We start from the raw sequence: 57,671 nt of genomic DNA, 5'->3' as shown, positions 1-57,671 counted from the left end.
TTCGAACACCAGACCTTATGAAGAAGGGATTAAGACCTGGGCATAGTAAGCTCATAATATTTTCCTCAAAGTTCGAACACCAGACCTTATGAAGAAGGGATTAAGACAAAGTGGACGGTCATATTGTCAAATCCCGGTAGTTCGAACACCAGACCTTATGAAGAAGGGATTAAGACCTAGCGATTGCGGCCAATCCTTCGGCCCGCCGTGTTCGAACACCAGACCTTATGAAGAAGGGATTAAGACGAGTATCCAAGTCTGGCTGCCGCCCTTGAGACGTTCGAACACCAGACCTTATGAAGAAGGGATTAAGACCCCAGTCCGTGCCCAACGTTTGCAAAATATGCGTTCGAACACCAGACCTTATGAAGAAGGGATTAAGACACAATCTAACTCGAGCAAATAGGTTGCCCGCTTGACGTTCGAACACCAGACCTTATGAAGAAGGAATTAAGACGGCACAGAAACTCGACTTTCTGCCGAGCGCTCTAATCTGACGTTAGCGCGCTTCCTCCGCAACTCGTCCGGGCAACCGCAAAACTTCCTTGTTTTGCCCTATGCCCTCCCGAATTGCTCGCCTCAGTGGTTATTCAGCGCATCGGGCATTGCCCTCCCTGGCTGCACGGCGAAACCATCCATGTTCTCGCCGCCCAACCGCCAGCGCATCTAATCTACTTGATTGCAGCCGAAGCCTTGCTATTCTGCGCATCCTGCCATCCCCGGCTCGGGCGTCCTTGCCCTCAAGCATGTATCCATTGATCTAACGGCTGTGATTCGTTATACGCCAGCCAAAACTCCCACGGTGGAAGTTTTGGCTGGCCTTATTGCTATCGACCGCCAATCATCGCTCTCCCTGCGCTGCGCAATCCCAGCGATGCCTCTGCCTGCGGCGCCGGTTATTTGATGTCCGCCGCCTCCCCCGCCCGCCAAAGCCCCGGAATTAGTCTTTTTCAATGCCTGTTGCCAGCCGGAGCGCTGTCTGTTTCCAGCCTTTCCTCACAAGGGCTTTGCCGTGCCGCTGTCGTCGTCCACAGCAATAATAATTATTATTAGAGGACCGGTTTTCTGTGGGCAGATAGAGCAACGTCAGCAACCACAAGGCTTGCGCCCTGTTCGAACGGCTAACGATAAACTGTTAGTTCGGTGTGGATGATTTTGGCCGCCGGTGAATAAACACACAGTTCTTCACAATTTCTGCGCATAAACCTGTGGATAACCCGTTAAAAACGCGCTATTTATTTGAATTTAAATGACAATTTCGAGCTGTATAATTTTTATACAGCCCAATGCTCCCACCCCGGCCGGACTGGCATTGAGGCGTCGGGATTCGCCTCCCAGCAATACCGTAATATGAAATGATATAGTATGATATGAAATAATATCATATCATACCAACAAGACCATGCACGAACTCAGCACCCCCGAACTCTACAAGGCTTTGGAATACGCCAAAAGCGTCGACGAAGAAACCGGCAAATCGATCCTGGACCAATTCCAGATTGACCAGCCGGCATTGGCGCAAGCGATCTTCGCCATCTTTCCGAACTTCGTCGCCGAACAAGATCAGGACATGGCCTATCTGTTCATGGACTTATGCTTCGACGTCATCTGCGTTTTCCAACACGCTTTCGGGGAAACGCCCAAGCAAAACGAGCTTAGCGGGGAGTGGATGGAAAAACAGGCCGCCCTGCTCGACGCCGAGTTGCAATCGCTGATCGCCGAAAAAACAATGGACCCGAAGATGCGGGCCAAATTGCAGGAGCGTTTCTCGCAGCGCGCGGCCGATGAAGTGACCCAGACGGGACTGGTGAAATTCATGAACGACGCCATCGATGATTTCGCCTCCGAAAGCCCAAGCCGGGTTCCGGCGATCAAGATCACCCAAACCATGATCTTTGTAGTGATCCGCTTGTTCAGCAATCTGTACAGCACGGCGGCTAAAAAGTAGTATGATATGATATGGTATGATATGATATGATATCATTTCATACCATATCATACTAAAGACGCTGACATGGATTTACTACGCTTAGGAGTCGGTCAGAGGTTCGATCACGATATGCCGGCCGAAGGCATGAGCATCATGCTGGCCAGCGGCAGCCCCTTGCTGACCTTCAACTTTTCGCTGACCGAAAAGCAAATCGCCGCGTTCCTGAACGGCTCCACCTCTTTCGGTCTTGCGTACGAACATGACGTCTTGTTCTTCCTGTTCAAGATCGACGGCTTCCTGGATTGGTCCGACCTGGCCTTCACCATTCATCTGGCCGGCGACGAAGCCATAGAAGACAATTCAAGCTACCTGCCCTTTCATTTGCTGCTGGTCGATTCGGCTACCTCGATCATCCAGGGCATCCGCATTGTCACCGCCTCCCCCGATTTCAGGCGACTGCTCGCCCGGGCCACCGTCGAGCAAGCCGAAAAACCGTTCGACACCATCGCTTATTACCGGACGATAGGCGAGCTTTACAAGACTTACCCGACAGCCCATTCGATGCTCAAAAAAGCACGACTCATGGAGCGGGGCGGATTGACACTGCCTGATGATCGAGATTAAAAACAGTATGATATGATATGATATGATTTCATACCATACGATATGATATAGGATGATATAATATGATTATTTTAATTGGCGGCGAGAAGGGCGGCACCGGCAAAACCACGCTGGCGACGAACCTGGCTGCAATGCGCGCCTTGACCGGACGCGACGTTCTGTTGATCGATACCGACCCGCAGGGCAGCGCGAATTATTGGGCGCAGAGTCGGGACGAGGAGAACATCACTCCGCGGGTGGCTTGCGTGCAGAAATTCGGCAAAGGCCTGGCGGCGGAAGTCAAGGATCTCGCGACGCGCTACCAGGACATCATCATCGACGCCGGCGGACGCGACTCGATCGAACTCAGGTCGGCGTTAGTGGCCGCCGAAAGAGCCTATATCCCCATCCAGCCGTCGCAATTCGACATCTGGACACTCGACCAGATGGATACGCTGGTTGAGACAGCCAAGGGCTTCAACCCGGACCTGCAAGCCACCGTCGTGATCAGCCGTTCTTCGACCAACCCGTCCGTTCATGAATCCGACGACACCGGAAAACTATTGGATGATTTCGACAATCTCGAACTGGCCGACGTCATCATCCGCGACCGCATCGCGTATCGAAAAGCGGCCAAAGACGGCCAGGCTGTAGTCGAATTGAAGCCCAAGGACCCGAAAGCGGTTAGTGAGATGGAAACACTGTACAACGAGGTATTTGCCGATGAGTGAATTGAAAAGCAGACCCCCGACTAAAAAGACGTCAGACCTGGATAATTTTTTAACCGGCGCCGAAGAGAAAACGACGCCGAAGGCCAAACCGAAACGCAATGCCGCTTATCCATGGGAAGCGGAAAGCGTGCGCGAGGACATCATCAAGGTCTATAACCTGAGACTGTCCGAACCTTATTTGCTGAAACTGAAATACATCGCCGAGCACACGCCGGACAGCATGCAGAAGTTTTGCCTAGCCGCTGTCGAGAAAGAAATCGACAAGAAAATCAAGGAGCTGACTAAATGATATGATATGGAATAATATCATATCATACCATATCATATTACTCCTGATCCCCGTTATGTCGATGGCGGGGGATCTCGGCCAAATTCACGGCCATCTTAATCCTGAACCGAACAGCATCACTTTCATCGGCGAATCCCATCAGCGCCCGGAATCGGTTAGGCTGTTTCGCTCGATGATCAATGAACATTTGAAGCAGGGCGACTGCCTGACCGTCGCGCTGGAGATCGCCAGCAATCAGCAGGACACGATCGAGAAGATCGGGCGAGACGGTGTGACGGCAGCCGATATCGACATTGCGCCGGCGATCGATCATCAAGCTTACCGGGACATGCTCGACAGCTTGGCGGCGCTGCGCAATGCCGGTGCCTGCCTGAGTCTGGTCGCCATCGACGCTGGATTTGGTAACAAGATGCGGCGTGACGAATGGATGGCGATGCAGCTGGCGAAGCGGGCAGGGGAGACACCTATATTGGTTTTACTCGGCAATCTGCATACGCTGAAACGGGTGAACTGGGACCCGGCGATGGTTGAATATTCACCGTATGCGGCAGAAATTCTGGCGTCAGAGGGCGAAAACGTCAGGTCCTATTCGCAACTATGGGCGGGAGATTGCGCAAGCCAAGCCCGATTTATTGAGCCTGATTCGCCGGAAGCATTGGGGCTGCTGAACCAACATCTGATTTCATTACTCAACGCCTTCGACTATCAAACGGCGAGAGGCGTGGTCGATGGAATCATCGCCTGGGAATGCGACAAACGGCCGCGCGGCAATTAGCCACATTCCGCAAATCCAGAACGGAGACTAGGATATAACTCACCCGTTGTTACGGTTAAGGTCAAATACCCTTCTCCGCGTGCGGCTCCTTAGCCGCATTTTTTTTGGAATTTTTCTTTACCGCTTCCCATCGGCAAACCGACAACAAACCGCGTCAGCGCCAAAAGGCAGCGCACCCTACAACGCCTCGACCTTTGCCCTGCCGAACAGAAACCATCCAGCTACGCCCAATTCGCTCTTACCTGCCCCTGACCGCCGCAAGGCTTAAAATTGAATAGGCTGATGATTTAGGCACCTTTTTTAATCAGTGATACAGTCAGCCTTTTTTGCTCAAAAAGGAGGAGTTATGTATCGTTGTTTATGGTTTGTATTTCTACTGTTTACATCTTTAGCAATCTACGCCCATTCCGGCGGCACCAACGCCGAAGGCTGTCATACCAACCGCAAAACCGGCGACTATCATTGCCACAAACCGAAAAAAGCAGTGCACTTGAAAAGGGTGGCGGCATCAAATCCGCTCCCCCGGCAAGCATCTATTTCCCAATCAAACAGACTGCTCCGCCTGGACTACGAAGGCTTTACGATCTGGCTCGATTGCGAAAAAAAGGGGGCGGTGAAGTTTCGCTATAACGCCCAGCATGACGCCGGCAGCCATAAGCGCAGCAGCCGGTTTTTCCTGGACCCATCCGTTCCGGTCGAGTGCCAGCAAACCAGCGCTAGGGCTTACGGAAAACGCTATGACCGTGGCCACCTGGTGCCGGCCAACCACCTCGACCACTCCAAGACCGCGATCAAGCAGAGCAACACGATGACCAACATCCTGCCGCAGGCCGCGAACATGAACCGGGGCGCCTGGTTGATGACGGAAGAGATTGTCGAGTGCTACCGAGACATCGACGAGCTGCTGGTGATCGGCGGCGTGATCTGGGGCGACAATCCCGCCGACGACTATTTCATCCAATCGCACGGCGTGAGGACCCCGGCAGCGTTCTGGAAAGTAATCGTCCGCGGCGGCGGCCAGAACGAGCGGGCGATTGCCTGGATCATGCCGAATTCACAAGAGGCGAAGCGCGGCCAGCTGGATCGCTACCTGGTCAGCGTCGACGAAATCGAGCGGGCCACCGGCGAGACTATCCCGGTGGCGGACTACGCCAAGCACGACAGGCCGTCCAGGTCCTGGATGATCCCAAGGGGCTGCAACAAAGGTTGATATTGAGAAGAAGGGGGTGAAAGCAAGGTGTAATTTTAAATGATAATTATCATAATTATGTAATTATCATATTTACACTTTACAAACTGTAATAAGCTGCTATACTGTTATCTAACCCAACCCTATCAGGAGCACACCATGGCTGCCCCCCGACTGACCGAAGAAGAAGTACACGCCGCCTGCGCCGACATCGCCGCCCAGGGCGAAAGCCCCACCGCGGTCAAGCTGCTGGACAAGCTGGGCCGGGGCAGCCTGACGACGATCACCAAGTACCTAAACACCTGGAAGATGACCGGAGAGGCCCAGGCCTTGGACATCGAGTCGCTGCCGGCCGTTATTCAGCTGCCGGAAGAGCTTTCCAAGGACGGCGAGGATCTGCTGAAAAAAATCTGGAACATCGCCAAAGGCATTGCGGATGCAGAGCTGGATGTCCAGCGGGAGGCATTGAAACAGGCGGAAAAAGACAATCAGGCCAGGGTCGAGGAAGCTTTTGCCTTTTCCGAAGCCCAGTCGATGAAAATCGAGCGTCTGGAGGAGCATCTGGGCGACATCAATGCCCAGCTGGATGAAAAAATCCGGGAGCACAATCAAACGGTCAGCGACCTGATTGATGCTGGGAAGGTCAACGTCGGTTTAAGCAAAGACAACGAACAGCTTCAAAGTGAAGTCGAGGCGCTAAAAGAACGAATCGCCGAACTGGAAAAACGCGACAAAGCGGCCGAGGCGGAACGGAAAGCACTTCAGGACAGTCATGCCATTGAGTTGAAAAGGAAGGACGCCGAAATCAAGTCGCTGGACATGCAGGTCCACAAGCTGCAAACTTCCTTGGATACCACCGTCAACGCCAACGACAAACTGAAATCGGACATCAAAAGCAAGGCTTCCGAGCTTTCCGCCTGCGCAGTTGAACTGGAGAAGCTGGGCGTTCGCTATGAATCCACGCTAACTGACCTGAAAGCGGCCAGGGATGAGCTGAAAGAGGCCAAGAAAATCGCTTCTCAGGCCGAAAAACAAGTCGCGAACCTGGAAGGCCGGCTGGAGGTTTATCAATCGCTGGGTGCGTCGAGAAAGAAGTCAGATGAAGCAAAGTAGTCTAGTTCCATCGATCATTTCCTCCCGGCTGGCCGTTGTCGGAACCGCCGAATTTCAGCGGCTGAACTTGAGCCCGGAGGAAATCAGGATCTACCTGACTGTAAAAGAAAGGGCCGATTGGCCGGAACGGATGCAAAAAGTGATCCCTGATTTGGGCGATCTGGAGGTCGACGAGGAGGAGCTTTGACGGGCAATATGACGACAAATTGATCGTTAATCAAAAATTCCTCCCTTTCCCTTTTTTGTTTTTTCCTTTTTTAATATATTTTAAGGGCGTTTTTGGTCAGTAAAATCAAGGCCTGCAGCGCCGATATGACGACAAATTGATCTCTATATGACGACAAATTGATCGTTTAACAACGACAGATTGATCGTTACATGACGACAAATTGATCTCATATGACGACAAATTGATCGTTGAGCGCTCTATAAATCTTGGATTTGCTAGTGAACCCTTGATTTTAAAGGCCTGCAGCGCCGATATGACGACAAATTGATCGTTGGTTCTTTGGATATGACGACAGATTGATCTCATACAACGACAAATTGATCGTTACATGACGACATGGCGGTTTATTTGTCGTTGTTTTAGCATTGAATCGGGTGTATAGTCAGACAACACTTATTTGATGTCGTTATATTCCCTTGGAAAAGCCCGCGTCCTTGATCGTTGTTAAATCCAACAAAGTCGTCGAGGCCAGCTATCTGCTGAGCCTGTCGGAACAGCGCGTGTTGCTGGCGTGCATCGCCCAGATTGATTCCAGGGAGGAATTGACAGAGCAGTATCAATTCGAAGTTTCGGCCGCCGAGATTGTCGACCTGGCCGGCCTGGACAGCTTCACGAACGCCTACCGGGACCTGAAGAAAGCGGCGGAAAAGCTGTACGACCGCAGCGTGGTCATCAACGATCCCGATCCCGAAAACCCCCAGATCACCGAACGCAAGACCCGCTGGATCAGCAGCATCGATTACATACCGGGGGAGGGCAAGCTGGTGCTGAACTTCGCTTCCGGCATCATTCCCTACCTGTCCAGGCTGTCGAAGGAGTTCACCCAGTACAAGCTCAAGCATGTCGCCCGCTTCGAGAGCATCTATTCGATCCGCCTATACGAATTGTTAGTGCAATGGAGCTCTGTCGGCGAGCGGGAAATCGAGGTCGAGTGGCTGAAAAATCAGTTCCAGGTCGGCGACAAATACAAGCGACTGGGGGATCTGAAGAAGCGGGTAATCGATCCGGCCATCGAGGAGATCAACGCGCATTCCAACCTGTGGGTTAAATACGGCCAGCGCAAATCCGGCCGAACGGTGACCCATTTTCAGTTCCAATTCGGCATGAAAGGCCAGCCGAAGGAGAGGAAGCAACTGACCGAAGAGGAAATCGACCGGGCGGCCAGGCCGGGCGAGACCAGGGCGGCGGTGATCGCGCGTTTGACCGGCACATCGGTGGCGGAATTCGCCAAGCCCGGGGACACGTTTGATCAGGCGCTGGCGAGGAAGCGGGAGTTGGCTGATGTTAAGAAGAAGTTGAGGTAAGGGGGGCGGGGCGGGTTACGACCCAAATCGGTCTTTTATCACAATTGTTTGAGTGACTGGTTATTGTTGAATAGCAGGCAATCGATAAGATAAGAAGAAACCCTATATCATCCAATACGATAAGATATACCGTTAGCGTTTTGATGGTATACGCTGAATTTATTGCCCAGAGTGAGGTAATCATGGATGATATACAGAAAACTATATAATTACTTGTTAGGCGCACGTAGCGCATAGGGACACAGATCGATGAATACCAGCAGGTTATCGTTCAAGGCAGTCTTTTTGCTCATTTTGTTGAGTGCTGCATGTGCCTCTGTACCACCGAACGCAGACCGGGAAGAGGGACAAGCGGCCATTACCTTAAAAACTTCTGACGCAGATATAAAGGAGGCACGATCAGCCTTTGACTCCAAAGATTATGCAAAAGCAATCCGCCTTTTGACACCTCTGGCCGAACAGGGAAACCCTAGAGGACAGTATGCTCTTGGTATAATGTATGCGGAAGGCCGCGGCGTGAGCAAAGATTATTCGGAGGCGATGAAGTGGTTCCGTAAATCCGCCGAACAGGGAAACCCTAGAGGACAGTATGCTCTTGGTACAATGTATGCGGAAGGCCGCGGCGTGAGCAAAGATTATTCGGAGGCGATGAAGTGGTTCCGTAAATCCGCCGAACAGGGAAACCCTAGAGGACAGTATGCTCTTGGTACAATGTATGCGGAAGGCCGCGGCGTGAGCAAAGATTATTCGGAGGCGATGAAGTGGTTCCGTAAATCCGCTGAGCAAGGGTACCCAAAAGGACAGGCTGTTCTCGGCTGGATGTATCACAGTGGTTCGGGTGTGGATGAGGATTATTCGGAGGCGATGAAGTGGTTCCGCAAAGCTGCTGAGCATGGATATCCGCCTGCTCAGACAGCGCTTGGAACAATGTATGGCCAAGGACAAAGGGTATCACGGGATTATTCCGAAGCAATGAAATGGTACCGCAAAGCTGCTGAGCAGGGATATCCGCCTGCTCAGACAGCGCTTGGAACAATGTATTATGGCCAAGGACAAAGGGTATCACGGGATTATTCCGAAGCAATGAAATGGTATCGGAAAGCTGCTGAACAGGAGTATTCAGATGCACAATGGAGAGTCGGCGCTATGTATGCGAATGGACAAAGCGTCTCCAAAGATTATGCCGAAGCTGAGAAATGGTTTCGAAAGGCTGCATCGCAGGGAAATCCACATGGAGCACTTTGGTTGGGTCGTCTGTATATCGAAGGATGGGGTATAGGTCAGAACGTTGCTGAAGCAGCAATGTGGTATAAGTTAGCTGTTGACAAATTTCGAAAGGCTGGTTTCCCTGTAGAGAGATTTGAAGATGCGCAAGGCACGTCGGCCTCAGCACTGCTTCTGAAAGCTGTGGCCTATCCTCCAGAGGCATTAGCTATGAGTTATCTCTGGGTGAAGAAAATGTTGCACTTCCTTCCCGCCGTGGACGCAGGAGCCACTATTAATCTTCCGGACAAAACAATAACCAAAAGCAACGTGGAGGAATACCGAGGCAGATACGAGAAGCGGCTCTCGTTATACGGGGAAGCGATCAAACAGAGAGGTTATAAGACTATTTCCGGGGCATATAAAGGCGAGACCACCGAGTCATGTGCGAAAATCCAGTCGGCTTGGGTTGGCGTCATACACGAGCGGAGCCAGAGCGGGATTGAGATAGAGCAGCACGGAATAGAGGCGCAAGTTGTTATCAGGGTCACGCACGAGGGCAAGGAATTGAGCCTCAAGAATGAGGCTGCCATCGCAGAATCTGCTATTTCCGTGCTTGATGCGATGAATTCGGATTACTTTTTTCGGGGTGAGATTAAAGACCAAGCGATCGTTATCAAGCCCAATCTGTCGGTACTCGATAAGTGGCCCAAGTGGGCCGGCCCACCGAGCCGGAGTGATCTTGAAAACTGCACAATTACTCTTAAGCCGCTCTCGGCTGATTCCGGAAGTGAACAAAGGGGACAGATTTATTTTCCGTCTGTTGAGTATGATGGGCATGCCTAACTTGGCAATGCACCGGAGCCGCTAACGCGGCCCGGTGATCTTCCCTGTTATGAATGAGCAATTACAGATGTAAACCAGCCATTCAAAAAAACGCCTCGACAGGCTGGTATTGGCCGCAACCAGCTACTCAGCAAATGGTACGATGGGATTGTGATCAAATTAAAAATTGTCAGATCGGGTCTCGCTAATACAGATTATTCTATTTTTAACTAACATATATATATTTATTAGTTAAATTAGCAATTAGGATGTCAACGTTTTTGTAGTGCCTCCAATTCGCCCAGTTGCCGTTCGATATCCCGCCGGTATTCAGCGATCGAATTCACCAGGTCGACGGTGGCTAACGTGTCGGCCGTGGCCGAATGCGCGGAACCTGTCCATGATATGCCGGCTATCGATGTCGCGGTCGCCAGTGAAATTGAACCGTAGCGGTTCGTGGAGCCGAAGGCCTTGGCCGCAAGGTACATCGCGCACCTGGTTTCGATCACCTCCCACCAGTCCGTGGTTTCGCCGAAGGCCGCGCATGTTTGCCATACTATCCGGGAGTCGAATTCGGCATTAAAGATCACGACAGGCCTACCAGCGACCAGCTCTTTGACCTGATGGGCAATTTCGGGCCAAGCCGGCGCCGATGCCAAGGCGGCTTCATCGATGCCGTGTATTTCGGCGGCTCCATCTTCGATAGGGACGGTCGGTTTGATTCGGGTTTCGAGGTGGATGCGGCCGGCGGCGTCCGCCAGGGCCAGTTCGATAATCTGGGCGTTATAACCGAGACCGGTGGTTTCCGTGTCGAGAAAAAGCGGGTCTTCGTCAAGCCAGGCGCATGCGATTTCGCCGGCCCGCGCTTCGTTGCTGCGGAGTTTCGCCTTTAGCCCGGATATTTCATGATAGGAACGGGCAAGTTTGTTGATATTTGATAAAATTCAGTTGCTTATATTGAATTTAACCAACAACTTGCCCATGACAAATTGTACTCCAGCTCAAATAGAATTTCCTCCCTTAAAACGCCGCAAAATAGAGGCCCAATTCAGCGGAGGCGCTATCACCAGTGATGGCGGCGTACTGTTGTTAAGATCGGTTGATCAGCAATTACGATTAACTGAACGGATTGCTAAACACATCCCTGATTACCGAGACCCTAGCAAAATCCAACACTCGCTTGTCGACTTGTTGCGACAAAGAGTTTATGGCCTAGCCTGCGGTTATGAGGATTTGAACGATCATGGCGCGTTGAGAAACGATATTGCCTTGCAGACAGCGGTCGAGCAGGATCGCACACTCAGTAGTCCATCGACCTTGTGCCGGTTCGAACAGCAAGCGGACCGGGGGTTGATGTGGCGGGTACATGAAGAGCTGCTCACACAGTTTATCGCCTCTTATGAGACAGCGCCGAAATCTTTGATCCTGGATTTCGATGCCACCGATGATCCGGTTCATGGCGAACAGGACGGACGTTTTTTTCATGGCTACTATCGGCACTATTGCTTCCTGCCGTTGTATGTCTTTTGCGGCCATCACTGCTTGGTCAGTTATCTACGTCCCAGCAATATTGATGGCGCCAAGCACAGCTGGGCCATTCTGGCTTTGTTGGTCAGGCGCTTGCGTCAGGCTTGGCCGGACGTTGACATCACGTTTCGCGGCGATGGCGGTTTTTGTCGCCATAAAATGCTGAGTTGGTGTGAGCGGCATCGCGTTCACTACATCGTCGGTTTGGCCAAAAATAAATGCTTAACGCGCTTAAGCCAACCCTGGATTGAACAAGCCCGGCAACAGTTCCAAAGCGAACAGCAGAAACAGCGTCTCTTTACCGATTTCGACTATAAAGCCGGCACCTGGAAACGCCGACGCCGTGTCATTCTTAAGGCCGAACACATGAGCCAGGGAAGCAACCCGCGCTATGTCGTGACCAATCTGGACGGCGATGCACAAAGCCTTTATGAACAAGTTTATTGCGCTCGCGGCGAGATGGAAAACCGGATTAAAGAACAACAATTGGATCTGTTTGCCGATCGCACCAGTTGCAGCTTATGGTGGCCCAATCAGTTTCGTTTGCTGTTATCCACCTTGGCCTATACGCTGATCCATGCGATTCGCCGAATCGCCCTCAAAAACACCGAACTGGCGACAGCCACTTGTGCCACTATTCGCCTGAAATTGTTTAAAATCGGCGCCGTCATCATTCGTAACACCCGTCGTATTCGACTGCTGTTCAGCAGTCAGTATCCGTTTCAATCCCTGTTTCAATCCGTTTGTCAGCGCCTGTGCCCTGATTAGTACAAACAGAGTGCTGTGCCCGGCACGCTGATAAACAATGGGGTAAGGGGAAGTTGCGCCTGAAAAACGAAAATCAGTTATTAATTGCCATCTTTATCCATCGATTCCTCAACATTATCGGTTTTCCAAAATTAATTTGGATGTTGGAGCTGCTTTCTGGGGCTGGTGAAATATCCGGGTTAGGGCCAGGGCTTCTCTGGCCCGTTTTTGCTTCTCTGTCGGTTCGCGTCGCTGGATGGTACGGATTGGCACGCAGTCGGCTATCCGGTAAACCCCGTATTTTCGTCCATAATCGTTTTTATAAAACTTGATGGGAATGGCGTCGGGTTTGGGTTTCATCCTGAATTCATCCCGCAATCGCCCCTTGGAAAAGCATTTGTCGGCTGCGATCGCCTCTTCTCTGGCTTTTTGTAGTTCGTTGTCATCCATTGTGAATTCAGAGATAAATCAATCGGTCAACTTGAAATCTATTTTTCGTCTGCAGACCAATGATATCAAGGGTTTCAGAGGAGTGCCGGGACAAACCGTTCTTTTGGTTAATTAACCCCAATAAGCCACAAACGTCTCTTTGTAGTTTATTCCTTCAAACAATTCGCACATCATCCTTGTAATTTAAAATATATATTTTTAATATGCAAGGATGATAACACGAAACAAACAGCAACAATTATTGCAGGCGCTTAACCGGCAGGCAGCGGTCGCATTGATCGGACCCCGACAAGTGGGCAAAACAACACTCGCCTTAGAGATCGCAAATACCCGGAAAGCGGTTTATTTGGACCTTGAAGCTTACGAAGACCGGGAAAAACTCAAAGACCCCGTATTGTTTCTGTCTAAGAATGAAGGGAAACTCGTTATTCTCGATGAGATTCATCGTATGCCGGAGCTTTTCCAAACGTTGCGGGGGCTTATCGACCGGGGTCGCCGGAAAGGCTTACGCTCGGGCCGGTTTTTAATTTTGGGATCGGCTTCCATTGATTTGCTTCGACAATCAGGAGAAACCTTAGCCGGACGCATTGAATATATTGATATGGGACCGCTGAATATCTCCGAAACCAGTGCCGAAGGTAACGATGATCCGGAAAAGTTATGGGTCAGAGGTGGCTTTCCGGATAGTTACCTGGCCGCTAACGATCAGGATAGTTATGCTTATCGGCGCAATTTTATCCGGACCTATCTGGAAAGGGATGTACCGCAATTCGGGCCGCGTATCCCTGCCGAAACGCTTGAGCGGTTGTGGATTATGTTGGCCCATAGTCAAGGGCAATGTTTGAATGCATCCCGCCTCGCCGGGAGTTTGTCTATTTCTGCCCCAACAGTCAGTAGCTATATTGATTTATTGGTTGATCTTTTACTGGTGCGACGCTTGCCGCCGTTTCATAGCAATGTAAAAAAACGCCTGGTCAAATCACCGCGTATATTTGTCCGCGATAGCGGTATTACCCACGCCTTATTAGGACTCGCCGATTATAATCAACTTTCAGGGCATCCCGTCTTTGGGGCCAGTTGGGAAGGCTTTGTCATTGAAAACTTACTTTCAGCCGCACCCGATAGAACGGCGGCATCTTTTTACCGTACCTCAGCAGGGGCGGAAATTGATTTGGTTTTACAACTATCCGGCGGCGAAACCTGGACTGTTGAAATAAAAAGCGGACTAACCGCAAAACCGGAAAAAGGGTTTTATCATGCCCTTGAGGATATTAAGCCTGACCGGAGTTTTGTTGTTTATGCCGGAAAAGACCGTTATCCTATGACAGAAGAAACCGACATCATCAGTCTGCTTGAATTAGTGCAAGAATTAAAAAACAACGTTCATAACCAATGAATATAAATCGGCTCTATCTGGAGAAACGTGATCCCGATAGAAACATGCAACGGTTTTACGCAATGCATGTGACCCAAACAATCTTCGGCGATTGGGCTTTGATCCGTGAATGGGGCCGGATCGGATCACCCGGCACGATCCGGGAAAACTGGTTCGATACAAAAAAAGAAGCGCTTGAAGCCGAATGGAAGTTACTCAATCAAAAAATCAAGAAAGGTTACTCAAAAAATTCTTCGTCAGCGCTTTATAATTTTACACCATAATAATTTAGTGCGGACACCATTAGGAAATAGCAGATCACGGTGATTGTAATTGAAAGCTGAAGTTTCCTAAAAACGCCTCAAGCCACCATGCGTAACAACACCGCGACCAGCGAATTTTTCATGGGATTGGTGGGTTTATGGCAAAGCCTATCAAAATCTTCACTCAGTGAGGCTTCGGCGATGAGGCGCCGGACATCGGAAAAGGCGAAACTCGTCCGCCCCTTGACCTTGTGCCGACGTTGCGGATCCGCTTTGATGCGATCGGCGTACATCCAGGTGACCGTGGTGGCCATCATACAGAAATGCAGGTGGTTTATCACGGCCTGGGCATTCCGGCTCTGGCATTTTTGACTGCCAATGTCTTGCTTGAGTTCTTTAAAGCCGGACTCGATCTTCCAGCGAGCGCCATAATATTCGATGACCTGGGTGATCGACAAGTCGAGATCGGTCGTAAACAAGGCGACCCACTGGGTTTTACGAAACACCCACACGACCTTGATGGGGCATTTTAAGGTCTTCAGCATGACGGTTTTCTCAACCGCCAGTACTTCGCGTACTTTGCCATACAGGTTAACCTGATAGGCAGCAGTTTGCTGCCGGAGCGCGTGCGCTCGGTCGGTCACGGTCCCCAGACGCTGGCCGTATTTACGGGGGCGTCCGCGTGTCTTGGCATCGGCGGACCGGGCGTCGGGGAGCGCATAGAGCACCTGGTTGCTGCGCAATCGGGATAACAGGTGAAAACGTTCGCCTACCGTTTGGCGCACCGGCTTCCATAACCCTGATTCCCAAACCAGCTGTCGGTGACCGCCAGCATTGGTGTCGAAGCAAAGTGACCGGCGACGGCGATTAGCAATTCCGCCGCTTGCGTGAGTTTGCTTTGAAACGGCGCGACTGGCCTTTGATTTTGGCGGTTTCCTTTTGTTCGGCGATCATGTGACGGGGTAAGTAAAACGAAAGCCCAAAACAAACAGGCCCAACGACCTTTGACCTGCTTCAGTAAGCCGATCGACACCACATTTTGCGCCCAGGGTAACGGCTTTGATTCGCTTTGGCGGCATGATCGAAAATCGACGCGCAGCCGAAAATGTGTTGACCCACTTTGAGGTTGATAAAATCGTCCAAGCCAATCAATAAGCGGCCATCGGTCGTGGGGACGGAATCAATCCCACAGCGTCGTCCAAAGCCTTTCCCAGGGCAGTGTCGACGAAGCCATGAAGGTATAGAACCGCTTTTGCTTAATCTCGATCCCGAACAAAGTCTCCAAGGCCCGCCATAAATTAGACGACATCGATGAGGTAAACGGAACAATCACGGCGAGCAGCGTGTAGACAAACAAAGAAGCTCGCTCCCGTCCCAGATCAGTCTCGGAAAAATGGGCTTGGAGAGGGCGGAGAAGATCGCGTAAAATGAACATGAATGAGGCCCTTTTGTTTGTGTAATCAATGATTTAGAAACCAATATTATACTACAAAAGGCGACCTCATTCACCCATAAGCTATTGTTTTTAATGAGATTCGCCATAGCCTAACAATCAATATTAGAGTCAGCTAATGTTTAAGCTGAATATTAGCATTATCTGATATTCTTGCCCTCAAAAAATTGGGAAACTTCAGATTGAAAGGCCAAGGCTAATATAAAAATTCAATCCATACTTCAACAAATGTGGCAGTACCAGAAATAAAGCCAATGATGGGAGCACTAGCCAAAATACGTTTGATGCCAGAGAGCCAACCTTGCTTACATCCTTTGTATCGATATAGAGCCAAAGCATCGCTAACACTGACACCAAAGGAAGGGGTAGAACAAGCAGTCGTGTCACCAGCCGCCATTTGAATCTGTCGAAAACATCCGGCGGCAGGGCTGAACTGCTTTATACTAACCGGAAATGCGATGCCCCCATCGGCCTTTGCTGACACTTCGCTCCTCTGAAAGCCGACGTACCGGATCACCGTTTCTTTGTAGCACGAATCACAGCTACCGACCCAATACAGACCATTGAGCCATAGGCTTTAATGACTACAATAGAGTTTCCTCAAAAAGTTATCCGGTAATCATGCTGTAACCGGGATCTGTAAAAATCTCATGGTCTGGATTGAGCCGTATTTCAGAAATGCCCCCGCTAGTCCTACATTGCCACCGAAGAAGGCTGGTTATATTTGGCGGTGGTCATTGACTTGTTTTCCAGAAAGGTGGTCGGCTGGTCGATGGATAGTCGGATGAAGGCCAAGCTAGTCAATGACGCTTTATTAATGGCTCTGTGGAAGCGCAAACCGGAGAAAGGGCTTGTCTGGCTACCGATCGCGGCAGCCAGTATGCTTCTGATAGCCATCGCGCGATTTTAAAGGAGCATCATGTCATTCAATCGATGAGTCGTAAAGGAAACTGCTGGGATAATAGCGTGTCCGAAAGTTTTTTTCATACCTTGAAAACGGAATTGACCCATCATTGTCGATTTAAAACTCGTGAAGAAGGTAAGCAGGCGATTTTTGAATATATCGAGGTCTTTTATAATCGAGAACGCCTTCATTCTGCCAATGACTATTTGTCACCGGTGGACTACGAAATACAGCAAAAAGCTGTGTAACAATGTGTCCGGAAAAGTGTTGACACATCACCGTGGCGCTGACTCTCATGAAAAATTCTCTACCAATGCCAGCTCACGAGCGTCCCAATTGGCTTTGATCTCCAGAATTGTTGGCATGATATCCATGAATACCTCTACCAGTTGGCTATCAAGATGGCTTCCGGCATTCTCATTTAAGTAGTCCTGTATCTTGGCCAGTGACCAAGCCTCCTTATAGGGACGTTTCATCGAAAGGGCGTCAAATACATCGGCAATGGCCACTATGCGCGCCGATTCAGGAATCTCCATTGCCGACAGGCCATTGGGATAACCTGTACCATCCCATTTTTCATGGTGATTCAGCGCAATTTCCGCTGCAAGTTGAAATAACGGAGCTTTACTTTGTTTGAGGATCCCATGCCCTATGCTGGAATGGCTCTTCATGATCTTCCACTCTTCCTGATCGAGTTTTCCTGGTTTTTTTAGAATAGCATCGGGGATGCCGATTTTACCGGTATCATGCATCGGCGCGGCCAGTTCCAGCAGGTTACATCTTTCCATGTCCCAGCCTATAGTCTCGGCAAGAACCCGGCTGTAAGCCGCCATGCGCCAAATATGGACGCCGGTGTCGGTATCGTTGTAATGGCCTGCTTTGCCAAGCATATGGATCGCATCGTGATAACTTTCTTTAAGCCTGTCGGCTCGCACCAGCGACAGGTGAGTTTGTACTCTGGCCTGCACGATCGGTACCGAAATAGGCTTGGTGATGTAATCCACGGCGCCGACCTCGAACCCCGCCTTTTCGTCGATTTCCTGTGTCATTCCCGTCACGAATATGACAGGAATATTCTCGGTGTCGGCATCACGCTTGAGTCGTCGACAAACCTCATAGCCATCCATGTCGGGCATTTGGACATCGAGCAGGATCAGTGCAGGACGATGCTTGGCAACGGCATACAGGGTTTCCTGACCACTACGGGAAAAGACCAGGGGATGATGCTCTTTCAGCGCCATGCGCAGGATCCCTAGGTTGTAAGGCTCATCATCGGCGCATAGAATCGGGCTGTTTATCATAATCAAGTATCCTCCGGATTGATATCCAATTGTTTAATGAGGGCCTTGGTCTCTTCCTCGGCGGAGCGGAAATCAAAGTTATCTAACTGTTCACGTATGGGCGTCAGCATCGGCTTCGGCAAGAATTCCTCAATCGCAGACAGCAAGGGTTCCGCTTCATCCGGATTATCCCGATCGAGTGCCTGCAACAAATCGCGCAGCAATTGCAGGGAAGCCGCACTATCGGTTATGCAGGAAAGTGCCATTTCATTTTCCGTATTGGTCCCGGTAAGGCGTGTGATCTCAGCCAATACATGACCCAATTCCGTCTGCAGTTTTTGCACCCGATCGCTTGTCACACCGCCTTCGGCAAGCATTCGCTCGATCTTCTCGGCTAGTTCCCATACCCCCATCATCGCCAGATTACCGGCCGTTCCTTTCAATTTATGCACCAAAGCCCGCGCATTTTCGTGTTCTCCCTGCGCAATCAGTGCGCAGATTTCATCCCCATCGCGGCTGTGGGCGTCGGCAAACTTACGCAGATACTTGTAGTAAGTTTCGATGTCTCCCCAACTGCGTAATCCTCGCTGCAAATCGACGACCGGGGGAGCAGAAGTTTCCGAGGTGGCAGTGGTTGTCGTTGCAGACTGCGTCTTGTTTTTCTCGTAATGACCCGTGGCGTATTGTTGGAGATAGATGATTAATTCGTCGACATCGAAAGGCTTGGCGATAAACCCATTCATGCCGGCCGCCAATGCCGCGGCCTGTTGGTTTTTGAATGCGCCGGCCGTCAGCGCTAAGATGGGTAGCGCGGAGAGACCTAACGTTTCACGAATCTCACGGGTCGCTTCATAACCATCCATCAGTGGCATCTGGATATCCATCAGCACCACGTCGATCCTGTCAGGGTTAGCGCGCAGCCATTCCAATGCGGATTGGCCGTCATCCGCCAGATGAACGGCAGCACCCTCCGATTCCAGAATTCGGCAGGCCATATCGCGATTGATTTCACTATCATCCACTACCAGCACGCGGAGGTGAAACAGACGCCCCTCGTTTGACACACGAGCCGGGGAATTCGATACATCTTTTCCTTCAAGTTGCCTCTTGGCCTGGGACACGGCGTTATACAAGGCGGATGCGGTAACCGGCTTGCTCAGGATGGCGTTCGCCACTTCCGCCCCCTCCTCATGCATCAATAGGTCGCGGTCATGGGCCGTGATCATCACAATGACCGGTGCATTGGGAATATTGCCCAGCGCTTTTTTTATTTGTTTTCCGACCTCGAGACCATTCATGCCCGGCATTCGCCAGTCCAACAACAACAGGTCAGGGAGTTTGTTGTTCTGAGCCTCGGCAATAACACGCTGCACAGCCTCCTCCCCCGAGGCGACTACTTCAGGGTTCCAACCCAGACTGCGTATTATAGCCGCCAACATTTCCCGGGCGACAGGATGATCGTCGACAATCAGTACATTCTGGAAAGCCATTTCAGGTTGCATATATTCCTGAGACTCAATCAACTCCACTGGCAGAACAACCCAGAAGTCACTACCTTTGCCCGGTTCGCTGACGACGCCTATTTCGCCTTCCATCATTTGCACCAAACGGCGGCAGATAGACAAACCTAATCCAGTGCCGCCAGAACGACGCGTTGTAGACGTATCTTCCTGGGTGAAAGAGGTAAAGATTGCCGCCTGCTTATCCGGAGTGATGCCTCTGCCCGTATCTTTCACACTGAAGCGCAAATAATTCCTGCCATCTTTTTCTGGAATCTGTGTCGCTGTAACCGTGACACTGCCTCGCTGGGTGAACTTGAGCGCATTACTGGTCAGATTGACCAGTATCTGCTCGAGACGTAGCGCATCCCCACGCAGAAACTCCATGCCTTTCGGGGCCGGGCCCATGACCAGTTCCACATCACTGCTGCACTCGACGGCGGACATCAGGGCAGCCACATTATCCAGCACATCGTCGAGCCGGAACGGCACTTTCTCGATTTCCAGACGCCCGGACTCGATCTTGGAAAAATCCAAAATATCGTTAATGATGCCCAATAGAGAACGTCCGGCGATACGAATTTTCTTCACCAGATTGAGCTCCTCAGAGCCGAGGTGGGCTTTTTCCAGAAGATAAGCCAGTCCAAGAATCGCATTCATCGGCGTGCGTATCTCATGACTCATATTAGCCAGAAAATTGCCTTTGACACTGGCTAGGCGTTCCGCTTCCTGCCGGGCAGTTTGCAATTCAGACGTTCGCTCTGCCACACGCTGTTCCAGGGCATCGTTCATCCGAACGAGTTCATCCTGGACGCGCTTGCGCTCGGAAATGTCAATGATCGAGGCCAGCACAAAGACTTGATTATTGTCCCGATAAGGACTCAATTCTATTTCGATCGGAAATAGGCTGCCATCCTTGCGTGTCCCGAATAAATCCCTGCCGGCCCCCATAGATCGAGAAGTTGGCCGACGACAATATTCAGTTCGCTGTTCAGCATGACGTGTTCGATCCTGTTCAGGCAACAGTATTTCAACGGGTTGGTTGACCAGTTCAGAATGTAGGTAACCGAACATATTTTCAAAGGCCGGATTAGTCATCATAACCAATCCGTTAGCATCCATCACCAACAAACCGCTGGCATTTGCTTCAAAGAGCATACGGAAACTGGCTTGAACTTCCTGTAGCCGATGTGCCGCTTCCGCTTCGCTGCGAGCCAGTGCCGCGCCTTTTTCAGCCTGCGCGCGCGCGTTTTTTGCCTGAATCAAACGGCCAATGCCGAATGCAGATAGCGAGAGTATGATCAGTGCGCTCGTGATTTTGGCCGGCCAAACCCGGTTTTCCAACGCGGCTAAATCGCTTGCTGGAAGATGGGTGACCACTTTCCAGCGGATATTATGAAATAAACGGGTTTTCCCTTCAGGAACAGGGTGAACGGTATTCCAGGTCCAGAGACCGTCGGGCAATCTTATTTGCCCCATGTCTAGCTTCGAGATCTCCCTCCAAACCTGGGGATATCGACTGCCTAATGTCACGTTCCGCTGGAACATGAAGCCCCATTCATCGGCTTCATTGGGACTCTTGAGCCAATACCCGTCCGCATTTAGCAGCATCAATCGACCAGCTGCAGGGCCCGCGCTGTTCACGAAGGCATTCAGCATCGACCATGCGGCAATATTGATAATGAGGATGCCGTGAGGATCTCCGGCTGCATTAAAGACTCGGGTTGCAGCTCTTATAGTCGGTTTATAAGGTATCTCAATTTGACCGTTGTCCATGTTCAAGTCGAGAGGAGAGATATAAATCACCCCCTTACTGAGTTGCATGGTTTCGGTAAAAAAATATCGGTCGTATTTGTTTTGTAATTCACTTTCAGGGACGAGATAGGGCCGCCCTTCCCTATTATTCACTCGAACACGTTCCACTCCCTGTTCGTCAATCCAGCGAGCCTTGTCATAGCTTGGGTTACGTGCCATCAGTGAGACGAAAGCTTCCTCCATCGGCTTGAGGTCACCCGCCTCTAAAGCCTCATATACCCCGCGCACCGGCTTTTCATTGACTAAGCTCGCCAGATGTCGAACGGGAATGGCTAACTCATGATCTAGGCGGCTAAGACTAAGATCCACATAAGTTTTTTCCTCAGCCATCAGCATGGACAGTTCGGCTTGAATGCGCGATCCACCCAGCAGCCATGTACCAGCCGCGACCAGTACTGTGACCGGCAGAAACAGTAGCAGAAAATCCCATAATGGGTTTCCTTGCCCTGATGCATCAGAACCACGGAATAGATTTTTTAAGTTAATAAAAAAAACGCCCATGACCTGTTAACTTTAAGTTTTGAAAAAAAATATGGTATAAATCATGTATTTGGTGATTTACGGGTGGCCTGTATATTTTAGGATTTCAGCTGCTAATATACATCGACGATGACAACGACCTATTCAAGAAACTAACAAGAATTCTCTATACCCTCTTGACATCTAGATTGGAGTGTTCGTATATAAGCTCTTATCGTTGCCACTAATTCGATGTTTGTCAAGATAGGTTTCGTCCTTTTATTTCGTGATCGACTGTAACGGTTGAAAATTCAAAGTTTCCGTGCAATATCTCAATATCTATGTGCCTTCCAATTCTTGAAACTGCTTCTCGTTCAAAAAAAGACGCAGGGAGGGTGGCCATAGTCAAAATGTATTCCAACAACTTGGCTTTTGGGATTGCTTTTGACTAAATTTGCTGCCAAATAGGAAGAGTCAAGCCGGGGTCATCTGACCAAAAGAACGGTTTGTCCTGAAACCCACTTGAAACCCTTCCTTTTTCGGAGAGGAGGGCACAATAGAACCAATCAATTCTGCATCGTTTTTCTGATGTCTGTGATTAAAAGATAAAGATGGTATGGATCAGTCGGTGAGGGAATAAAATCAACATGCTCATAAAAAGCTTCCGCTTTATCATCCTTCGCATGGACTATAAACGCCCGAACACCTGCAATATCGACCACTTGGACGGTGCGTTGCATGACGTCCCTTAGCAACCCGGCTCCAACACCTTTTTCTTGCCAATCAAGATTGGTCGCCAGGCGGGCGAGCAACATAACGGGAACCGGGTTGCGGGATAGTCCTTTTTTCAAGCGTGCGGAAGCATCACCGTAAGTGACATTGCTCACGACAAGTGAGTAATAACCTATGACTTCTTCATCCGCCACGCCAACATATGTCTGGGCAGCACCGGACCGCTGACTCATCAAAGCGTAGCGCTGTAAATATCGATTCAGGTTTTCCTGTCCACAATCGAAGGAATCTATATCATGACGACGGTCGAATTTTTCGATAGGTGGTCTATTCTGGGTCGATCAAAAATCCCCGGCTCCTGCATGAGTTTCTCAATACGTGGTAATGGGCGGGGCGGGGAATCAAGAGCAACCTGTAAGGCCTTTCATTGCTCAGCATTCAACCCGAAATGGCGACGGTCGGCCAAAACTTCATCGGCAGTATCCAAAGCACTATCAAGGATAAATTCGCTGACCGATTTATGCCGTAATGCCGCCGCTTGAAGCGCTTCTTTCGCCTCTGGATAGACTCTAAGATCAATTCTGTCTGTACGTTTATTTGTCATGGCAATCTCCTAATCCAGACACTTTGATGATATTAGCAGATTTTACGGCAACGTCTTTGAAGCATTTACTAGCCTCGCTGAAACACCCGCCTATGTTAACAATGTAATAACAGGTAGAGCATTTGACCAATTTGAAGCTATGACATTGAAGTAATACAAAAAGCTCGATAAAGCTGGAAGATGTAATCCCTTTACAGCAAATCAACCATTCACGAAGTTATGTGAGAATGATTGACAATCAGCTCCGTAACGCCTCTCATCATGGTGGCTTTCGTTTCAATCAGGAGATTGGCGTGATCAAATACAGGGCTGGCAAAGGAGGAAGTGGGGAAGAGCAAAAATCACGTTTACGGATTGTATTGTTAAATGCACTAACCTCTTTTTAGCCATAGTCGTTTTATTACGAATAGAGCTTGCTATGCACGAGCATATGTAACATTCGATCTGTAAGAATATCATTCCTATTCATTTTCATTCACATTTAACGCATGGCCGCTCGTCTCGAGAACGGGAATAAATGGTGAATGGTAACTACTCGCCCCTCACTCGCAAGCCTTCCCCGCCAATGCTAATTGAATGGCGGTCAGCGGGTTATAGCCTTTATTGGCCATGGTCTGTAAATAACTGGAAATCCGGCAATAGGCATGAGCATAGTCTTCGGACCGAAAGCAGCCGGAGACCTTTTGCTTGACCTTGGCCATTCTCAAGTCCTGTTCGGCCCGGTTGTTGGTGAATGCCACGGCGGGATGGCGGGCGAAGAGCAGCACGGACGCTTCATGGGTTTTCAAGCGCTCCCACAAATTATGCGCATCAGACTTGGCGATTTTACCGCGCTTGCCGCTGGGCTTGGGCGGAATCGGCGGCAATTCCTTTTCACCCCGGGTGAGAGTCGCGCGATAGCGCTTTTGCAAGTTGGCCAGTTCCCGGTCGGACAGACATTTCTCTTCCTTTTTAGAGACCTGAACGCAAGTCTCCTGTAACAGCCGCTTCATATTTTTCGCCCAGCGATACTGGTGGGCATCCACGATAAACGTCAGCTCACGTAACAAGTGCGATCCGCACAGGCCATGCTTGCAATCCTCATACGCAAAATAAGAGGCCCAGCAATCATGCACAATCACCCCGCCATAACGCGGAATGATGTGAATGGCTTCAATCGCGGCTTTGCCCCGCTTTCGATGGAGTCGCTTGAGGGTGACGCTACCTGCCGCATAGACATGAATCCACTGGTTTTTTCGGTCGACTCGTAGCGAGGTTTCATCCACATACATCACGGGGGCGGCCAATAGCTGTTCAATGGCTTGTTGTTCCCAGGCCTCCAGCGCTTGATGACAGCGTAACACCCAGTTCAGCAAAGTGGCTTCGGCGATCACCGTGTCCATCATCGCCCCGATTAGCTGTTGAACCCGATTCAAGGCAACCATCTGACCGACTAATAGGTTGGTCGCGAACGCTTTCAGCCCATCGCCGTATTGCAGGGGCCCTGCCAAGTCATCGGGAAACCGGCCTTTCACCATGGTTTGGCAGACCGGGCAGGTCTTCACCTCGGCATCGACGTGTTCGACCACTTTCTCGAACACGATATCGATCTTGGTGCGCCGTTCATGATGCCGGCAAGGCACGTCCGTTAAGGACTCACCGCACACCTCGCAGGTCGACACCGTCGACACGCTGACCGTTTCGACGGTGCGCGAATTGACCGCATTCCGTTTATCCAGTCGCTTTCCTTTGCCTTGGCTTCCCGACACGAGCGCCGAATCATCCGGGCCCGTTTGTGACGAAGGCAGGCTGGAGTTCCGATTATCCTTCCGGGTTGTCCTTTCCAGGAAAATCGCTAAAATCAGCTCGACAATCATAAACAGACTGTTCATCACCGCCAGACTTTCCGGCGTGACTTTACCGGCCGTCCGGAGCGCTTCAAAATCGGCTTTTACCCGATCGAGTTCCTGTCGCACTGAGGTTTTATCAAGGTTTGCCATTCGCTATGACTACGTCTGTTTTCATGACGCTATTATCGCATGGCCTTTTTTCGACCTTCAGAGCGCTCGCTGAGCGAACGAAAAACAACATTTTGAAACAGGCCTTGCGTGACTGTCACAAAATCCCAGGAGCGTGATAGACATGGCGAATTGAGGGGACATTCGTCCCTATTTCGGAAAACGTCTTTTTTGCACCGAAAAACCTGTCAAGTCTTTTTTTGACTTTTTTTAGGGGTGAGTAGTTAGTGCGGCCAGGCAAGGTCGTTTATTCCAGCGGGCGAGAATCCCGTCCCAGAAGGCCGGTCAGCCACTGGGTAGAGTCTTTGGGTCGGCGGGGGTAACCCCAAAGATTAAGCACAAAGCAACTCAAGACAACAGGCCGTAAGCGAAAGCTGAAGTGATTGAGCCTCGAAAGCAGAGACAAGAGAGGGATGACGTAGTTAACTATGCGGAAATCAACACAGAGTAAGGCGTCATGACAAGTCTTACTCTGCCTCTCCGGGGTCGAAGAGCATGGCATGCTGGACACCGGGAATAAACGGCAACCTGGGAGAACCTATCAGGTCTCACAAGGAAGCGAGTATGTCGGACAAGCGATCATAAAGTAAGAAAGACAAATGCCTATAGGTAGTCGGATAACGGTGTAGTACCGATGAACGCGGGTAATGCTGCGGGAGGGAAGACCGTTACATTAAGAAACAACGTTAAGGAGACATACCGAACGTGCCCAGAAACGAAGAAACGGTAACCACGAAACTGCAACGTATAGCGGAGAAAGCCCGTAACGAACCGAACTGTCAGTTCACCAGCTTGTTTCATCTGATGACAGTGGAAATGTTATGGGGATGCTTTGACGCGCTGAGGAATCATGCTGCGTCAGGTATTGATGGAGTCACCAAGCAACAGTATGAGAACAACTTACTGGAAAATCTTCAGCAGCTAGTTGATAAACTGCACCGAATGGCCTACATACCCCAACCGGTGCAACGGGTTTACATCCCCAAGCCCGGGACTGATAAGTTAAGGCCCTTAGGGATACCGGCGCTGGAAGACAAACTGGTGCAAGCCGGGCTGGTCAAAATCTTACAGGCTATCTATGAGCAAGACTTTATAGACGACTCGTATGGATTCAGGCCGGGTAAAAGCTGTCATGATGCGCTGCGAGCGTTAAGCCAAACAGTCGAAAATCGACCGATAAACCACATTGTGGAAGCCGATATAAAAGGCTTTTTCGATACGGTAGACCAAGAGCAGCTGATGGCTTTTCTCGCGCATCGTATCGCCGACAAACGCGTATTGCGCTACATCAAACGCTTCTTGAAAGCGGGTATCGTCGAAGACGGACAGTTTAAAGCCAGTGAAACAGGCACGCCGCAAGGTGGTGTGATATCGCCCTTGCTAGCCAATCTCTATTTGCACTACAGCCTAGACTTGTGGATGACCCGCAAGTTTGCGAAAAGCTGCGGTGGAGTCGTCCGAATGATACGCTATGCGGACGACTTTGTCGTCTGCTTCCAGCAGGAAGCGGATGCCAAACGATTCCGGAACGAGCTAGAAGCACGGCTCGCCCTGTTTGGGCTGACGTTAGCACCGGAGAAAACGCAATGCATTGAATTTGGCCCGTTAGCGGTCAAACGTGCGAGAGCGCGTGGCGAAAAGGCGGTGACCTTTGATTTTCTGGGGTTTACCCACTACTGTACACGGACGCGAGACGGAAAACGCTTTCGGATGAAGCGGAAGACGATCGGTAAACGCCTAACGGCGAAGCTGAAAGCCTACCGTGCATGGCTTAAGGCAAACCGAAACCTGCCGACCGCCGAAATACTCAAGCGAACCGCCCGCAAACTGCGAGGCCATTACGGCTACTATGGCGTCACCGATAACAGTCGAGGAATAAACCTGTACTTTTATCAAGTGCAACGCATTCTACACAAATGGCTGAATCGGCGAGGCCGGAGAAACTGCTGTAGTTGGGCAAAGTTTGCTCTATTGTTAGCGCGTTTTCCACTGCCGAAACCTAAAATCTTGGTGAATCTATTCTGAATCCGTGAATAGGGTTCTTAATGAGGAGCCGTGTGCGTAAATAGCGCAAGCACGGTTCTGTGAGGGGCTTGGTAACAATTGATGAAATAACAAACGATTTGCAATCACGTAGTAGCCGCGTGCGGCGGGGCGTTCCAGAGAAGCATGGCAAGTACGATGTTATTTGGTCGAAAGAAACCGGTCTACTCAACCGGTGAATAATCATAACCTCGTAAGGCGCGAAGACGAGGTAGCAATCCTTCAATGCCGGTGATTATTGTGAATCATCCGGCATTTCTACATATTTTCAGCATTTACAGACATAAATTTCAGCCAAGACTGACAGCCGTCGAAAGGATGTTGTGCTTTAATTTCTCGCACTCATGTTAATCCCCAGCGCATCTACACAGGATGACGGGAAGCAAAATCAACCATCAAGGATAAAGGGAAGCGTATGTTAAAGCTATTGGCGCCACGCATTCAGTCTCGGTCTGTTCGTTCTTCAAATTGTTCCAAATCTTTAAGCGGCGACGCCGTTTTTTACGCGTCCCTGTCGGCGGATGTTGCGGCTTTAGCGTCCGCGCTGACGGCGATGATGTTGGGGATCTTGACGCTGTTAATGCTGTCATGCTGGAGCTTGGTTCAGGCCGAAACGGTGACCGCCTTCGAGCCGGCGCATTTTAGCCGGGCCAGCGGTGCCCCGGTCACCGAAAAGCGCACGTTTTTCACCGAACATCTCAATGGCCGCTTTGTTTTAACTGTCTACAATGGCGGCCTGGAAGACGATGAGGCGATCGGCAGTTTCGCCAGCAGCAGCACGATCACGCTAAACGGCGCCGTGGTGGTTGGGCCTCACAATTTCAATCAAAACACCGACATTATCAGCGTTCCGGTGACGCTGGCTTCGGTCAATGAACTGAGCGTGCAACTGCAAGGCAAACCGGGTGGGGTGGTGACCGTGGCAATCACCGGCAACGTCAATAACGCGCCGTTCGCCGATGCTGGCATCAACCAAACCGTCGCGGTCGGCGCATCGGTGACGTTGGACGGCGGCGGCTCGTTCGATGACGACGGCGATGCGCTGAATTATCGCTGGACATTGATCGCCAAACCCTCGGCCAGCCAGGCTGTTTTAAGCAATGCCTCGTCCGCCTCGGCCGCTTTCAGCGCCGATGTCGAAGGCAACTATGTCGCCGGTCTGGTGGTCAATGACGGCCAATTGGACAGCGCCCAGAGCCAGGTGACGATTAGCGCCCTGCAGCCCAATGCGCCGCCGATTCTCGAGCCTATCGACAATGTCAGCGCGCCGCTGGGCAGCACACTGACATTCGATTTAAGCGCCAGCGATAGCGACGGCGATACGCTCCGTTATTCGGTGCTGGATTTACCCTTGCCGCCCGGCGCCAGTCTCGATGCCGCTAGCGGCCGATTCGTGTTCAAGCCCGACGTCAATGAAGTCGGCGTTCATGCGTTGACCTTCACGGTCAGCGACGGCCGGGCCAGCGACCAGCAGACCGTAGCGATCACGGTGCCGGCCGTCGATGAGAGCGCTCCCACGCGCTTCCGTGGACGGTTGTTGGACGCCAACGATTATCAGCAGGGTATCGTGACGCCGATTGTCGGAGCGACGGTATCGTTTCGGCATAACGGTTCATCGGCACGCTCCGACAGCCAGGGCTACTTTACCCTCAGCAATCTGACCGCCGGCACGCAAGTCTTGGATATTAATGCGGCAACCGCCCAGGATTCCCCGGTCGGCGGCCCTTATGCCGGTTTTCGCGAGCAATACCCGTTGATCGCGCATGTGGAAAACCACGAAGCGCGACCATTCTACCTGCCGCGCATCGACCGCGACAGTCTGACCCAGATCGACCCGGCCATCGAAACGCGGGTCGCCAATCCCAACCTGGGCGTTTCCTTCACCGTGCCGCCATATACCGCTAAGAATCCGGACGGCTCCTATTTTACCGGGCAGTTTTCCATTTCCGAAGTGCCGAGAAACTTAGCGCCGGCGGCGATGCCGGAAACGATAGACCCCGGCTTGCTGGTCACGATACAACCGGTGGGCATCACGTTCACCGAGCCGGTCACACTGACCTTCCCCAATATCGATCACCTGGTACCGGGCAATGAAGTCGATATCTGGTCGGTCGATCCGGAAATGGGCGCCTTCGTCATCGTTGGGACGGGTCAGGTATCGGCCGACGGGCAGTCCATTGAAACGATTGCCGGTGGCGTCAGCGCCACCGATTGGCATAGCGTTTTGCCGCCCGAGGCCAACAACACCAGCCAGGCGCCCGGTAGTCATGTTTCCCCCTGTGACCAAGATCAAACGGTCACCAATTCGACCTTGACCACACAGAGCGGTTGCCTGAATTCTGGCTTCAGTCTGCCTTCCTACGCCAGTCAAGGTAAACGTCGGCGTCTCAGCTTTAGTTACCGCAGTGGTCGGGCCTGGCCTAATCCGGCCATACCGTTCGACGCCACCATCGTTCGTCGCTCTGCGGTGCCGCCTAAGATATCCCATCAAGCCATTATCGGCGGCGTAAGGCAAAACAATCCCAGCTATCTTTCCACCAGTGGTTTCAGCGAAAGCGTCGACGAAACCCTGCGTGCGGTCTCTTTATTGGACGCCAGTTCATTGGCGACGGGGATTTATCCTTATAACATTAGGGTGACCAACCATTTCGCCAGCTCAAGCCGTTCGACAACCTTGCGCGATTCCATGGTCGTCATCAATGAGCAAGCCAGTCCTTATGGCGCAGGCTGGGGGATCAACGGCGTTTCCAGGCTGAAACAAAACAATGATGGCCGGGTATTGATTTACGATGGTAGCGGACAGCAGGATGTTTTCGATCGTGTGCGCGTCAACCTTGACTTGAATCAATGGCAACAACAAGGTCCATTATCCGCTGGCAATTGGCAAGTCTCCGGTGACGGCTTATCCGTCGTGCAAACCATCAACGGACAACCATCCTTTTTCGTCGGTCCCGATAATCAAATTAACACCACGATTACCGGTCGTTTTCGAGTGGAGACCCGCAGCGATGACGACTTTATCGGTTTTGTTTTCGGCTATCAAAGCCCCCAATCCGGCAACGGCGATCACCCAAACGATTACGAATTTCTGTTGTTTGATTGGAAGCGCCGTTATCAAAGCGGGGCTCAGCAAGGATTTACCCTGTCCCGGGTGACGGGCGGCAATGCCGACTTATGGAGACATACAGGGGAAAACCTTGAAGTATTAGCCAGTCAATATGGTTCAGGATTGGGTTGGAGGCCCAATACCGACTATCAATACGAGTTGGTCTATAGCGACAGCCGCATCGTCATTCGCATCGACGGCGAAACCATTTTCGATGTAGCGGACAGTTTCGTACCCGGAAAATTCGGTTTTTACAATTCTTCTCAAGCACGCGTCCGTTACGCCCATTTCATTACCACATCGGATTATGACGCGTCGGAAGGCGATTATTCAACGCTGGTTGCCAACGACGATGGCAGCTTTACTCGCACCTTAAAGAACGGCACGCAAATCCACTTCAACGCCGAAGGGCTGCAAACCGACGTGGTCGACCGTCACGGCAACCGCACCCGCTACGCCTACAACAGAGACCGGCAGTTGACCACGATCACCGACCCGGCGGATTTGCAAACCGTCTTCGCCTATACCGACGGTCGACTCGATAAAGTTACCGACCCGGCCGGCCGGGTGACCCGCTTCCGCTTCGACAACGACAACAACCTGATCCAGGTCACTTTCCCGGACGGCGCTTTCAAGCGTTTCGGCTACGATCACCGGCATTTGATGACCACCGAAGCCAACGAACGCGGCTTTACCGGCGTTCGCGAGTACCGCGGCAATGGCCGGCTCAAACAAGTCACCCGCGCGGACGGCAGTGTCCATCAAGCCGATCATGAACAAACCATCGGCTTGGTCGATGCCGACAGCGCCTTCGGCAGCGCCGACAACCCGGCGCCGGTGGTTCGTCCCGAGGCCGCGATCAGCGTTTTCACCGACGGCGAAGGCCATAGCAAATACAGCAACACCGATTCATTCGGTCGCTTGATCCGACGCACCGACGCCAATCATCTGACGACGGTGATCGACCGTGACGGCGACGGCAACCCCATCAGGACCCACCGCCCGGACCAACTCAGTTATATCGATCGGGTGTTCGACGAGGCCGGCAATCTCATATCGGTCACCGAATCGTACAACAATGCGACCACCCGCTACAGCTACGATCCGGTCTTTAACCTGCTGACCTCGGTCACCGAAGCCAATCAGATGGCGCTGGACGCCAGTCAACGCAAGGCGACCCGATATGTGCGCAATCCGGCTAACGGCAATCTGGAAACGCTGATCAACGCCTTGGGGCACGAAACCCATTTCGACTATAACCATGCCGGTCAAGTCGTCGAAATCGTCGACCCGAACGGTCTGGCGACAAGCTATCACTATAACGCTCAGGGGCTGCCCGATACGATCACCGAAACACCGCCCAGCGGCGGCGGTCTGAATCGCGTGACCACGTTGATCTATCATGCCGATGGTCAGGTGAAAACCCTGACCACACCGGATCATATCACCCTGACGCTGGACTACGATCCGCGCGGTCGCCTGATCAGCGTCAGCGACCCGTTGCATCAACGCATCGACTATCGCTATGACGCCGCCGGCAATCCAACCCGGATCAACAGCGTCAACGGCGATGGCTCGTTGGCGGCGACCGTGGCGCAGCGTTTCGACGCCCTCAGCCGCCTACGCAACACCGTGCAGCCGCATATCAGCGGCCAAGACAGCGTTCAACAAAGCGATTACGATCAGGCCGACAACTTGGCGTTGTTAATCAATGCCAACGGCCAGCCGACCGATTTTGATTACGATCCCGGCAATCGCCTGATAAAACGCATCGATGCGCGCTTGGGCGTCACCGATTACGCCTATGACGACAACGGCCACTTGAACCAGGTGATTGCGCCGAACGGGGCGCAAACCGATTATCAAGTCGACCCGCTCGGCCGTATTCGCCAGGAAGTCAGTCCGGATCGCGGGGTTATCGATTATCGCTACGATCTCAACGACAACCTGATCGAAGCGACCGATGCCCGCGGCATTAGCGTCCGCTACGAGTACGACGAGCTGAACCGTTTGATCGCGATCCAGTATCCGGAGGACGCCCGCGAAGACGTCATCTTAACCTATGACACCTGTGCATTCGGCATCGGGCGTTTGTGTCGAATCAGCGACGAAGCCGGCGATAGCCAACTGGCCTACGACGCCTACGGCAACCTGACGGCGATCACTGAGCATAGAGACGGCACCGATTATAGCCAGTTCTTTCAGTATGACGCCGGGCATCGTCTGATCGCCCAGACCTTGCCGTCCGGCCGCACCCTACATTATGACCGCGACAGCCTGGGCAGAGTGGAACGCATCACCACCACCGTAGCCGGCGTCAGCCAAATCATCCTGGACCACATCGGTTACGACGCCAGTCACCGCATCACCGGGCGCGACTTCGGCAACGGACTCGGCGAGACCCGGCGATACGATCTGCAAGGCCGGCTGGTTTCGCAAACCCTGGGCAGCGGTCAGGACACCGTGTTCAGCTATGACGCCAACAGCAATCTGCTGACCCGCAACACAACGGCTAACCGTCACGCTTATCAATACGACGAACTGGACCGTCTGCAGAGCGAAGTCAACAACGGCGCGGAAATTGGCTATCAATATGATGAAAACGGCAATCGCCTGCTGCGAAGCGAAGGCAAACAAAGCTCTGTTTACGACTTCACGCTCGGCGGCAATCAACTGGAGACGATCGACAATCAGCTGCTGACATACGACGCCGCCGGCCACCTGATCCGGGATGCCCAGGGCCGAACCTTCGTCTACAACAACGCCGGACGGCTCACGGCCATCCAACAAAACGGCGTTACCGTCGCCGAATACCGTTATCACGGCAACGGCCAGCGCAGCCACAAGCTCATCGGCGCCACGGTCATTCATTATCATTACGATCTGTTAGGCAACCTGATCAGCGAAACCAACGCCGACGGCAGTGCGCGGAAAGACTATGTGTGGCTGGGCAGCGAACCGGTCGCGCAGATCGATCGCACGGCAAGCGGGGAAACGCTACACTATCTGCACAGCGACCATCTGCACACGCCGCGCCTGGCCACCGACGCCAGCCGGTCCATCACCTGGCGCTGGGAAAGCCAAGCCTTCGGCGACAGCCAGCCGCAAAGCTTCGGCGCCACGGTCAATCTGCGCTTTCCGGGGCAGTATTATGATGCGGAGAGCGGGCTTTACTACAACTGGCATCGGTATTATGATCCGGAGTTAGGGCGGTATATCACTTCCGATCCGATAGGATTAAACGGCGGGTTGAATACTTATGGGTATGTTGGTGGAAATCCGTTAATCTATAGTGATCCTAAAGGCTTAATTTGGGATATTCTGGATTTTGGTTTCTTTGCCCAAAGTCTGTATGAATATTATCAATGTTCGAGTACCGATAATGCGATAAACTTAGGGCTTGATGCTATTGGCTTGTTTCCAGGCATACCGGCTTTAGGGACGCTTAGACGGATTGATGATGCGGTTGATGTTACAAAGGGTGCAAAACTGCCGAAGCCACCAACTGGGCCAGGTACTGTACCCAAATCAGAGCGAGATCCAAAGCGCCTATTTACACCGTCTGAGCGTGAAGCTAAACGAGCTGAACAAGGCAACAAATGTGCAAACGGATGTGGAACTGATATCGATGCCTCAAATTCAGCCGGGCATCATATCGAACGTCATGCAGATGGAGGGAAGACTGTACCTGAAAATCATGCAGAGGTTTGCCTCCATTGTCATAAAGAACTTCATTCTGGAAACTGAAAGATGAGTGCGACAGTTCCTGTTTTAAAAGATCAAAATAATCAGACACCTGTAGCATCTGTTTGGAGAAGTGCTATTTCAGAAATCGTGGATGCATTTAAAGATGGTGATTTTAAGGTCACACGGAGAGTAGTTGGTCTACAACCAATTAGTGATACTGATGCGAAGAGAATAGAAAAAAATCTCTTAGCCTACGGCGCAACACTAACGAGTCTGCCTGAGGAGACTTGGGATACTTCTGTCTGTCAGTGGATGAATGGTTATTGGGACGTACTTGTTGATTTGTTTACGATTGAAGAAGGTGCTAGCGACTTAGTTATGGCCATACGTATATCTGAAGAGGGAGCAACCTACGTCTACGATGTACAGTCAGTCCATGTGCCGTGATGTGGTTGTTTGGAATATTTGGGGTCAGAGTCTGAGGTATCCCCACAAATTACGCTTTTTCCAGGGTGCTGAAATAACCAACCAAGAGAGCTTGAGCGTGTTCCAATAAATTTTCCTGCAACTCAAATACCACATATTGACAGGCGATACGAGCAAGAAAAATGACCGAATAAGGTGAACGATCACGATTGATGGCTGCAGTTGGTATTGCTATGACATTTTTGATAAAACCTGGCGATCGCGTTGTCATTCATGAGCCAGTTTGGCCGAACATAACTAATGCAGCCAGGGTTCGCTATGCAGAAATTGATATTGTAAGCTTAAAGTTAAAAAATGATGGAAGTTTTTTACTTGACATAGACGCCCTGCATGAAAAACTTAAAGGAGCTCGTCTTTTTTTTCTTAATTCACCCAATAACCCTAGTGGATGGGTTGCATCAGAAGGAGATTTAAAAAAAATACTCGCGATATGTCGAGAAACCAATACTTGGATTGTGGCTGATGAAGTGTATTCGAGGCTCATTTATAATGGCTCGCCATGTGCTCCATCAATACTTAGTGTTGCACATCCTAATGATCGGGTAATAGTATGCAACAGTTTTAGTAAAACTTGGGCAATGACTGGTTGGCGAATCGGTTGGTTGGTCGTGCCTAAAGGTCTGAGGGATACCTTTTGCGATATAACTGAAATTACCCACTCAGCCGTGTCACAGTTTATTCAATATGGTGCATTAGCGGCATTATCTGACTCGGATTTTATAGAAGAATTTCGTACTTTCTGTGATCAAGGTCGCCAAATTGCGGTAGAGTCATTGAATGCAATCAATGGAATTGAATTTATCGCCCCTCCTGGAGCCTTCTACGCATTTTTTAAAGTTCCAGGAGTTAAGGATAGCCTACAATTTTCTCTTGATCTTTTAAAAACTCAGAGGGTTGCTGTCGCTCCTGGTATTGGTTTTGGGCAATCTGGCGAGGGATTTATACGTATATGTTTTGCCCAACAGATAGACGAACTCCGTGAAGCTATGGATAGATTATCGCGAGGTATCTTAACACATGTTAGTCGCATATAAGGAGTGTCTGATTTACTCCAGCAATCTCGATCAGCGTCGAAAAGCTTTTATATGAATAATCAGCTAATCCTGTTTATATCAGCTTTTCTATGCTTAAATCGATAGAATTCGTACTCTGTTTCAAGGAGGTCGGTCATAGCGATAGAGTTATAAATAGGTTAACGATTACTTTAGGGTAATCGTGCGAGATGGCAATTGCCTTCCTACAAATCGCAACCCTATGAATAACTAAAAGCCACTCTCTGCATTCTTTAGCGTACGATTTTTTCCGTTTCGTGAGCTGACCCCAATAAGCCCGGGCCGCATGCTGGCCGATCGGCCGGCCGCCGGGTTTCTTGGCGAACAGGTACTCGTCGCGGTATTTGTCGGCGATCGACACGGCCAGCACTCGGCCGAAGGATTCCGGCAACGGCACCTGGCGCTCCTTGTTGCCCTTCCCGATCACCCGCACCGATTTGGCAACGCCGTCGACCACGCGCACGTCGGACACTTTCAGACCCAGCGCCTCGCTGATCCGGAGGCCGGATTTCTGGATCAGCTCGAACAGCAGTTCGTAGCGCTGGCGGATCTTAATCGCCGACTGCTTGCTGCGCCCGTAGATGTTGTCGGGGATGTCGTCGTAATTGCGGATCGCTTTCATGAACGCCTCCTGCTCTTCGGCTTCCATCCAGACCGGCATCCTGCGCGGACGCTTCGGCTTCTCGATCTGGTAGATCGGATCTTCCTGAACGTGGTCGTTGCGCTTGGCCCATTTATAAAAGGTGGCCTGGCAGGAAATCTTGCGGGCGATGGCGTGGGCGCCGACATTGGCTTTCGCCAGAAACGACACGAAATGCTCGGCATCGGTCGGCTGGCATTTGCGCCAATCCAGCTTTTCTTCGGTTAGCCAGGCGATCCAGATGTTCAGATCCGAGTTGTAGTTGTAGCAAGTGGTCTCGGCGTGGCCCTTGGTGTATTTCAAAAACTTCAGAAACTCTTTTTTGGTTTTCTCAAACTTCAGTTCAATCGAATTGGCCACCTCTCCTCCATACCGCGTTTGAAAACCTGTTTCAAAAATACGGCGGGAGCTTTTGAACAGAAACTTAAGGTTTCAACAAAATCCGGCCATGCAAAATTTATCTAAAGCGTCCGCTAAAAAGTTCCGGAACAGGGTGAAATGATTTGGGGCGACAGTGTCGAGACACGTTAATGAGCCTCCAAAAGACCTGCCAAAAACTGGATATCTCGTTTTGGCACTTTCTATTGGATCGAACCAGGGGAGCGAATACGATTCCGCCACTACCCGAACTGATACGTCAACGCGCGGCCGCTCGTGCCATGAGTTATTGAGAAGTTACTAAAAATTTAAAAAATTTCGTATGGAAATGACTAACTTAAGCTGTTTCTATCTCCATCAATTTCCGAGTGCCAATCAGTTTCTGGATTGATTTTCTTGGCAGGAATATCTGTAGATTTCCCTGATCTTCCATGAAGATAAAGTTCTGCCCATATTTGTTTTGCTGATGCTAATAAATTCATTTTTTGCAATCCCTCTAAAAATGAGTGTGTTGACAAAAGATGAACATTTCCAGGTATTGCTCCACTATGTGTTTCAAACCATGAATCTTCTAGTATAACAAGCATAGGTTTCCCAGGCGGTCTTCCTGAAGCAATCTTTAAAAAGCTTATAATGGAATGTTCTCCTGCATCTCTAGGCAATTCATGATTTCCGTTTTTTGCATATTCGATTAGCATTTGTCCATATTGGGTATCTTGAATGGATATTCTATCTTTGTGCTTTGTTAAAAAAGCTCTAATAACTTTTGCATCATCATGATCAATCGCATTTTGTGTGACTTCAAAGTGCACTACATCTGTTATCACAATACCGACCTTATCTTTAAACAATAATAATAAATCTAAGGCGTCTACTTTCGCCAATGTAATCAATGGCCCAGCATCAGGAATAGCCATTTGAACGGCTGTTTTATTCGTCATTAGACATCACTTTTATAAAGTCGGCAACCATGGTATTAGCTGTTTTTTCGTCAACATGTTTTAATTCCAATCCGAATTGACCTGCTAAGTCAAGAAGATCGCCATACCATGATATCCCAAGTAAATACATCGCTTCATGACGATCAATTTGAAGATTGGCAAAATCTTCTACTATCTGTTTTATTTCGGTTATTTTTATTTTTCGATCTTGATTGTGAGACTTAATTTTTCGATATTCATCTACTGATAAAGAATAAATAAACGGTTTTCCGTTTTTAGTGATCTCAACAGTGTCTTTTGCTGCCATATCTAAGAACTGACCGAATCTTAGTTTTGCTTCTTTTGCAGGAATAGTAATCATAGCGAACCTCGCTTAGTAATAGTGACTATTGTAGCTACTTTATCCGTTTGCTCAAAGTTTTTCACAGGATTCCAAGCAGATTCTCAAAGATAGACCTGGACTGCCTTGCGCTTTGGCTAACCAACATTTTTCCATATAGGGAAGTAGATTTTGGTCTAGGGCATATTATTTAATTTCAGTCGGCGATGGCGGGACAACTGAAATTGCTCTGTACACGACAAAAAATATAACTGATTGATTTTCAAGGAAGGAAGATAAAGGACTTGAAAATCCATCGCTAATCAGTTTCACTCTCTGCGACCAAACAGGAGGTGAAATGGCCGTAAGCGATGGACTGAGAGTGATTCTAAAAGGACATTTAGACTGGGGCAAGTGTCGATTGGATTGTTTTATAGGGATGTTGTTGGCATTAGTACGATTGAAGCACGTCAACCTGACGCAACTAGCGTTAGCTTTCACAAGTCAGGCCGACCCTAAATCCCGTTATCGCCGGTTGCAACGATTTTTCCGGGAAGTTGTTTTCGACTACGATGCTATCGCTAGCTTAATCATGGAAATGTTTGGATTGTATGATCAGTCCTACTATTTGACGCTGGATCGGACGAACTGGAAATGGGGTGAAAAGAACCTCAATATTCTCACGCTGGGCATCGTCTACCAGGGAACGGCAATTCCGGTGTATTGGCTGGTGTTGAATAAGCAAGGCAACTCTAACCAGCGCGAACGCATCGCGTTATTGCAACGTTATATTCGGCAATTTGGACGCAGTAACATTTTGGGCGTATTGGGTGACCGAGAATTTATTGGTGATCAGTGGTGGCAATGGCTCAGTGATCAGCGCATTCCTTATCTGATTCGGATGAAGGACAATCAATTGATGACGGATCAGCGCGGTTATGAGCGTCCTGTTCGTTCGTTGTTTGCCAATCTACAGGCTGGAAAAACCCGCTTACTCAGGAAAAAGCGACGTGTTGGCCAACAATGGGTTTGGCTCAGTGGTATGAAATTGAACAGTGGCGAATTATTGGTTTTGGCGGGTAATCAGCGCTTCGACCAACCGTTAGACGTCTATGGTTTGCGTTGGGAAATTGAAACGCTGTTTCAATGCCTTAAAGGGCGAGGGTTCCATTTGGAAGAGACACGAATAACGCACTACTTTCGGATCAAAAAGGTTATGGCGTTATTAGCGATCGCTTTTTGCTGGGCGCACAAAACGGGCGAATGGAAGCATAAAGCGATTCGACCTTTAAGAACCAAGAAACATGGCCGCATAGAGCAAAGCCTCTTCCGCTATGGGTTGGATCATTTATCCGATTTGATTCTGCATGGCCTTAGTAAAACAGAGAATCTACTGAAGCTATGGGTACTATTTATATGTCCTCCCGACATCATTGGTTTCGACAAGCAAAAACCGGAAATAATGGTTCCCAAGGTATGACTGAAAGGCTAATTAGATGATTTTTGTCGTGTACAGAGAAGCAATCTATATAATTTCTATAGCTGCAGACTGTTTTCTATTGGCCGAAACTAGCTGCTCAAAAAATTGTACGACTTGATTGTAATCAATTTTTAAAATTGTCTGGTCAGGTTGGAGCTAAGACACATCATGTTTGGGTCGCCTACTCCTGCTCATCATCCTTGGGCCAAATGCATCTGATAGGGTTCTTTTTTCCGCCGGCGGCGTTAAAAGACGCTCGACATAGGTATACAAATTGGCGATATGCTGATCGTGTTCCTTGATTTCCCGGGCTAAATCCTTGTGCGTTGCTAGCATTACCCAGCTCAAGACAACCCATGCCTAGCTCACAAAGCCCGAAGGCAATGTCCGGATCATCAGAGGCTCCAGCTCGGTGAGAAGCCTAGTGCAAGCGGCATCAAAAACCTCTTGTTCCGGCCGGGCCGTTTCCCCACTCGAAACCCAAGATCACCAAGGTACAGCGTTGTTCAACAAAATTTAATACTGTTGAACAACGCTAGACACAAATTTACCCAAATTGCGAAATTCTTCATTTTCCCCTTGATTAGAACCCCTGAGTAGAGGTGTAGGATAAATCATCCGCACCGGTCTCCATCTGGATCAAGCGACGAAGACCTGTTCAGCGTACGGAAAACAGCATCTCATGCCATTGCACAAACAGGTTATGAAATGTGATTGCGGCCTGGCGATGTTTGTCGTCTCAAATTTTTGAACAAAATAAAATTTGAGATTAGAGATGAAACCTATACAAGATATTCTGAGGACTTTAAAGAGCGAGCGCTGGCAAAAGTTTTCAGTCGAGGTAATAATCAAACTATTCAGCGCTTTGAGGCAAGGACATTGAAATTAAAGGGAAAATCACAAAACGGCAACAGCCATCTAATACTCCACCTTAAAACTCGGACTGTCTTCCGGCCGGCTATTCCGCTTATCGTAAAGCCGGGTGGTCGACACGTTGGCATGGCCTAACCATTCCTGGACTTTGGCGATGTCGGCTTTGTGATCCAACGCATTGGTCGCGGCAGTCGCGCGCAGCGAGTGCACGCAGAAGCCATGGGTATCCACCGTAATACCGACTTGCTTGGCATAGAAAATCACCACATTACGATAGACGGAACGCGGATTGAGCGATTTAGTGAGATCGCCCGTCGCGTTGTTTTTCACCGGCCGAAATAATGCGCCGTCCAGGTCCGTCGTACCGTGGCCGGTCATCTCCAGATACTCGGCGAGCAAGCGTTGAGTTTTCGGCTCCACTGGCACGAAGCGTTCCTTTTTGCGTTTGCCGTGGACGTGGAACATCATCACGCCGGATCTTCGTTGGTAATCCTTGACCCGCAGAGTGCACAGTTCCTGCCGGCGCAGGCCATGATAGAGCAGAATGGCCAAGATGGCTCGATCTCGACGGCCTTTCACCGTGTCCTCAGGCGGTGCTTCCAGCAATTGCCGGGCCTGGTCGTTGCTCAAGGCCGGGGTTTTGCCTTCGTTATTATTAGCGGCGGGCCGCTTCACGCCTTTGACCGGATTATGCGTCACCGCGTTGTGCTCGCACAGAGACTCAAACAGCGACGACAGTGCCGAGAGCTTGCGCCGGATCGACGCGTCGGACAGATTATTCGCTTCCAGCGCCTTGCGCCAGGCGATGACATGGGAGCGGGTGACGATCCGAAACTCAGTCGGATTTTGAATGCCGATGAATTGGGTGAAATCGCGAATGTCGTTTCGGTAAGCTTTGCGGGTTTTTTCCGAAGCGAGATTGGCGAACCATTCGAGTTCCGGCGGCACCTCGGCTAACTGTTGAAATTGTTTCGCGGTGAGGGCGCGTTCGGGATTTTTCAGCAGCAAGTCGGTCATCGCGATTTATACCTTATATAGTGGCGGAATTGATGGATGAGTTTGGGGGGGTAATTTTAGGTCCGATAAAATACATTATAGGACCTAAAATGGGCGGCGCCAAAACTACAACTGCGCGGACGTTTTTCTGGGAAAAGTCGGCCCCCTATGCTAGAGTATTCAATAGTACTACCTTTTAATAACGAGGCGAATCACTATGGCAACATCGGTTAAACTCGATGCGGACTTGAAACGTCGAATTCAGCACTTGGCTGAGCTGCGGCACCGGTCATCGCATTGGATTATGCGCGAAGCCATTCGCGACTATGTGGAACGCGAAGAAGCCCGAGAACGCTTCAAACAGGAGGCCTTGGCGGCCTGGCAGGCCTATCAAGAAACGGGCCAACATTTAACGGGCCAGGAAGTACGCGATTGGCTGAGCACCTGGGGGACAGCGCATGAGCAAGCGGTCCCCGAGTGCCACGAATAATGATTACCGAAGGAGCGGCTCAAGGTTTGGAGCGCTGTCGGCTCTTTTTAGCCGAAAAAAATCGGTTGGCCGCGGCAAGAGCCGCGCGGGCAATTGCCCAGCACTTTGAACTCCTGGAAACAGAACCCGAACTGGGCCGGCCGTGGGAAGAGCTTCCAGAATTGCGCGAATTACGCATTCCATTCGGCGATTCCGGTTATGTGGCACTCTATCGTTACGAACCGGAGGATAATGCCCTTTATGTACTCGCCTTTCGACACCAGAAAGAAGCGGGTTACTAAATTAAGACTAGCAGAGCGGGAGAATTTGAACAGAAGCTTACGGTTTCGACAAAATCCGGCCAGGCAAAATTTCTCGAAAGCGGCCGCTGGCAATGATTCATTTGAAATAATCCGACCATCAGGTTACGACCCTGAGCTGACCGAAATGTTTCTGAATGGTGTGACAAGGATTTGTTGAAAAGCAGTCTTTCGTAGCATGTTACGAGGTGGAAGATGATGCGCCCTTTGCGTCATTGGGCACGGCTTGGTCTTTCGGAGCAAACGACCGCGTTCAGCAGAACTTCCCTAGCACTTTCGTTTCGTGAAATGGGATATATAGAGAGTTTAAAAAGCCGCTGCCAATCGGATCAGCAGGATGGCCCAATAACTAGGAGAAAGTATGCATTTGAAGAAGCTTGCTGTCCGGAATTTCAGGCGGCTGCGAAACGTTGTAATTGATCTTGCTTCCGACATTTCTATTTTTGTCGGTTCTAACAACAGCGGCAAGACATCGGTCGGGCACGCACTCCAGCTGTTCACTAGCAGTGGCCGCTTCAACATACACGACTTTAGCGCCGAACTTTGGACCGACATCGTTGCGTTCGGTAAGGGTGAGGGCGAGGCGTGCCTTCCCACGATGGAAATCGACGTCTGGTTCGAAATCGGTCCGGACGATGTTCACCGCGTCATCGATCTTCTTCCCAGCCTTGCTTGGGAAGGCAAGCTGGTGGGGATGCGCGTTGCCTATGTGCCCAGTAATCCTGCAGCGACGCATGCACGCTATGTCGAAGTGCGCCAGCGCGTGCTAGATGCAGTCGCTAAGGGTGAAGATGGAGTATCCGTCTTCGATCCCTCGCCACGTAACCTGCGGGAGTTCCTTCGCGACAGGCTACATGACGAATATGAGCTGCGCTATTTCGTACTCGATACGGCACGGTTCGATGTGAACATGGTCGCAGAAGCTGGCTATGAACCAGCCTCTCTCACCGGTCGCGATCGGAGCGGTCGTGAGATTTTGAACGGCCTTCTCCATATTGACTTCTTGAACGCGCAGCGCCATCTCTCGGACAGTCCAGGTGGCTCTCGCGCCGAGGATCTCTCCAGAGTGCTCAGTCGCTTCTACGGGCACAACCTCGAACAAAAAGGCGAAGATATCGAGGCGTTGCGCGCCCTCGCAGCATCCGAAGTCTCGCTTAATGAGCATCTCGAACGAGTGTTCGAGCCGACGCTCAAGAGTTTGTCGAAGCTCGGTTATCCGGGCCTCTCAAACCCACGCATGATGATTCGCTCGGCCCTCGACCCGGCCCAGATTATGAACGGTCGAGATGGTGCAATCGTCCATTATGCATTGGGAGCCGATGACGGGAATCCCGACCCACCTACCTTGCCCGATCGGTATAACGGCCTCGGCTTCAAAAACCTCATCTTCATGGTCGTCGAGCTGCTCGACCTCCACGCTCAATGGCTGGCGATCGAGGAAAACCGTCCGCCGGTCCACCTGATCTTCATCGAGGAGCCCGAGGCGCACCTCCATGCCCAGCTTCAACAAGCCTTCATCCGCAAGGTGATGGACATCCTAACGCTCAAGGGCGAGGACCGCCCGCACTATACGAGCCAGGTCGTCGTCACGACCCACTCGACTCATATTCTTTACGAACGAGGCTTCCGGCCGATCCGCTATTTTCGTCGAAGCCGTGCGCAGAATGTGTCGACCTCCGATGTGCTCAACCTCTCGGTTTTTTACGACAGCACCGATCCGGACATCCGGAGCTTCCTCGAACGCTATTTGAAACTCGCGCACTGCGATCTGTTCTTCGCCGACGGCGCCGTGCTGGTCGAAGGCAATGTCGAACGGCTGCTATTGCCGCAGATGATCGCCAATGCCGCGCCGCGGCTGCAATCGACCTATCTCACCGTCCTAGAGATAGGCGGGGCGTTCGGCTACCGATTCAAGGCGCTGATCGAGTTTCTCGGACTGACGACGCTCATCATCACGGATCTCGACAGCGTGTTCGGTCCACTGGGGCAGGATGGCGAGGGTGTTGCACCCGTTGGTCAACCGGAAGCTGCGGAACCCGCCGCCGAGAACGCGCAGGCTGCCGGCGTTGATGCTGAGGACATAGACGATGACGAGGAGGATGTGCTTGTGACGGCGGAAAAGCCCGGGAAGGCGTGCATCGCCGGTCATCCGGGTGCGGCGACGTCCAACCAGACTTTGCTCCAATGGCTACCGAAATACGACACGGTCGCCGCTCTGTGGGAGGCGACGGCTGAGCAGAAGATTCAGGCGAGGACGAACGACAATGACGCTTTGGTACGAGTTGCCTATCAGTGCCGGACCGATGTCACTTGGGGCGGAGAGACCCTGGCGCTCGCCGGGCGCACGCTGGAGGAAGCGTTCGCGCTCGAAAATCTTGAATGGTGCCAGGACAAGAATCGTAAGCCGCTTCAGCTCCGCATCGCTAAGGCCGACGAGAAGAACCTGACCACGCTTGCGGAGCGCATCCACAAGCGCGTGCAGGCTAAGAGCTTCAGCAAGACCGACTTCGCGCTCGCCTTGCTTGCCGAAGATCCGAGCAGTTGGTCGGTCCCGACCTATATCGCCGAGGGCCTGAGCTGGCTTGAGACCGAGATCGCGCCGCCGGAGCCGGACGATAATACAGAAGAGGAGCAGCCGCATGATGACGCGCCCCAGAGTGCGTCGGCCGCCGCCGGCGACGAGGTACCAGCATGACGAGCCGGATCGGCAGTCCTGACACGCAAGCCGATCTAGATGTTCGCGCGTGTCTCGATCAGACGCCACCACGCTCGTTTGTCATGGTCGCCGGTGCGGGATCGGGGAAGACGACCTCGCTGATCAAGGCTATCGCGCACTTAGCCGAGACCCGCGGTCCCGCCCTGCGCAGCGCTGGACAGCAAATCGCCTGCATCACATATACCGAAGTCGCCGTCGGTGAGATTTCGGCCGACGTCGGCGTCTCGCCGCTATTCCACATCTCGACCATCCATAGTTTCCTGTGGTCAGTCATCCGGCCGTTCCATTCGGATATCGCAACTTGGGTAGCCACCCGCATCGATGAAAAGATCGCGGAGCGACGAGCACACTACGACAAGCCTCGGACTCAGGTGAAAACGAAGGCCCGCCTCGAACAGGAGATCGCGGATCTCGAGGTTGAGCTGTCTGCGATCGGTGAAGTAGAGAAGTTCGTCTACGGCACCGGCAGCAGCTACGCTGAAGGCATTCTTGGCCACGACGATATCCTCAAGCTCACCCCAGCCTGTGTCGCAGCGCATCCGCTGCTGAGGCAACTCGTCGCTAAGCGCTTTCCCTACATCTTTGTCGATGAGAGCCAAGACACCAATCCGGAGGTCGTCGAGGCGTTACGGCACATTGTGGGCGAACATCCTGGTCTGTGCGTCGGGTTCTTCGGAGACCCGATGCAGAAGATCTACATGAGCGGAGCAGGCGCTGTCCCGCTGAACGACGGCTGGGCGGAGATAACAAAGCCCGAGAACTTCCGGTGCCCGACATCAGTGCTCGGGGTCATCAATGAAATCCGCGCCACTGGCGACGGCTTGGAGCAGGTGCGTGGTCGGACAATGACCATTGATGGCATCGAACAGCCGGTTGCCGGCACTTCCAATATGTTCATCCTGCCGGCGGATGCGGATCGGAGTGAGCGCCTCTCTGCCGTTAGGCAGTGGTTAGCAGTCGAAACCGGTGATGAGTTGTGGCTAAGCGATGTGCGGGAAGGCGATGTCCGCCTGCTTGTGCTGGTGCACCGTATGGCAGCCAACCGGCTCGGGTTCCCTAGTCTGTATGCTGCGCTCAATGACCGAGCACCTTTGAGTCTGAGTGAAGGGCTGAGCGATGGCACTGCCTGGCCGCTTCGTCCAATTGTCCAGCACATACTCCCGCTCGTTGTCGCGGCACGAGCGGGCGATCGGTTCACAGTGATTTCGACCTTGCGCAGTGAATGTCCGAAGCTTGAACCGGCGCGGCTTCGAGGGCAAGCGACGGCCCCCGTTCTTACAGCGCTACAACAAGCGCTCGACAGGCTCGTCGCTTTGTTGGCAGCAGGATCGCAGGCGACCATCCGAGATGTCTTGACGCATGTGCGAGATAACGAGTTGCTGCGTCTCGACGACCGCTTCGCCATGCATCTGGTTGCAGAGCCAGTGGATGACGGCAGCAGCGGCTTCGAGAACGTTCAAGCCTACCTGGCATGCGGTGTCGACGAACTCTGGGCCTATCGGCGCTACTTCACAGAAGAGTCACCGTTCGCGACGCATCATGGAGTGAAGGGTGCCCAATTTGAGCGCGTATTGGTCGTCATCGACGATGAGGAAGCTGGCTTTCGGCAGTATTCTTATGGGAAGTATCTTGGGTACGTCCCTCTCTCGGACAAGGACGAAGCAAACATAGCGGCAGGTGAAGAGTCCGTACTCGATCGAACCCGTCGCCTATTCTATGTGTGCTGCTCACGTGCGATGAAGGACCTGGCAGTCGTAGTCTTTGTGCCCGATGTCGCAACAGCCCGCACCGCGATCGTTGCGCAGAATCTATTCCCCGAGGCCGTAATCCGAGGCGCTGAGCATCTGGGCTAAGGCTTAGCGCGGAGCGTCCTGCCAACTGCGATTGAACGACCGGTTTATGTGCAACTTTAGCCATCCACATGGGCAAGCGGTGAATGACAGGTAAAGACTCGGCTGTCATTTGGTCGACGAACTTGAATGACTGCCAACAGCCTAAACCAGACTTTCGGGACTGCAGGCTGGATGTCTCGTCTTGGCCGGTGTTGTCCCGTCAGTCTGCTTGAGATAAACCCGTAAGCGAATTATATTAGCCGCTAACGTACGTTTTCGTCCCATTGGACTTCAAACCCCTTAGAGCAGCAATTCTCAATTTAAGAAACTCAGCATAAATCCGGGTTCTGAGGAATGGGAATATCCAGCCCTTCCAACATCAATTCCATCAAATGCTGCCAGCTATCGAAACAAACATAGCGCGTGAGCGCCCTTAAATCGTTAAAAAACGTTTTCCGACTGGGCAGCTCTTCGCGCAGCAAACGATAGCATTGGTCGAACCATTGCAACACCGTATGAACCAGAAAAGCCAGGATGATTAAACTGGCCAACAAAGCGGCGAGGTGCTTTTTACCGTGACCGAAGTTGTGCGCGAAGTGATAGCCCTTGGTTTTCAAGGTGTTGTTGTTTTCGTTTTCTATTTTCCAACGGGTGCGGCCGGCGCGGACGATTTCAACCACATTCTGCGCATCTAAGGCATAATCCGTGGCGAACGCATTGCGATAAACGACACGGCCTTGCTCATCGGTGATCTCGATTTCGCACCAATTTACCAGTAGCGCATCATCGCTGTCGCGTAACGGCACTTGATGGGCGATGCGGTAGCGTTCGATCAGTCGTTGCTTGCCTGTCCAGCGCTGTTTTTCGACCACTTCGACCTGCCCGAGCCGTTGAAAATCCTCGACCCACTCGTAGAGGGTTTGATGGGATTCCGGTTTGCAGACCAGAATGAAATGCCGCCCCTGTTGCTTGAGGACTTCGCAAAAAGGCTGCTTGCAATATAAATCGTCGCCTAAAAACGTCACGTTTTTTGGCAAATAGCCGTTTTCGCGCGCCAACCAACGCCGCGCAGCAGCCAGTTCATAATCTTGCTTATCGTTTCCGTCTTGCGGTGCAATAAATTCAGGCGCCAACGGAATGACCTCCGCTTGATGCGGCGAAACAATCACTGGCGTCACCGCACTGTGAGTATATTGGGTCACACCGTTTTTCAGCGTTTTCGTCGAGCAGCATTCACAATGAACCTTTTGCGAACTAAAGTATTCCACACCATCCAAAGCCACCAGTAGACTATTGTCCAGCACGTGGAATTCTTTGAGCTTGCCTTGCCCTTCCAGTGCCTGCAACAGCCAGCGGTACAACGGCCACAAGGCCTCGGGCGGTACCGCATCCAGCAGATTCCGAATCTGGTTGTCGCTGGGAATTTGATGCACGCCAAACAAACTCTGTGCGTTATTTTTGCCCCGCTCTTTCTGCATCGTCCTCTGATATTCCAGAAAGGACGGCGATTGCATGAAAAATACCGAAAAGGCGCTTAGCGCCGCATCCGCCATGCTGTATTTCCGGTAAACGCCATTCCCGCTACGGCCGTCGGGCAATGTTTCAAAGAGCTGCCTGACTTTGTTGATCAGGGTCGCTTGTGTGAATGTCTCTGTCTCGATAAAAGGGTAGGCCATCGTCCGTGAACGGGTGAAAAAATTGGCTTAGTTTACCAGCCTGGGCTAAATTGAGAATTGCTGCCCTTAGAGGGGATGTTTTGACTGGTGGGTTTCGACCCACAAGCGACAATCGGTCTAGTTTTATTTATGTTGGAAAATTGACGATAAGCCGATGTTGGGTTTGCAAAAGTAGGCTGGGTTGAATGATAATGAAACCCAGCTTATGAATGAATCAATTATGCGCACGTACATTCGTAACCATGCAAAAGGCGGCGTTAATTTCTTTACCGTCAATCTTGCTCAACGAAGTCATAGCGATATTACCTGAACATTTGCACTGTATTTGGCGATTACCCGAAGAAGACGACGATTATCCGCTGCGTTGGCGTTTGATCAAATCGCATTTTTCCAGATCTATCGAGAAAGACGAAAGAATATCCGACAGTCGATTGCGTAAAAAAGAACTAGGCCTATGGCAACGCCGTTATTAGGAACACCAAATCCGCGATGATAGAGATTTTCAGCGGCATGTAGATGATATTCATCGTTGGGTTCAATTAGGGGTTTACAGCGAAGAATGGGCGGCCTCACCGGACTTAAGCGAACAGGATTGGGAATAATTGTAATGCTGGGTTTCACATTGTTCAACCCAGCTTACGGTCCTCATTCTTGACAGCAAGATAAAAAAAGACGTAGCGTTGGCCAGACCTAGATAATAACTTGATGGCCCCGCTTCGCTGAGCCATCGACCCGTTAGGCACTCAACAATCCAGTATTTGGCATAAATTAATCGAAGAGTAATTTAGGATAGCAAGGCTCTATAAGTCACCCGTATCAATTATAGGAGAAATGCATATATGAAATTCCATTTTCCAGGTAAGACAACATGTGCAGTAGGGTTGCTTAACTTATGTTTACTTAGCGCCTGCACCCCAAAAACAACGATTATCCATGCAAATTTCAATACAGACTCCGTGGGTCTTCCGCCGGCCTCAAAACCCGCCGGAGCACCGGTAAACGACAGTATCTACCTTGATAACAGCAATGTGGCACACGTTATCCAAAGTAGTGAAATGAAATCGAAGAGCCTTGAAATCCGAGACGCTGACGGATGGGTAATGTTCAAACCAGATCAATCCCTCGGTAACTACAATCTTATTCACGTGCAATGGGTCGGTCACCAATATCTCAGTGGTGGATATGATCAATACCCACGTATGCTGATTTACTTAGATCTTACAGGAACACTTAACCCAGTTATGCCGAGGCCGGTAGCACTGATGTTCATGGATGGGCAGATAAGAACAGTAGGGACCGATCAAATTATTGGGTCATACAGTAAGACGGAAAATCAAATAGTCAGCATCACCGTTGACATGCAAAAGGAGATGTATCAAATAGCCTTGATTCCCGGATTTAACAGTGGATGGCTACCTTGGCACTATGACAAATCGGTTGTTGGAGAACCCGATGGACTGGCCGTCCGAATGGCTCTGGGTGATGGGGACAGCAATAGCCGATACGTCATGGACGACGTCATCGTAGAGGCAAAATAAGGTGGTAAAGTGCTGGGGCACTTTGGTGCGAACAGGCCATGGGGCACACCTAACGAATAAGGTTAGATGGTGCGAGCGCAACGCGCGAAGCCACCCTCTGAACCGTTTGTTGGATGGGCCCGGGACTAAGTGAACGTGTGAACGATGCTATGAAAATAGCTTTTTGTGGAGCAGCCTGATTGAACAGTCAGGCTGCTGTTTTTTTGTCTGATGGTCTGGTATTGGACAGAATTCCATTAGGCTCCTCTGACGGAGCGTCTTTTTTGAACGATTTATCCTGATTTCAAGCCGAACGCTCTTCTCAACCTGAACTAAGCTGCTTGAGGGAGGGGCGAAAGTGCATAGCATTTACATAACCGCAATGGATCCCTTGGTTAAATGGGCGCCAGCGTCTGCGCCAAAGCCATCGACTCGATCGCCGGTATGCGCGTTCGTCCCACCGCCATGACGCCACCACAGCACGCACAGCGCATTTGTGGCCGTTGCCGGATAACCGGCAACCATTTTTGGGGATCGAGTTTCTTAAGGTATTGCAAAATCCGGATCGTACCTTTGCTGTTGGGATGCAGGAAGCCATAGTTTCTGGCCCGGCGAAAACCTTTGGGCAGCACATGCTGGAGCACCCGCCATAAAAAATCGGCGCCGGAGACCGTTTTGATTTGCCAGCGTTTCGTTTTACTGTCTTGATACCGGTAAGTGACCTTGCCGTCCCGGCAGGACAGAATGTCCTTTTCCCGGATGACACCGCGATATAGATAGCGCCCCAGATACACCAGCGCCTTGTCCCCCGAACCCACCCGCTTGCAGTCAACGACCCATTTGTGAGGCGTCGCCTTGGGCAACGACAGGTTTTCTCGGGCAAGGCGGGTCAGCATTTTGGCGCGGAAGACTTTCGCCAGTGCCTTGTGATTGAACAGATACTTTCCTGTTTTGGTTCGCCACAGGCGTTTGCATTGATCCACAATCGCGGCGGGCATCACGGCATGAATAGGGGGATGATAATCCAGTGCGCGGGAATGCGTATGCAGGACCGCAATGACGCCGGGATCCCCATTGAGCTTCTGGTCATTGCGGCTGAAGGTTTGCAAGGTTTCCCAGACACATTCGAACAGCACGCTGTAAAGCAGCCGTTGATGTCGCCAGGCAAGTGTTCTCAACTGTGCCGGCAGCGTAAAGGTGATCATGAAATACTGGGCGGGCACCTGTTTCTGCTGCTGCCGTTCGATCCATTGCTGGCTTTGATAGACAGGAGTCTGAATGCAGCGTAGACCAGGGAGGGTCGAGAGCTGCCTTGATGTTGACAATGGGGGCAGTTGCGGCGGCCACAGGAATGCGGCACGAAGGTCTGATGTTCGCACTCGGTACAATTCACTTGCATGACAGGACTGTGCCGGGTCGACAGATTTTCAAGGCCTGCAAAGCCTTTAACTGGCTGGGCAGAATTTGGGACGGGTACTGATTGAGAAAGTCTGCTTCAAACTGATCGATAACTGCAGAAATCGGGATCATTTGACGTTCCCCCAGGTCAGGTCGAAACCATTAATCAACTGATTGATTTGCTGCCCCGAATTCTTTCCAGTGACATCGGTTAAATGGGGGTAACGCGAAGTGGTCAACAGGCTGACATGGCCCAAGATCTGTTGCAGCTCCACCAAATCGACGCCAGCCTCCAGCAGATGTGTGGCATAACTGTGGCGCAGCGAATGACAGGAAATCTTTTTTTTAGCCCCATTCCGTTGACGACAGCCGCCATAGTCGTTTGCACGCCGCCTCTATCGAGAGGTGACTCGGCCATGTGCGCTGCCTTCAATCCCCGTTTGCGGTTGGGAAAGAGCAAGGTGGGATGCCGATGCAGTTTCCAAAAATGCCGCAGAACCTGCAAGGTATTTAAAGGTAACGGAACTAAGCGATCCTTGTTACCTTTGGCATTACGAATATGCACGCGCAGACGCTCGGCATCGATATCCCCGACTTGCAATCGGAGTCCTTCACCCCATCGCAAAACCATACTGTAAAGGGTGAAAAAGAATACCCGGTAGCTCAAACTTACGGGTTGATAGAAACAGCTGTTGTGCCTCAGCGATCGTGACAATATCGGGAATACGAACTGTCCTGGGCGGCTTGATCAGTGCAATATCCGTCCAGGGCTTGTTCAACACATGCATATAGAAAAACTTCAAACCATACAGATCCAGCTTGACGGCACTCCAAGACAGACGCTCCAACAATTCACAAAAATAATCCAGCAACTGATCCTGGGAAAGATCCTCCAGATTGCCATCGAAATAATCACCGATCCGACGGATAGCGCGTGAATAGGCATCGATAGTTTTTGGCTGCAGACCTTTAAGTTTTAGATGTTTGCAATGCAGAGCATAATAATGGTTGAATTTCGTATTGTTGGGTGTTTTCATGGCAGTGTAACCTCAGTGTTAGTGGAGCTTACACAGTACCCTTTTATGAGTAAGAGGAGAAATGAGGTTACACTTGATTTTACGATAAAGCGGGGTTTTCTCCGCGTTAGCGGCTCCGTCCAACCAATCATTCAACCCGGACTGGCGCGATAAAGCCGCGCCAGCCGGTTAATTCAAACGTTCGGCAGTAAAATAGAGATTACTGTGAATTCGAAATAAAGGAGAACCATCTTGAAAGCAAAAACTAAAACCGCAGCTATTACAGCCTTAAAATGGGCTGCTGGTTTGACGGCTGGATTTATCATTGGGCCTACAATAGTTATTCTTGCAAATGGGCAAGGTGATACTGGAGGAATGATAGCAGAAAAGCTTGTGGTAGGAGCTGCATGGTTCCCAATTCTTTTTTTTGGCCTATGGGCATGGGGAACATTTTCAAAGAAATACACATTGGAAAATAATCCTACGAGTTTACCTGAAACAAATACAAATAGAAGACCAAGTAAATGGAATCACATTAGTATTTTGGCAGGAATATTAATGATATTATTCGTATTCTTGCCAGACATGATCAATGGTACACTTGCTGGGCAGTACTATTTAGGTATTATATTTTGGATTGTTGTAATTGTCTTTTGCTCACGTAACATATTGCAGGCAAGGCAGTAATGCTATGCGCTTAAATTGAGGTGGTTAAGCATGTTTAAATATTTTTGGCTCTCTAGGATTTCCCGTGGTAACCCCAATATCTAGTGTTCCGCAAACAAGAGCCGGCGTCCCTGCACATCCAGCCAAATATGCTGGAATAATCGGCCCAGGTTATAAATACCGTAGCAGCGGCGCTTGATCACTTTGATTTTGTTATTCAACCCTTCAACAAACCCGCTGGTTTCACGCCGAATAAAATAGTTGGTGATGTGATCACGCCAGTTGTTTAATGTGGTGACAAAAGGCGTGAAACAATCCAATCCCAATTCCGTAATTCTGTCCAGCCACTGCGTTAACGCCTGTTCGGCCTGCGCTTTGGTCAGGTTCTGTTCAAAGAGACCGGTTAGGACTTCACGTTGAACATAGACCTCTTTCAGTATCGGTGCCTGCCGGAATAACGCCAATAAAACGATTTGCTGTTCTTCGGTCAAGCGATTCCAAGGCTTTCGAAACGCCCACATGGCGCCTTTCAGTTGAGCATACTCCGATTCCGGTAAGGTTTGTTTCAGTTGCTTCATTTCGGCTTTGCGCGCTTTATCGGCACAGTCATGATAATGTTTGGCGACATGAAAGCGGTCTACCACAACCTGAGCGTTGGGTAGGGTTTCTTGAGCGGCATTACAGTAACCTTCGTTCATATCGATGCAGACACGACGGATGCTTTGGCATTGCCGAGGCGGCAGCGTCTTTAAAAAGGCCTTGACGGTTTCTTTTTTGCGATCCGGTAACACCGCCAAGAGATACTTTTCACGTTGCGCCGTCAGTCCGGAGACGATGACGACAAAATCCTTATGGCCTTTCTTCAAGGCAATTTCATCAATTCCAATCAACTCTAAATCGGGCACTGTCGACCAGTCCACTTGGCGCTGAATATGCCGATCGAGGATGCCTTCAATACAACCGATGCTGAGATACCGTTTCAGGCTGACGTCACTGAGTGTGCTATTGACCAACTCGCGTAAAATCCAATTCTCATAGGCTTTGGTATGCGGACTATTGGGCTCATACCACTCGCAACGTTGCGTCGTCGTTGGCCCTTTGTCACAGTAGGGACATTGAAAACGCTTCGGCCGGATGCGAATCCAGACCGGTCGGTCAAAAATCGGCAGATGCCGTAGCGTAATCGCTTTGTCGTAACCGTGAAATTTGTCGATCGTTCGACCGCATTGACGACACACCGCCGTATCACGGGTACTGACAACAGTGATCACCAAACCCTTATCGGTTTGTTCGTATTTTTCGACTCGGACATTGGGCAAGTCTAACGGTATTTGTATCTGCGGTTGGTTCATTGGCATTCAAAGAAAAAGTCGTCCTTTGGCTATTTTACATGAGGCTCCCGTTGCGGTCTTCTAACATACTATATGTTGTGGTCTCCCACGGGAAATCCGGAAGAACCATATTTTTTGGTTCTAATAATTGTATTGGTCAGTTGCGATGCTCAAGCTAGATGGGCGCAAGTGGGAGAAAATCACAGAGCAACAGCTTATGCTTATACTAACCCAGAGCAGAAAGGCAATTCAGTTATTGCTTGGGTATTATACAGTTACAAAGAAACTCAAGAGTCTCCTCGTAGTGGACGAAAGTATCTGTCAGAAAAAGCACAATATGAAATAGACTGTACAGCTAAAAAATCTCGCACACTTTTCTACACTTGGCATTCGGAACGTATGGGATATGGAACTGTAGTCTATACTGGAAGAAAACCAACACCATGGGAGCCAACAAATTCTCCCAATAGCTATGCAAACGCTTTTGAAAAATTCTATTGTGACGAACCAATAGATAAAACTATACCCTCTCAAAAAGAGGTTGATAAAAAAATAATCGAAGGGTTCGAAAAAGCTGCAAAGGAAGTCAATCGCAATGCACCAACAATGATTGATCAAGATACTCGCTTAGATAAGGTAACTGTAGGCCCTGGGGCTAAAGCAACTTATCATTATACTTTTCCTAAATATTCTTCCCAGGAAATTGGGCAGGATTGGTTACAAACAAATCTACGCCCCCTTGTAATGAGACCTTCTATAGAATTTGGAGGGATATATATATTTTCGTACTCAGGGAATGACAAGGTTGAAATTACCAACTTTAAAATCTCTTTTTCAGTGGCGGCGGCAGGTTATTTAAGGCGTTCGACAGGACAAACTTGCCCGCATAATCGGATTCCGCTACGCTGCATCCATTATGTACGCAAATTTGCCTGTCAACTCGAGCATTATGCCTTTGAAAGAAACTAGCTATGGACCCAAAGACAATATTAAAAACATTAAAGGAAGCATCTCCGTTTGATCTTTTCCTGATCTCATTCATTGCGCTTCCATTTGTATTTGAAGCATGGTTGCGAATATTGGAAAAGCTTGAATTGGGCTTGTGCGCAATGTATTGGTCATTCGTCATTGTCCTTCTTGGGTATATTGTTGGTGTTGTGGCTATGTTAGTTGGTTCAAATAGAGAGAAAAGGCGAGAGGTGGCTAAAGATCAGATTATTGGTTACTTAACCGCCAACTCCTACAAAATGATGACGCTTGAAACAATTCGGGAAAAAATAAACCAAGTCTATACGAATGATTTCCTTAACTCTCTTCCTGTTCATTTTCCGAATGAAATTCGAAGGGCAACACTAAAGGGCAATAAACCAGGTCTGGCTAGAATTACTGAGGAAAACGATGAAAGCAGGACATAACGAATAAGGTTAGATGGTGCGAGCGCAACGCGCGAAGCCACCCTCTGAACCGTTTGTTGGATGGGCCCGGGACTAAGTGAACGTGTGAACGATGCTATGAAAATAGCTTTTTGTGGAGCAGCCTGATTGAACAGTCAGGCTGCTGTTTTTTTGTCTGATGGTCTGGTATTGGACAGAATTCCATTAGGCTCCTCTGACGGAGCGTCTTTTTTGAACGATTTATCCTGATTTCAAGCCGAACGCTCTTCTCAACCTGAACTAAGCTGCTTGAGGGAGGGGCGAAAGTGCATAGCATTTACATAACCGCAATGGGTCCCTTGGTTAAATGGGCGTCAGCGTCAGCGTCTGCGCCAAAGCCATCGACTCGATCGCCGGTATGCGCGTTCGTCCCACCGCCATGACGCCACCACAGCACGCACAGCGCATTTGTGGCCGTTGCCGGATAACCGGCAACCATTTTTGGGGATCGAGTTTCTTAAGGTATTGCAAAATCCGGATCGTACCTTTGCTGTTGGGATGCAGGAAGCCATAGTTTCTGGCCCGGCGAAAACCTTTGGGCAGCACATGCTGAAGCACCCGCCATAAAAAATCGGCGCCGGAGACCGTTTTGATTTGCCAGCGTTTCGTTTTACTGTCTTGATACCGGTAAGTGACCTTGCCGTCCCGGCAGGACAGAATGTCCTTTTCCCGGATGACACCGCGATATAGATAGCGCCCCAGATACACCAGCGCCTTGTCCCCCGAACCCACCCGCTTGCAGTCAACGACCCATTTGTGAGGCGTCGCCTTGGGCAACGACAGGTTTTCTCGGGCAAGGCGGGTCAGCATTTTGGCGCGGAAGACTTTCGCCAGTGCCTTGTGATTGAACAGATACTTTCCTGTCTTGGTTCGCCACAGGCGTTTGCATTGATCCACAATCGCGGCGGGCATCACGGCATGAATAGGGGGATGATAATCCAGTGCGCGGGAATGCGTATGCAGGACCGCAATGACGCCGGGATCCCCATTGAGCTTCTGGTCATTGCGGCTGAAGGTTTGCAAGGTTTCCCAGACACATTCGAACAGCACGCTGTAAAGCAGCCGTTGATGTCGCCAGGCAAGTGTTCTCAACTGTGCCGGCAGCGTAAAGGTGATCATGAAATACTGGGCGGGCACCTGTTTCTGCAGCTGCCGTTCGATCCATTGCTGGCTTTGATAGACAGGAGTCTGAATGCAGCGTAGACCAGGGAGGGTCGAGAGCTGCCTTGATGTTGACAATGGGGGCAGTTGCGGTGGCCACAGGAATGCGGCACGAAGGTCTGATGTTCGCACTCGGTACAATTCACTTGCATGACAGGACTGTGCCGGGTTCGACAGATTTTCAAGGCCTGCAAAGCCTTTAACTGGCTGGGCAGAATTTGGGACAGGTACTGATTGAGAAAGTCTGCTTCAAACTGATCGATAACTGAAGAAATCGGGATCATTTGACGTTCCCCCAGGTCAGGTCGAAACCATTAATCAACTGATTGATTTGCTGCTCCGAATTCTTTCCAGTGACATCGGTTAAATGGGGGTAACGCGAAGTGGTCAACAGGCTGACATGGCCCAGGATCTGTTGCAGCTCCACCAAATCGACGCCAGCCTCCAGCAGATGTGTGGCATAACTGTGGCGCAGCGAATGACAGGAAATCTTTTTTTTAGCCCCATTCCGTTGACGACCGCCGCCATAGTCGTTTGCACGCCGCCTCTATCAAGAGGTGACTCGGCCATGTGCGCTGCCTTCAATCCCCGTTTGCGGTTGGGAAAGAGCAAAGTGGGATGCCGATGCAGTTTCCAAAAATGCCGCAGAACCTGCAAGGTATTTAAAGGTAACGGAACTAAGCGATCCTTGTTACCTTTGGCATTACGAATATGCACGCGCAGACGCTCGGCATCGATACAGCAATTCTCATTTAAGAGATTCAACCCGAATCCGAATTGGGAGGAATTGGAATATTCAGGCCATCAAGCATAAATTCCATCAAGGGGTTAATTAACCA

General features: G+C 50.6%; 44 protein-coding genes, 5 pseudogenes and 1 CRISPR repeat array (1 of these 50 running past the window's edge). Of the genes and pseudogenes, 28 read left to right on the top strand and 21 right to left on the bottom strand.

From position 1 onward, the window contains the following. A CRISPR array of direct repeats spans nucleotides 1-457; the repeat unit is 37 nt; unit sequence GTTCGAACACCAGACCTTATGAAGAAGGGATTAAGAC (it extends 418 nt beyond the left edge of the window). Between the two features lie 945 nt (nucleotides 458-1,402). The 10 genes from Q9L42_RS00250 to Q9L42_RS00205 all read left to right on the top strand — a co-directional run bounded on the left by Q9L42_RS00250 (nucleotide 1,403) and on the right by Q9L42_RS00205 (nucleotide 10,212). Next, nucleotides 1,403-1,948, top strand: coding sequence for a hypothetical protein (locus tag Q9L42_RS00250; protein WP_305910326.1), 546 nt, complete (start codon nucleotides 1,403-1,405; stop codon nucleotides 1,946-1,948). Nucleotides 1,949-2,014: 66 nt separating this feature from the next. Next, complete coding sequence (locus Q9L42_RS00245) at nucleotides 2,015-2,554, top strand: hypothetical protein (RefSeq protein WP_305910325.1); 540 nt, start codon at nucleotides 2,015-2,017, stop codon at nucleotides 2,552-2,554. Between the two features lie 62 nt (nucleotides 2,555-2,616). After that, entirely contained in the window at nucleotides 2,617-3,264 is a 648-nt protein-coding gene (locus Q9L42_RS00240; protein ID WP_305910324.1) for an AAA family ATPase, read from the top strand. Continuing rightward, nucleotides 3,257-3,553 (top strand): hypothetical protein, encoded by a 297-nt coding sequence (locus Q9L42_RS00235; RefSeq protein WP_305910323.1) that lies wholly within the window; start codon nucleotides 3,257-3,259, stop codon nucleotides 3,551-3,553. Before Q9L42_RS00240 ends, Q9L42_RS00235 begins: the two co-directional genes overlap by 8 nt. A gap of 55 nt (nucleotides 3,554-3,608) precedes the next feature. Continuing rightward, nucleotides 3,609-4,328: a hypothetical protein gene (locus tag Q9L42_RS00230; RefSeq protein ID WP_349431007.1), complete on the top strand. Its 720-nt coding sequence runs from the start codon at nucleotides 3,609-3,611 to the stop codon at nucleotides 4,326-4,328. Nucleotides 4,329-4,674: 346 nt separating this feature from the next. Beyond that, nucleotides 4,675-5,538, top strand: a complete 864-nt coding sequence (locus tag Q9L42_RS00225) for a DNA/RNA non-specific endonuclease (RefSeq protein WP_349431006.1) — start codon at nucleotides 4,675-4,677, stop codon at nucleotides 5,536-5,538. Between the two features lie 138 nt (nucleotides 5,539-5,676). After that, nucleotides 5,677-6,630, top strand: a complete 954-nt coding sequence (locus Q9L42_RS00220; RefSeq protein WP_349431005.1) for a DNA-binding protein — start codon at nucleotides 5,677-5,679, stop codon at nucleotides 6,628-6,630. Continuing rightward, complete coding sequence (locus Q9L42_RS00215) at nucleotides 6,617-6,817, top strand: hypothetical protein (RefSeq protein WP_305910378.1); 201 nt, start codon at nucleotides 6,617-6,619, stop codon at nucleotides 6,815-6,817. Before Q9L42_RS00220 ends, Q9L42_RS00215 begins: the two co-directional genes overlap by 14 nt. Before the next feature lie 458 nt (nucleotides 6,818-7,275). Next, nucleotides 7,276-8,163, top strand: a complete 888-nt coding sequence (locus Q9L42_RS00210; protein ID WP_305910377.1) for a RepB family plasmid replication initiator protein — start codon at nucleotides 7,276-7,278, stop codon at nucleotides 8,161-8,163. A 249-nt stretch (nucleotides 8,164-8,412) separates the two neighbouring features. After that, nucleotides 8,413-10,212: a tetratricopeptide repeat protein gene (locus tag Q9L42_RS00205; RefSeq protein ID WP_305910376.1), complete on the top strand. Its 1,800-nt coding sequence runs from the start codon at nucleotides 8,413-8,415 to the stop codon at nucleotides 10,210-10,212. Between the two features lie 251 nt (nucleotides 10,213-10,463). Here Q9L42_RS00205 and Q9L42_RS00200 read toward each other — a convergent pair whose 3' ends face one another. Beyond that, nucleotides 10,464-10,952, bottom strand: coding sequence for a 3'-5' exonuclease (locus Q9L42_RS00200; RefSeq protein WP_305910388.1), 489 nt, complete (start codon nucleotides 10,950-10,952; stop codon nucleotides 10,464-10,466). 220 nt (nucleotides 10,953-11,172) lie between these two features. Between Q9L42_RS00200 and Q9L42_RS00195 the strand changes: the two genes are divergently transcribed. After that, a complete protein-coding gene (locus tag Q9L42_RS00195; RefSeq protein WP_305910375.1) occupies nucleotides 11,173-12,486 on the top strand; it encodes an IS1380 family transposase in 1,314 nt (437 codons plus the stop codon). 114 nt (nucleotides 12,487-12,600) lie between these two features. Here Q9L42_RS00195 and Q9L42_RS00190 read toward each other — a convergent pair whose 3' ends face one another. After that, a complete protein-coding gene (locus tag Q9L42_RS00190) occupies nucleotides 12,601-12,915 on the bottom strand; it encodes a hypothetical protein (RefSeq protein WP_305910374.1) in 315 nt (104 codons plus the stop codon). A gap of 211 nt (nucleotides 12,916-13,126) precedes the next feature. Between Q9L42_RS00190 and Q9L42_RS00185 the strand changes: the two genes are divergently transcribed. Next, complete coding sequence (locus tag Q9L42_RS00185; RefSeq protein WP_305910373.1) at nucleotides 13,127-14,311, top strand: ATP-binding protein; 1,185 nt, start codon at nucleotides 13,127-13,129, stop codon at nucleotides 14,309-14,311. Next, nucleotides 14,308-14,574: a WGR domain-containing protein gene (locus Q9L42_RS00180; protein WP_349431004.1), complete on the top strand. Its 267-nt coding sequence runs from the start codon at nucleotides 14,308-14,310 to the stop codon at nucleotides 14,572-14,574. The genes Q9L42_RS00185 and Q9L42_RS00180 overlap by 4 nt, the downstream gene beginning before the upstream one ends. Nucleotides 14,575-14,651: 77 nt before the next feature. Here Q9L42_RS00180 and Q9L42_RS21395 read toward each other — a convergent pair. Both Q9L42_RS21395 and Q9L42_RS00165 read right to left on the bottom strand, forming a co-directional pair. Continuing rightward, nucleotides 14,652-15,988: pseudogene (locus Q9L42_RS21395) on the bottom strand (IS701 family transposase). A 214-nt stretch (nucleotides 15,989-16,202) separates the two neighbouring features. Next, on the bottom strand, nucleotides 16,203-16,490 hold the full coding sequence (locus Q9L42_RS00165) for a hypothetical protein (RefSeq protein ID WP_305910370.1): 288 nt from the start codon (nucleotides 16,488-16,490) through the stop codon (nucleotides 16,203-16,205). A 207-nt stretch (nucleotides 16,491-16,697) separates the two neighbouring features. On the opposite strand from Q9L42_RS00165, the pseudogene Q9L42_RS00160 reads away from it, so the two are divergent. Further along, nucleotides 16,698-17,158: pseudogene (locus Q9L42_RS00160) on the top strand (IS3 family transposase); the annotation flags it as partial. Nucleotides 17,159-17,203: 45 nt separating this feature from the next. Here the strand turns inward: Q9L42_RS00160 and Q9L42_RS00155 are convergent. From Q9L42_RS00155 to tnpC, 5 genes are all read right to left on the bottom strand, one after another. After that, nucleotides 17,204-18,211: a response regulator gene (locus tag Q9L42_RS00155; protein WP_305910369.1), complete on the bottom strand. Its 1,008-nt coding sequence runs from the start codon at nucleotides 18,209-18,211 to the stop codon at nucleotides 17,204-17,206. Between the two features lie 2 nt (nucleotides 18,212-18,213). Further along, nucleotides 18,214-22,005: a response regulator gene (locus tag Q9L42_RS00150; RefSeq protein ID WP_305910368.1), complete on the bottom strand. Its 3,792-nt coding sequence runs from the start codon at nucleotides 22,003-22,005 to the stop codon at nucleotides 18,214-18,216. A gap of 524 nt (nucleotides 22,006-22,529) precedes the next feature. Beyond that, entirely contained in the window at nucleotides 22,530-22,988 is a 459-nt protein-coding gene (locus Q9L42_RS00145) for a GNAT family N-acetyltransferase (RefSeq protein WP_349431019.1), read from the bottom strand. Nucleotides 22,989-23,119: 131 nt separating this feature from the next. Continuing rightward, complete coding sequence (locus tag Q9L42_RS00140) at nucleotides 23,120-23,299, bottom strand: DUF1778 domain-containing protein (RefSeq protein ID WP_305910366.1); 180 nt, start codon at nucleotides 23,297-23,299, stop codon at nucleotides 23,120-23,122. Nucleotides 23,300-23,841: 542 nt separating this feature from the next. Continuing rightward, nucleotides 23,842-25,278 (bottom strand): IS66 family transposase, encoded by a 1,437-nt coding sequence (tnpC, locus tag Q9L42_RS00135; protein WP_349431001.1) that lies wholly within the window; start codon nucleotides 25,276-25,278, stop codon nucleotides 23,842-23,844. A gap of 723 nt (nucleotides 25,279-26,001) precedes the next feature. On the opposite strand from tnpC, the gene ltrA reads away from it, so the two are divergent. From ltrA to Q9L42_RS00115, 4 genes are all read left to right on the top strand, one after another. Next, nucleotides 26,002-27,321 (top strand): group II intron reverse transcriptase/maturase, encoded by a 1,320-nt coding sequence (ltrA, locus tag Q9L42_RS00130; RefSeq protein WP_305910363.1) that lies wholly within the window; start codon nucleotides 26,002-26,004, stop codon nucleotides 27,319-27,321. A gap of 433 nt (nucleotides 27,322-27,754) precedes the next feature. Then, a complete protein-coding gene (locus Q9L42_RS00125) occupies nucleotides 27,755-34,192 on the top strand; it encodes an RHS repeat-associated core domain-containing protein (protein ID WP_305910362.1) in 6,438 nt (2,145 codons plus the stop codon). Between the two features lie 3 nt (nucleotides 34,193-34,195). Further along, complete coding sequence (locus Q9L42_RS00120) at nucleotides 34,196-34,579, top strand: DUF7668 domain-containing protein (protein WP_305910361.1); 384 nt, start codon at nucleotides 34,196-34,198, stop codon at nucleotides 34,577-34,579. Between the two features lie 191 nt (nucleotides 34,580-34,770). Further along, complete coding sequence (locus Q9L42_RS00115; RefSeq protein WP_349431000.1) at nucleotides 34,771-35,652, top strand: aminotransferase class I/II-fold pyridoxal phosphate-dependent enzyme; 882 nt, start codon at nucleotides 34,771-34,773, stop codon at nucleotides 35,650-35,652. 133 nt (nucleotides 35,653-35,785) lie between these two features. Here the strand turns inward: Q9L42_RS00115 and Q9L42_RS00110 are convergent, their stop codons facing one another. The 3 genes from Q9L42_RS00110 to Q9L42_RS00100 form a co-directional block, all read right to left on the bottom strand. After that, nucleotides 35,786-36,670 (bottom strand): tyrosine-type recombinase/integrase, encoded by an 885-nt coding sequence (locus Q9L42_RS00110; RefSeq protein ID WP_305910360.1) that lies wholly within the window; start codon nucleotides 36,668-36,670, stop codon nucleotides 35,786-35,788. Nucleotides 36,671-37,020: 350 nt separating this feature from the next. Further along, a complete protein-coding gene (locus Q9L42_RS00105) occupies nucleotides 37,021-37,629 on the bottom strand; it encodes a hypothetical protein (protein WP_305910359.1) in 609 nt (202 codons plus the stop codon). After that, nucleotides 37,619-37,990 carry a type II toxin-antitoxin system Phd/YefM family antitoxin gene (locus Q9L42_RS00100; RefSeq protein WP_305910358.1) on the bottom strand — a complete coding sequence of 124 codons (372 nt, stop codon included), beginning with the start codon at nucleotides 37,988-37,990 and terminating at the stop codon, nucleotides 37,619-37,621. Before Q9L42_RS00100 ends, Q9L42_RS00105 begins: the two co-directional genes overlap by 11 nt. A 316-nt stretch (nucleotides 37,991-38,306) precedes the next feature. Between Q9L42_RS00100 and Q9L42_RS00095 the strand changes: the two genes are divergently transcribed. Next, on the top strand, nucleotides 38,307-39,428 hold the full coding sequence (locus tag Q9L42_RS00095; RefSeq protein ID WP_305910357.1) for an IS4 family transposase: 1,122 nt from the start codon (nucleotides 38,307-38,309) through the stop codon (nucleotides 39,426-39,428). 181 nt (nucleotides 39,429-39,609) lie between these two features. Here Q9L42_RS00095 and Q9L42_RS00090 read toward each other — a convergent pair whose 3' ends face one another. After that, nucleotides 39,610-39,813, bottom strand: a complete 204-nt coding sequence (locus Q9L42_RS00090; RefSeq protein WP_349431018.1) for a hypothetical protein — start codon at nucleotides 39,811-39,813, stop codon at nucleotides 39,610-39,612. A 533-nt stretch (nucleotides 39,814-40,346) separates the two neighbouring features. After that, nucleotides 40,347-41,318, bottom strand: coding sequence for a tyrosine-type recombinase/integrase (locus tag Q9L42_RS00085; RefSeq protein WP_305910356.1), 972 nt, complete (start codon nucleotides 41,316-41,318; stop codon nucleotides 40,347-40,349). A gap of 196 nt (nucleotides 41,319-41,514) precedes the next feature. Between Q9L42_RS00085 and Q9L42_RS00080 the strand changes: the two genes are divergently transcribed. From Q9L42_RS00080 to Q9L42_RS00065, 4 genes are all read left to right on the top strand, one after another. Beyond that, nucleotides 41,515-41,787 carry a CopG family ribbon-helix-helix protein gene (locus tag Q9L42_RS00080; RefSeq protein WP_349430999.1) on the top strand — a complete coding sequence of 91 codons (273 nt, stop codon included), beginning with the start codon at nucleotides 41,515-41,517 and terminating at the stop codon, nucleotides 41,785-41,787. Next, complete coding sequence (locus tag Q9L42_RS00075) at nucleotides 41,787-42,068, top strand: type II toxin-antitoxin system RelE/ParE family toxin (protein WP_432648832.1); 282 nt, start codon at nucleotides 41,787-41,789, stop codon at nucleotides 42,066-42,068. The genes Q9L42_RS00080 and Q9L42_RS00075 overlap by 1 nt, the downstream gene beginning before the upstream one ends. A 379-nt stretch (nucleotides 42,069-42,447) precedes the next feature. Continuing rightward, a complete protein-coding gene (locus Q9L42_RS00070) occupies nucleotides 42,448-44,781 on the top strand; it encodes an ATP-dependent nuclease (protein ID WP_305910354.1) in 2,334 nt (777 codons plus the stop codon). Beyond that, on the top strand, nucleotides 44,778-46,655 hold the full coding sequence (locus Q9L42_RS00065; protein ID WP_305910353.1) for a UvrD-helicase domain-containing protein: 1,878 nt from the start codon (nucleotides 44,778-44,780) through the stop codon (nucleotides 46,653-46,655). The genes Q9L42_RS00070 and Q9L42_RS00065 overlap by 4 nt, the downstream gene beginning before the upstream one ends. Before the next feature lie 308 nt (nucleotides 46,656-46,963). Here Q9L42_RS00065 and Q9L42_RS00060 read toward each other — a convergent pair whose 3' ends face one another. Then, entirely contained in the window at nucleotides 46,964-48,310 is a 1,347-nt protein-coding gene (locus Q9L42_RS00060) for an ISNCY family transposase (protein WP_305910352.1), read from the bottom strand. 278 nt (nucleotides 48,311-48,588) lie between these two features. Between Q9L42_RS00060 and Q9L42_RS21390 the strand changes: the two genes are divergently transcribed. Further along, on the top strand, nucleotides 48,589-48,783 hold the full coding sequence (locus Q9L42_RS21390; RefSeq protein WP_432648831.1) for a hypothetical protein: 195 nt from the start codon (nucleotides 48,589-48,591) through the stop codon (nucleotides 48,781-48,783). A gap of 366 nt (nucleotides 48,784-49,149) precedes the next feature. Next, a complete protein-coding gene (locus Q9L42_RS00050) occupies nucleotides 49,150-49,848 on the top strand; it encodes a hypothetical protein (protein WP_305910350.1) in 699 nt (232 codons plus the stop codon). A gap of 374 nt (nucleotides 49,849-50,222) precedes the next feature. On the opposite strand, the pseudogene Q9L42_RS00045 reads toward Q9L42_RS00050, so the two are convergent. The 3 genes and pseudogenes from Q9L42_RS00045 to Q9L42_RS00035 all read right to left on the bottom strand — a co-directional run bounded on the left by Q9L42_RS00045 (nucleotide 50,223) and on the right by Q9L42_RS00035 (nucleotide 52,262). Next, nucleotides 50,223-51,357, bottom strand: a pseudogene (locus Q9L42_RS00045) (IS91 family transposase). Further along, nucleotides 51,354-51,856 (bottom strand): annotated as a pseudogene (locus Q9L42_RS00040) (tyrosine-type recombinase/integrase). Before Q9L42_RS00040 ends, Q9L42_RS00045 begins: the two co-directional pseudogenes overlap by 4 nt. Next, nucleotides 51,837-52,262 carry a site-specific integrase gene (locus tag Q9L42_RS00035; protein WP_305910349.1) on the bottom strand — a complete coding sequence of 142 codons (426 nt, stop codon included), beginning with the start codon at nucleotides 52,260-52,262 and terminating at the stop codon, nucleotides 51,837-51,839. The pseudogene Q9L42_RS00040 and the gene Q9L42_RS00035 overlap by 20 nt, the downstream one beginning before the upstream one ends. Before the next feature lie 231 nt (nucleotides 52,263-52,493). Between Q9L42_RS00035 and Q9L42_RS00030 the strand changes: the two genes are divergently transcribed. Further along, the gene (locus Q9L42_RS00030; RefSeq protein ID WP_349430997.1) at nucleotides 52,494-52,928 is read left to right on the top strand and encodes a hypothetical protein; all 435 of its coding nucleotides are present in this window, start codon (nucleotides 52,494-52,496) and stop codon (nucleotides 52,926-52,928) included. Between the two features lie 80 nt (nucleotides 52,929-53,008). Here Q9L42_RS00030 and Q9L42_RS00025 read toward each other — a convergent pair whose 3' ends face one another. Continuing rightward, nucleotides 53,009-54,259: an ISL3 family transposase gene (locus Q9L42_RS00025; protein ID WP_349430996.1), complete on the bottom strand. Its 1,251-nt coding sequence runs from the start codon at nucleotides 54,257-54,259 to the stop codon at nucleotides 53,009-53,011. A 168-nt stretch (nucleotides 54,260-54,427) separates the two neighbouring features. Between Q9L42_RS00025 and Q9L42_RS00020 the strand changes: the two genes are divergently transcribed. Together Q9L42_RS00020 and Q9L42_RS00015 are read left to right on the top strand one after the other, a co-directional pair. Then, nucleotides 54,428-55,207 carry a surface-adhesin E family protein gene (locus Q9L42_RS00020; RefSeq protein WP_349430995.1) on the top strand — a complete coding sequence of 260 codons (780 nt, stop codon included), beginning with the start codon at nucleotides 54,428-54,430 and terminating at the stop codon, nucleotides 55,205-55,207. Between the two features lie 2 nt (nucleotides 55,208-55,209). After that, on the top strand, nucleotides 55,210-55,653 hold the full coding sequence (locus Q9L42_RS00015) for a hypothetical protein (protein ID WP_305910345.1): 444 nt from the start codon (nucleotides 55,210-55,212) through the stop codon (nucleotides 55,651-55,653). A gap of 321 nt (nucleotides 55,654-55,974) precedes the next feature. On the opposite strand, the pseudogene Q9L42_RS00010 reads toward Q9L42_RS00015, so the two are convergent. Both Q9L42_RS00010 and Q9L42_RS00005 read right to left on the bottom strand, forming a co-directional pair. Next, a pseudogene (locus tag Q9L42_RS00010) lies at nucleotides 55,975-57,116 on the bottom strand (IS91 family transposase). After that, the gene (locus Q9L42_RS00005) at nucleotides 57,113-57,307 is read right to left on the bottom strand and encodes a tyrosine-type recombinase/integrase (protein ID WP_349431016.1); all 195 of its coding nucleotides are present in this window, start codon (nucleotides 57,305-57,307) and stop codon (nucleotides 57,113-57,115) included. The pseudogene Q9L42_RS00010 and the gene Q9L42_RS00005 overlap by 4 nt, the downstream one beginning before the upstream one ends. Between the last annotated feature and the right edge of the window lie 364 nt (nucleotides 57,308-57,671).

The sequence above is a fragment of the Methylomarinum sp. Ch1-1 genome, from assembly GCF_030717995.2.
In the GTDB taxonomy this organism is placed as follows: domain Bacteria; phylum Pseudomonadota; class Gammaproteobacteria; order Methylococcales; family Methylomonadaceae; genus Methylomarinum; species Methylomarinum roseum.
Note: the sequence above shows the minus strand (reverse complement) of the source record. Positions and strands in the feature narration are given on the sequence as shown.

What these genes read in the sequence shown, in the direction of transcription:
- Q9L42_RS00025 (WP_349430996.1), bottom strand. Translation starts at nt 54,259, where the DNA reads ATGAACCAACCGCAGATACAAATACCGTTAGACTTGCCCAATGTCCGA.
- Q9L42_RS00155 (WP_305910369.1), bottom strand. Translation starts at nt 18,211, where the DNA reads ATGATAAACAGCCCGATTCTATGCGCCGATGATGAGCCTTACAACCTA.
- Q9L42_RS00115 (WP_349431000.1), top strand. Translation starts at nt 34,771, where the DNA reads ATGGCTGCAGTTGGTATTGCTATGACATTTTTGATAAAACCTGGCGAT.
- Q9L42_RS00100 (WP_305910358.1), bottom strand. Translation starts at nt 37,990, where the DNA reads ATGATTACTATTCCTGCAAAAGAAGCAAAACTAAGATTCGGTCAGTTC.
- Q9L42_RS00180 (WP_349431004.1), top strand. Translation starts at nt 14,308, where the DNA reads ATGAATATAAATCGGCTCTATCTGGAGAAACGTGATCCCGATAGAAAC.
- Q9L42_RS00250 (WP_305910326.1), top strand. Translation starts at nt 1,403, where the DNA reads ATGCACGAACTCAGCACCCCCGAACTCTACAAGGCTTTGGAATACGCC.
- Q9L42_RS00245 (WP_305910325.1), top strand. Translation starts at nt 2,015, where the DNA reads ATGGATTTACTACGCTTAGGAGTCGGTCAGAGGTTCGATCACGATATG.
- Q9L42_RS00230 (WP_349431007.1), top strand. Translation starts at nt 3,609, where the DNA reads ATGTCGATGGCGGGGGATCTCGGCCAAATTCACGGCCATCTTAATCCT.
- Q9L42_RS00205 (WP_305910376.1), top strand. Translation starts at nt 8,413, where the DNA reads ATGAATACCAGCAGGTTATCGTTCAAGGCAGTCTTTTTGCTCATTTTG.
- Q9L42_RS00125 (WP_305910362.1), top strand. Translation starts at nt 27,755, where the DNA reads ATGTTAAAGCTATTGGCGCCACGCATTCAGTCTCGGTCTGTTCGTTCT.
- Q9L42_RS00195 (WP_305910375.1), top strand. Translation starts at nt 11,173, where the DNA reads ATGACAAATTGTACTCCAGCTCAAATAGAATTTCCTCCCTTAAAACGC.
- Q9L42_RS00035 (WP_305910349.1), bottom strand. Translation starts at nt 52,262, where the DNA reads ATGAAAACACCCAACAATACGAAATTCAACCATTATTATGCTCTGCAT.
- Q9L42_RS00190 (WP_305910374.1), bottom strand. Translation starts at nt 12,915, where the DNA reads ATGGATGACAACGAACTACAAAAAGCCAGAGAAGAGGCGATCGCAGCC.
- Q9L42_RS00085 (WP_305910356.1), bottom strand. Translation starts at nt 41,318, where the DNA reads ATGACCGACTTGCTGCTGAAAAATCCCGAACGCGCCCTCACCGCGAAA.
- Q9L42_RS00240 (WP_305910324.1), top strand. Translation starts at nt 2,617, where the DNA reads ATGATTATTTTAATTGGCGGCGAGAAGGGCGGCACCGGCAAAACCACG.
- tnpC (WP_349431001.1), bottom strand. Translation starts at nt 25,278, where the DNA reads ATGGCAAACCTTGATAAAACCTCAGTGCGACAGGAACTCGATCGGGTA.
- Q9L42_RS00080 (WP_349430999.1), top strand. Translation starts at nt 41,515, where the DNA reads ATGGCAACATCGGTTAAACTCGATGCGGACTTGAAACGTCGAATTCAG.
- Q9L42_RS00120 (WP_305910361.1), top strand. Translation starts at nt 34,196, where the DNA reads ATGAGTGCGACAGTTCCTGTTTTAAAAGATCAAAATAATCAGACACCT.
- Q9L42_RS00095 (WP_305910357.1), top strand. Translation starts at nt 38,307, where the DNA reads ATGGCCGTAAGCGATGGACTGAGAGTGATTCTAAAAGGACATTTAGAC.
- Q9L42_RS00150 (WP_305910368.1), bottom strand. Translation starts at nt 22,005, where the DNA reads ATGGGCGTTTTTTTTATTAACTTAAAAAATCTATTCCGTGGTTCTGAT.
- Q9L42_RS00105 (WP_305910359.1), bottom strand. Translation starts at nt 37,629, where the DNA reads ATGACGAATAAAACAGCCGTTCAAATGGCTATTCCTGATGCTGGGCCA.
- Q9L42_RS00015 (WP_305910345.1), top strand. Translation starts at nt 55,210, where the DNA reads ATGGACCCAAAGACAATATTAAAAACATTAAAGGAAGCATCTCCGTTT.
- Q9L42_RS00235 (WP_305910323.1), top strand. Translation starts at nt 3,257, where the DNA reads ATGAGTGAATTGAAAAGCAGACCCCCGACTAAAAAGACGTCAGACCTG.
- Q9L42_RS00050 (WP_305910350.1), top strand. Translation starts at nt 49,150, where the DNA reads ATGAAATTCCATTTTCCAGGTAAGACAACATGTGCAGTAGGGTTGCTT.
- Q9L42_RS00140 (WP_305910366.1), bottom strand. Translation starts at nt 23,299, where the DNA reads ATGACAAATAAACGTACAGACAGAATTGATCTTAGAGTCTATCCAGAG.
- Q9L42_RS00185 (WP_305910373.1), top strand. Translation starts at nt 13,127, where the DNA reads ATGATAACACGAAACAAACAGCAACAATTATTGCAGGCGCTTAACCGG.
- Q9L42_RS00075 (WP_432648832.1), top strand. Translation starts at nt 41,787, where the DNA reads ATGATTACCGAAGGAGCGGCTCAAGGTTTGGAGCGCTGTCGGCTCTTT.
- Q9L42_RS00220 (WP_349431005.1), top strand. Translation starts at nt 5,677, where the DNA reads ATGGCTGCCCCCCGACTGACCGAAGAAGAAGTACACGCCGCCTGCGCC.
- Q9L42_RS00215 (WP_305910378.1), top strand. Translation starts at nt 6,617, where the DNA reads ATGAAGCAAAGTAGTCTAGTTCCATCGATCATTTCCTCCCGGCTGGCC.
- Q9L42_RS00060 (WP_305910352.1), bottom strand. Translation starts at nt 48,310, where the DNA reads ATGGCCTACCCTTTTATCGAGACAGAGACATTCACACAAGCGACCCTG.
- Q9L42_RS00070 (WP_305910354.1), top strand. Translation starts at nt 42,448, where the DNA reads ATGCATTTGAAGAAGCTTGCTGTCCGGAATTTCAGGCGGCTGCGAAAC.
- Q9L42_RS00225 (WP_349431006.1), top strand. Translation starts at nt 4,675, where the DNA reads ATGTATCGTTGTTTATGGTTTGTATTTCTACTGTTTACATCTTTAGCA.
- Q9L42_RS00065 (WP_305910353.1), top strand. Translation starts at nt 44,778, where the DNA reads ATGACGAGCCGGATCGGCAGTCCTGACACGCAAGCCGATCTAGATGTT.